We start from the raw sequence: 55543 nt of genomic DNA on the forward strand, positions 1-55543 counted from the left end.
CATCCCAGCTGGGGGTGTTTTTGACAGGTTGCCGAAAAACAATGCGTTCTTCAATGCCCCGGTTTTTGGTGTACGGGTCGTTCGGGGACGCAGTGACATTCCATGTTTCTTCACCGACCTGCAACTTTCTTCACCGACCGTGCTGGAAATGTCGGTGAAGAAAGTTATGTTTCTTCACCGACTTTCGAATGTCACTGAAGGCTCCCACACCTACTGCCATAAGGGTTTTATGAAGTTTCTTCGGTGACGCACCGACTTTTAAGGTCTTTTCTGGAGGGAGCCGATTTGAGGGGTTCCTTTATGAACCCACTGCGTCGGTGAAGAAACATGGCTTCGGAGCCCCCAACACCAATCGGCAGTAAGGTTGAGGAGTCTTCACCGACATCACTGCGTCGGTGAAGAGTGCCCTAGGGCCACTGAAACATGCATGCACCGTGGGCGTGGGGCAGGCGGAGGGTTGGAGCATATTTTTCCGGTTCGGACCCGTATTTTTCCAATGCCATTACATCACCTCCCGCGCTTTCACCCCGGTTCGCCCGGACGCGACCGGCGGCATGCGTCGTATCCCGATCACACTTGCACGGTTTTTTACCAGACGCCGAACATAACAATATGCGACATAATGGTTCGGTTTTTATGTTGCGGGTGGATCGGCGACGCAGTGACAAGGCAGGTTTCTTCACCGACCTGCAACTTTCTTCACCGACTTCTGACATAAGTCACCGAAGAAACATAAGTTTCTTCACCGACATTCGAAAGTCGGTGAAGGCTCCCAGCCCTACTGCTGATTGGGTTTGTGTAAGTTTCTTCGGTGACGCACCGACTTTTAAGGTCTTTGTATAGGGGAGCCGATTCCAAAGGTTCCTTTATGAACCCACTGCGTCGGTGAAGAAACATGGTTTCAGGACTCTGAACTTCAATCGGCAGTAGGGTTGAGCACTCTTCACCGACATCACTGCGTCGGTGAAGAGTGCCCTGGGGCCACTGAAGCATACCGTTGTTGCCAACGGGCGCCGCAACCGGGACGGACGGTTATTTTTCCCCACCACCCCTGTGTTTTTTCGCTGGCATTGTTTTTGTTGGCGTGGGTGCGGGGTGGTGACGCATCGCCGTATGGCATGGATACCAACAAGGAACACACACCCCCATCGGCCGCACCGTTGTTGAGCCTGTTCTCCGGGTACGGCGGGCTGGACATGGGCGTCGAACAGGCGTTGGGCCCCATGCGGCCCGTCGCCGTGTGCGACATCGAACCGGGGCCCACCACGATCCTCGCCGCCCACTGGAATACCCCCAATCTGGGGGACATCACCCACGTCGACTGGCGGGGCATGCCCCAAGTGGACGTGGTGTGTGGCGGCAGCCCGTGCCAATCCATGTCCCTGGCGGGATTGCGCGCCGGCATGAAACACGGCACCCGTTCGGGGTTATGGTCCTATCAGTGCGACGCGATCGAAACGCTGCGGCCCGCGTTGGTGGTGTGGGAGAACGTCGCGGGAAGCCTGTCCGCCGTGGCGTCCAGCCAACAGGACCTGAACGTAGCGCAGGAACGCGCCCGGGCGCTCGCCGAACACGGGTTGTGCGGTTGCATGGAGCCCCGGCCGCCCATGGTGGACGGGTTCACCCCGCACACCGGGGAGGGAGCGGCCCGTGTGGACGACCAGCTGTTCGACTGGCTGCGCGCCCACCAACTTTTGGGTGAGGCGGGCCGATACCAATGCACGCGATGCGGGTTGCCCCTGTTCGAGCATGCCAACGGCCAATGGTTGGCGGGGGACGCGCGGTTGGACGGTGTGCACACGGGATGCACAATCCGCGCGTTGGGACGTGTCCTGGGGGATTTGGCGAACCTGGGCTATGACGCGGTATGGCACGCCATGTTCGCCTCCGACACGGGTGCGCCGCACAAACGCCTGCGTGTGTTCGTGTGCGCCTGGCCACACGAACACAACCCAGCCGATCCCACTGCCGCCAATGCGCGTCTGGCGCGCCTGGCAAGCCTGGGTCCCATGCGCCCCGAGGGCATGCCGTTCGCCACATGGGACCGGGATAGGGATGTGTGGTGCAATCCCATGGGCGGTGACCTGTTCGACGAGCCGGCGATATTCACGGACCCGTGGCCCAAGCACGGGATCATGGCCGAGGGGCGCGCATGGTTGGCGCCGGCCGAATGGGTGAACCAACCCGTGCACGACCCGGGGTTGCAGCCGGCCGGCAGTGGCAATGGCATGGTGATGTACACGCCGAAGGCCACGGACGCGGCCAGTGATTTGCCCGGCGTGTCCGGCCGTCCCCTGTCGGGGTCGACGTTTTTGGCGACGCAGGTGCGCCTGTTGGATTTCCCCGGCCGGATCACCAACAGGCAACGGCGATTCCGTGACCGGTTGCTGCCCACACCCAGCGCCGTGTACGACGCGGACAAGGCCGGCAACCAGGCCACCAGCCGGCACCGGGCGCACACTGGGCGTCAATTGGGGTTGTCGGACGTGGTCAATCTCATGGGAGAGGAGCAATGATGGCGTATCCACGATTCGAGGGGTCCACCAGTGGGTTTCTGCCCACACCACGCGCCCGGGATGCGAACGGGTTGAATCAGCGGTGCAACCAGGAATGCCTGGAGGGCGCCGTCAGGTTCGGCATGCCGTTGATGCTGCCCACACCGAACACAATGGACATGCTGCCCGCCCGCACGGGCGCCGCCCGGGACCGTATCCTGCACCGTGGCCGGGCCAATGGCATGGCGTGCGAACAGACGGGCAACGTGCGCGAAAGCGTGATGATGATGACCCCGGACGGGTACGGGCGTTACGGGCGGTTCACGCCCGCGATCCGTGTGTGGGAGCGTACGTTGGGCCGCACGGCGCCCAGTCCCACCTGCATCACACGCGTGTTGCGCCAATGGGTACGCCAATTGCCCACGGAAGGGCTCACACCCGGCTGGTTGCTGCGCCATGCGCTGACACCCAACCGCCCCAAAGGCGAACAGTGGGTGACCGCGCCGATGCGTGAGCGCGTCATGGCCATATGGCGCCAATCGGGCGATGTGTCCGCGTTGCTGCCGTTGGATGTGTGGCAGGCCATCTGGGCGGACCGTGTGGGAGAGGACACGGTGTTGGACGCGGACATACTGCCCCAACCGTGTGTGTTGCAGGCATGGGAGCGGCTGTCGGGCCGTGCCCTGCCGGCGAGTTTGACGTATCTGTCACCCGTGTTCGTGGAATGGATGATGGGTTTGCCCGCCGGGTGGGTCACCGACCCGGCGCATTGGCGGGGTGTGGAGGGCAACCACCGCAACATGATGATCCGCATGCTGGGCAACGGGGTCGTGCCCCGCCAGGCCGCCGCCGCCATCGACTGGTGCCTGGGGTTGCGCGAACACCTCAGCCATTGAACCTGCATAACCCAAAGAGGGGGTGTAGGGGTGTATGGAACCGGCCCCATACACCCCTACACCCCCGTTACAGGTGGGATCATACGATGCCGAGGATACGTTCGCGGGGGTAGGTGATGGTTGTGCCGAACAGGGTGGTGACCGTCACCAGTCCCGTGGCGGGCGTGTCATAGTCGATGGCGGTGTACGTTCTGGTGGTGATGGTGTTGCCCCACACGGCGTTCAGCTGGTGGTAGGCGTGCCGGGTGCACAACACCGCGATGGGGCGTTCGTCCAACGCGGCGGTGGGGGAGAGCGTGCCGCCGCCGGTGGCATACATGATGAACCGGTTACTAGTGGCGGTGGTGCGTTCACGCAATTCGAACAGGTTCTCCCTGTCCGGAGCCTTCGTGGCGGTGACGATGTGCTCCCCATATGCCCCATTGTCGTCGCATGTGAGCAGCAGATACGATTCACCCTCTTTGACCCGGCGCACCCGGTCCGTCCAAGTAATCGACCGACGCGCCTGCTTGGCCAACCGGTCGCGCATCCACTCCGGCATATCGTTCGCATTGCCCATGATCGTCAACCTTTCTTGCATTGTGGTGGTGTTCGCGTATGCACCCCACCCATGCGTCCCCGGCCCGGGGCATCGTGGGCATGGGTACACATTGCATGGCCGGGTTCATGCCATGACCGCATGGCTGCGCACGCCCGCGGACGCGCCCACGGCGGCGATCGCTGCAAGACTCGGCACCAGTTGGCCGGGGTCGAGGTGCGTGCTTTGTTCATGCAACGCGTCCATGTCATCGGTAAGCCATGCCAGCCACATCGCCAACGCCGTGGCCATATTGGCGTGTTCGGCGCACACGCCACGCATCCGTTCGGCGAGCGCCATGAGACGCCTGTACCCGGTGGCGTCAATGGGGGTGAGCCCGTCGCAGATGGCGTTGAGCGTCTCTTTCACCTGCTGTTTGTTGCCGGGCGTGTGGGGGTGTTGGGCGACGTCGAGTGTGTCCGTGAGCGTCATGGTGGGTGCCAGGGCGCATATGATGAGCGCGTCACGGGCGGCGATATCGTCGTCGATAAGCGCGGCCAATGCGCGCACCGTGGTGTCATCGACGGGCGTGCCATGGGTGAGATGGTGGTGTGCGGCGACGATGAGCGCAATGGTGTTCTGGTCCATGATGCTCGTGCTCCTTTACGTGGACGGTTGGCATGCCCCGTCGCATGCGTCCGCGCCCCCGTCATCGCACACGGGGACGCATGAACCATGCAACGGGTGGCCAACACGGGCCGCCAACAGGAAAAAAAAGGGGGAGCGGCCATGGGCAACCACAACCAACAGGGGCATGTGCATGAGGGCGAACCATACCCATACGACCTGCCCCACAATCCCGCATCACAGGCGTTGCGCGACGAGGCGGCGCACTACATGGAACTGGCCGGACGGTTCACGGACTGGCTGTTCGACCACACCGACCATCCGATCGACCTGCTCGCAGGCGACCCGGACGCCATCCAAGAGGCCACCCTACGGGAACGGTTGATCGCCGACCAAGCCAACACCTACCAAAGCCTGGCACGCCAACGGCTCGCCAGCGCACGCCGCGACGAGTGGCGCACCATATACGGAACCGAACCATACGAATGGCCCCATTGCCAGCAATGCCACAAGGATGCCGCACAAGCACGCCATCAATACTGACCCCGCCCAAGGCCACGGGACACACAAGAACACCCCACCCGTCTTCAAATATGGGTGGGGTGTTCTTGCGCACACGGTCACTCAGCCCCCATCGCCCCATCGATATGCAAGACGATCGCGGACGCTACCGTGCGGGCTGTGGCCAACGGCTGACCGCCACCGGGCATGGTGGCGATCTGCTGGGCCCAACGGCGTGTCTCCGCCCGATCGCCCACACCGCCAACACAATCGGCGTACAACCGCACCGACGCGGACAACCAAGCCGCCCCTTGCATATCATCCGCATTGCTCTCCACACACGTCAACACCGTGGACAACGCCCGCGCGTTGCGTTGGGCGCTCGCGTCGGGATGCGCGGCCAATTGTTGGACCAGGGTCTGTTGCAATCCCACGCCCTCGCTGGCGGCCATGGTGTTCATCTGCCCGGTGAGCATCTCGACCGTGTGGGCCGGATCATGGTTCAACCCCAACGCGATGGTGGACAGGGAGTCCATGTCCCCGGTCGGGTCTGGCGAGTCCAGCACACGGAGCGTGGATTGCCTCACTTGTGTGGTGAGGGTGCCGTCATTGCCCGTGTACGCGGCTTCGCGCATGCAGATGACATTGTTCAGGTCACGGCCCGCATATTGCGCGTTGCGTTCGTTCTGCCGGTACATGTCCATGTTGAGGCGCGTGTCATGGTCGAGGTCGGTGTCCGTTTCGTTGGAGCGCCCTGTACCCCACACGTATTGTTCGTACGCCTGCTCGCTGTTGTTCATCGTGATGATCTGCTTGGGCGACAGGTTCTCCATGTGCAGTCCGGGGTGCCGGCAGGACAGTTCGTACGCGGCGCGCGCATACGCGGGTTGGTCGCCCCACGCCTGCTCCCATTCGTGTTCGCCCACGAACCCGTCCGGGGTGGCGTGCACCGTTTCACCCGGTTCGAAGTCCATGGATTCGCGGGACTGTCCGGCCAATTGCTCACCGGTGTGGCGGACACGATCCGCAACCGTGGCGCCGATGGGCTCGTCCAAATCGTAATCATCGTCCTCGTACTTTTCGGTGTAAAACACGTACGCGGGGTGGAAACCACCCGCATCATAGGCGTGTTCGATCTCAGCGGGGCTCATGTGGGCGACCTCGTCCGTGGTGTACTGGCCGTTGTCGGCGAGCATCCATGCTTTCTCCTCCAACGGGTGCTCGTCCCACACGTCCCGCCAATCGTCCTCGGTGACGTAATCGCCGAAATCGTTGATCCGGTAACACCCGCCAATGGGCAGATCGTCCCAGTCCTGCTTGCGGTCGAACAGTTTTTCCGCGATCTCGGCGGTCTTGTCGATGAACTGTCCGCCCACGGGTTGGGTGGACACGTCCAACGCGGGCAGGCCCATGTCCGTGTGGTTCATATGGTCGAATTGGCCTCCCGTGCCATTGGGCGACCCTTTGGGTTTGCGTGGCTGCGCCATGATCATCGTCCTTCCTGACATATGGTGTGCGTTCACCCACCCTCTATGCGACCGGAAAGGGCCAATCAGCAGTGGGGTTGAGCGGTCGAGGAGGAGTGTCCTCGCCTGTATGGAACATCTATCTGGGCAAGGGCCGCCGCTATTCGCGCTCGGGAGTGTCCTCGCCTGTACGGGGCATCCCCGAGCATGCCCTCGTCCAGCAGCTGAAACGGGGGAGTGTCCTCGCCTGTACGGGGCATCCCAGTGATTCGTACATGTTCGTGCTCCTTGCATGGGAGTGTCCTCGCCTGTACGGGGCATCCTCTGGTGCGAGTACGCATGAGGGTTCCTTTCGGGGAGTGTCCTCGCCTGTACGGGGCATCCCCTATCCAAACCGTTGCAAAACCAGGGTTCGGCAACATTAGGGAATCCGAAAACTTCGGTTTGCCCCACAAGCGTGGATATGACCGCCTTGCGACGGTCAGCTTCAAGCCTCACACCACCAGTCCGGTGGCTGCTTGATAGGCGTTTCATCGAACCCATCCGACGATCCGAAGATGGTCGGAATGTGGTTCTCCACGCCCGTTGTCCGTATCCCCCACACCAAGAGTGCGGTTCGTATCCTGCACAAGCCTCTTATGCAGTCATCCTTGACTATGCGTCCGGCAACGGTCCTGTATAAGCCAAGCCGCGACATCGTGCACGGCCTGCCCAGCGGTGTCATACCCTTGCCAATCCGGTTCCCCGTCCGCATTTTCCGGGGTGATGCCCACCCATAGTTGGCGGCAGTCCGCCAACTCGAAATCACAATCGCCCACCTGCATGTCATCGTCAATGGCCACACGCCACGATTGGCCCTGGCTGGTGGTGAACCACATCACCCCATCCGGCATCGTGCGCACACCCCAACCACCATCCCGGTCCATGACGTCAAGCCTGCCCGCCACCATGTTGGCGAAATCCCCTGGCGCCGGGTATGCGTCGCGCACCATCTCCGCCACACACCATTCGACCTCCTCCAACAGTTGTGTTTCGTCCGGATAGCAGTCGAACGAGGAGTCGTCGTGTCTGGTTTCGATCATGTTGATCCCGTCCACGTCCCCGTAAGCGTACAGGCATACCGCATGATCACAGCGAGAGATGCGGGGTGTGATAAGCACCCCGTCCGGGGTGGGTTCGACCCGCACCCATGGATTGGCAGTGAGGAACGGCGCGAACGACGCCTGCTTGTTCATGAGCCGCCACAGATCCTCTACGGTGAACTGTTCGTATCCCATCATGCACCCCTTGCCGGTCTTGCCTTATCCATACCAGCCCTCATGCGTCCTTGGGGGATGGCGTGTATGGGATAGGGGATGGGATGCTTGAGCACCTGTTGGTGCGGTGTGGATTGGTGCCGCCGACATGGAAAAACGTTACAGGCAGATTCTCGTGAAGGAGTATCCGTGGAGTGCCCACTTGCGTAGGGGAGAACAGCTTTTGGCCGATGCTGGGCGAGCGCAGATCAGCTCGGAGTATCCACTCGCGTGTGGGATGCCCTTGCCGCGTGGGAGACGGTGTGCGACTGGGAGGGGAGTATCCACTCGCGTGTGGGATGCCCTGCGCGGGCTTGTCGAACACCTGAACGTTGACGGGAGTATCCACTCGCGTGTGGGATGCCCCCTGTCCGAACCGGTGGAACGCCAAGGATCGGCATCACCGGGAAGCCATGAAAGGCTTCGGTTCCATCATGCGTATGGGTATGGCCGTCTTGCGGCGGCCAGCTTCAAGCCTTACACCACCATCATGCAATGGTGGCCGCTTGATAGGCGGTTCATTGAACCCGTCCAACGACCCAGAACAGGGTGGTTGGCGCTGGGTTCTCCACGCCCGCTGTCCGTATCCCCACACCAAGAGTGTGGTTCGTATCCTGCACAAGCCTCTTATGCAGTCATCCCTGATTATGCGTCCGGCAACGGTCCGGTGGCAAGACGTTGCGCCAACGCCATGGCATCCACATGCTGTTCAACGGTCATTGGTTCGTGCATATGCATGCTGGCGCCGGTACGTGCCGTTTTGTATGTCAGTTGGCGGGTGAACTCGGCGAATGCGGCGTCCGCCAACGATTGGGCGAGCACATGGTGGCGCATGCCGCGTGCCAGATGGATGCGTTGCACATGGATCACGCCATAATGTTCGGCCAACTGTTTGCTGGCCGCATGCAACGCGTTGTCACGCAACGCCTTGACGCGCTTGTGGATGCGGGCGACCTTGCGTTGCTGGTCCATGTAGCGGGCGCTGCCATGGGTTTTGCGCGACAAATCACGGGAGGCTTTTCGCAGATCAGCCAACGCATGCCGGTAAGGCCGGGGGTTGGTGAGCCGGGTGCCGTCGGACAGGGCGATGTACTCGTCCAACCCGAACACCACCCATACTTCGGGTTTCGTGTTCACGGGCGGTGTGGGGGTGGGTGTTTCGCACAGGATGCTCGCATACCAACGTCCTGCCTCACAACGGATCGTCGTGGTTTTGGTGGCGCGTCCGGCCACCAGCCGTTCGACGTTGCGCAATGTGTGGACGCGGCCGATGCGTGGCAGTTTCACGCCGTGCGCGTCCGGGATGGTGATAGTGCTGAACGCGAACGCCTTGGCCGCGGCGCGCGGTTTGAATTTGGGGAATCCTACCGGGCCGCCTTGGCGTTTGCCGGACAGGCTTTTGAGGAAGTTGGCGGATGCGTGGCCAAGGTTGTCGAACGCGCAGTTGAACACCTGCGAGGCGACCTCGGGCCACCACGGTGCCAACGTGTCGCGGTTGGCGCGCCACCAATAGCCGAACTTGACCACATTGTTGTCGATCTTGACAAGGTCCTTCTTGGCCACCCCCGCCTCGATCTGTGCCTTGCGTTCGTCCAGCTGTTCCTTCATGTGCGCCAACGCGGCGTTGTACGCGAAGCGTGCCGCGCCCGCGTACATACGGAACATGCGCTCCTGCGCAGGCGTGGGGTCGAGCGGGACTTTCACCGCCTCGTAATCGGCCATGGGTGGATTCCTTTCTAGAAGTACCGCAGCAGGTCCGGTACGGTCAACCCGTGCGGCGGCGAAACGTGGTCATGCATGTATCGCGTGCACACCTCGCGCATGGCACGGTCGGGCATGCCTTGTTTCAATGCCTGCAGTTGCATGTCCTCCAATTCGGCGCGCAACCGTCCATGCGTCCGCCACCATGCCTGCGCGCGTCGTTTGATAATCGACGGCCGTGTGCCGCGCCGGCATGTGGTGGTTTTGTACCCGTGTGCGCGGTATGCGGCCGCCGCGGTGCGGTATCCATATCCTTGCGCATCGTCCACGATGTCGCTGGTGGCCGTGTCCACAAGCCGCCACCGGGTTTCCATGTGGTCGAAATCGTACCCGTCCCCGGCTGGGACCGTGACCGTATAGGGGACGGCTTTGAGGTTGCCGGTCATGATGCCTCCTTTGTGCTTGCGCACCCCGGTTATGCGTCCCGCTGTCGTTTACGCATCTATGTTGTCGCCGTACGGCAACCCGGAGGCGACCAGCGCATCCTCGAACACGGGGCTGCCGCCACGGCCCTGTGATTGTCGCACGTTGGGCACATGGGAGTCACGGATGCGGTAGTGGGTGAAGAAATCGTCCATGATGTCGGCGTGTTCCTCCCATGTCTGGAACTGCCATGCGTGGAACGTGTGTCCGGCGAAGGTGAAGTATTCGCCGTCCTTGCCTGTTCGGATGCTGCGCTGTCTTGTGAGGGTGCGAAGCCCCCTCTTCCTGACCGTGAAAAGCACCTTGCGCGCCTCGGCGTCGACCTCGTCGATGGTGCACAGAATGGTGCTGAGCGAATTGTTGGCCGTGTCTGCACGGAACCTGCCGGGCAGGTGGTGTGCGCGCACGATGTCTTCGATGATGGCCGGCGCCTGCGTGTTGGTGATGATGGTCATGATCCCCGCCCTTCCCGTGTGTGGTGTTGGCGGGTTCATGCGTCCGCGCAAGAACGGGCCGGTGTGGGAAAAACTGCGCCCGCCCCGGCCGGACGGTGGGTCCAACCGGGGCGGGCGTGGAAAACAGGCTGCCGGCACGGGAAAATATGCCAGGCAAACATGGACCATCATAGCAAAGGCCGCCACATGAGAGGGTCAGGGGATGATGGTGGTGTGGCTGAACAACGCCAGACGCAACCGCATGCTGGCCGGCAGGGTGCCGTCCGGGCGGCGGGTGACGGGACGGTTCGCGTCCTCACCGTTTGCGTTTGCGTGGGCCACGGCATGATTGGCGTGGGGGAGTGGGGTGTGCTGGCTGGTTCTCTGCATGGTGTGTTGTGGCCTCATGATCGTTGTCCTTGCCGGTAGGGGTGACGGTGGTGTGGTTCCAGTCGCGTACTGTGCGGCGCGTCTGCCATATGAGGAACAGGGCGCACCATATGAGCATCTGGTCGAACGCCTCCCCGTACGAGCATGATGCGGTACAGCACCGTGATCCACGGCGCCAACGCGACCACCACCACAGCCATCACGATCCTTCGTGTCATCAGCCGGCCGCGTGGAGAACGCATGGCATGCCATATGGTGGTCGCCTTGTGGCCGATCCATGCCGGCCATGCGCGCCAACCGTGCGCCCGCCGTGCGCCCGCGGCGGCCGACTGCGTGTCGTGTGGGGGTGTCTTCATGCCCCGCCCTATGCGTCCGGGGTGTGCCACCAGCATGCACGACAACACACGGCATGCAAATAATGACACCGATAATACTGTACTGCAGGAGGGTTTTATTTCATGTTGGGCGGGTGACATGGGTCGCGGGCGCCAACCACACGTTTCACCGACCATGCAGGTATCTTCACCGACGCAGTGATGTCGGTGAAGACTGCTTACGCCTACTGCCGATTGGTGTTCAGGGCCCTGAAAACAACTTTCTTCACCGACGCAGCGACCTTATAAAGGAACCCCTCAAATCGGCTCCCCTATACAACGACCTTAAAAGTCGGTGCGTCACCGAAGAAACTTCATAAACCCCAATCAGCAGTAGGCTTAGGAGCCTTCACCGACATTCAAAAGTCGGTGAAGAAACTTACCTATCTTCACCGACATCGCCCGTGCGGTCGGTGAAGAAACCTGCATGTCGGTGAAGAAACCCGGGACGCCACTGCGTCACCGATCACCCATGAATGCAAAAACAATCTCATTTCGGTTCGTATTGTTTTCCTTGGCGCGGATAATAGCCCACGAGGGTGGGGGCATAGGGGTGTGGCATGTTCGATCCCAGTGATGACAAGTATTGGGCGATGGGCAGCCAACTCAACTGGTGGGACCACACGTTGGGGTACCGGCCCGCATGGCTCACCGACCCCACCCAGGCCAGACAACGCCTGCAACGGCGTTTGCCGCTCGTGTTGCGCGCCCTCGCCTTGATCCACGAGCACCGCACCGTGGAAACCAGCCAACTGCACGCCTTGGACCCGCAACTGCCCGCCAACCCACGCGCCCTGATCTACATGGATATGGCATCCATGGGATTGGTGGACGTGGGCTACCCGTTGTCCATCACCGGGCGCGCATCCAGCACCCCCGGCTACACGCCGTTCACCGCATGGCGCCTGCCGATCCACACCACCATCGAACCCGTGCTCGACCAGTTGGGATGCACCCCGATGCAAACGGCCGCCATAGGGCCCGGCCCGTTGCGTGGCGCACGCCAATACGACAGACACAACCTCATGTGCGCCACGTTGAGCATCACCGCCCGCCACCACGGGTGGCGCACCGTGGGGGAATTGTACGGACGGTTCAGCCTATTGACCGGCGACCCGTTGGCCGGGCACGGCGGCCCCGATGTGACCCTCATCGGCGAACACCTGCGCGTATGCGTGGAGTTGACCGCGAGCGCGAATTTCTCTTTGGCGTCCAAGTTCCGCCGGTGGGATCGGATGTTGGAGTACGGGGCGTGTGCGGATACGCATGTGGTGTGGGTCAATGCGGCGCGTACGGATAGTCTGCTGACCCAATTGGAGGGGTTGTGCCGGGAGCGGGCGCGTCACCATGCGGCCGATTGGCGGGTGTGGCGTGACCGGTTGGAGACGGTGGATGGGTTCACGCCAAGCCCGGGTGTGCCCCGACGGGCGGATGATGGGTGGGCGCGCGGTGAGTTGGCGCGCATGGTGTCCGCGTTCGGGTTGGACGGGTTGGACGGGTGGCGGATCCCCGCCATGTTGGATCCGGGGGTGTTGTATGACTGACGCATCGGGATGGGGCATGACGAAACAGAATGATGGAACGTGTTTGGCCGGTCTGGGGGCGCCTGAGTTGTTCGGTGCGTTCGCGGCGGGCCATGATGATTATGTGGTGTTGGCGGACGCGTGGCGTGCGTTGGAGCATTTGGATCCGGTCCAGCGGCGCCGGGTGTTGGACGCGTTCCGTGTGGTGGGCCGTCTGGCGGGCCCGGGTGATGGGTTGGCGGAGTGCATGGGGGTGTGCGCGGTCGTGATGGATCAGGCACGGCGCGCCAACACACCCCACTGCCCATGACCCGCCACCGATACCAGATGCGATAGGGGGTGTGGTTCCCATCATGGGGACCACACCCCCTTATTGTGTTGCCGGTTGGCGGGTTATTCGTCCCGCATGCTCACCCCGTCGCCATTGGTGGGGTCCGGGGTGGTGTGGCGGCGGCGCGTGATCATGGTCGCCGCCAAAGCACCCAAACCAACCACGGCGAGTGCCACGCTGGCCCAGATGAGCACGCTGGTGGTGGTGCCGGTGGCGGCCAACGCGTCCTTGACCTGGTCCACCGGGGTCTTGGCGGTCACATGCACACGGTAGGTGACGGTGACCAGCCCGTCGGCGCTGACCGTTTCAATGGTCGCGTCATGGCCGTGTTTGTCCATGCTTACGCTCATGCCGGTCATCTTGTCGAATACGGGGGTGAGCACATACCGGTCGGGGTTGTCGACGGGCACGGTGTACTCCAACCGGTCGGGGGTGAACCCGTCAATGGGGGTGCCGTCGAGTTTGATGCCGGTCAGGCCCGCCCGGTGCGTGTCGTGGGTCAGGTAGGTGACGGTGAGCGTGGTGCGCCCGTATGTGGTGTGGTCGGCGGCCAGCACGTCCAGATCGTATTTCCATGTCATGCCGTGCATGCGGGTGCCGGTGGGTTGCACCACCTGTCCGGCGTACGAGCGCCATGCCAGCACGCCATGTTCGGGGATTGTGAACGTGGTGGCATCCTGGGGATGGTATTCGCCATTCAGGGTGTACCCGAAGGACACGAGTTTGGTGTTCGTTTCACTGGGATTGGCCTTGTCGGACACCTGCCCGGTGGGGGTGGGTGGCTCGAACCTCTCGTCCGCGGTCTTGTCGGTGTGTTCACGCACGAGGGTGACGGTGTAGGTGCGGGTGGAGCCGTCCGGGCCGGTGACCTGCCAGGTTTGCACCGTCGTGTACGCCGTCTGCCGGCTGGCGCCCGCCACGACTTTCACGCCCGTGCCCGCCACCGGGGTGACCGTCACCTTCTCGCCCTGCTTCGCGGTGATCGTGTACGCGGTGACCGAGGGTTTGAACCCCGCCAGGGGTTGGCCGTTGATCATGAACCCCTCCAGGACCGCCAACGTGGGGGTCGTGTCCTCCGCGGGCGGGTTGAACGGTTGGCGTACGGTGACGGTGCGTGCCACGGGCGTGGTGCCGGTCCCGTTCAACTGGTCGACCGTGTACGACACGGTGAACACCCGTTCGCCGTTGGAGCCCAGGCTGTTGGCCACATGCGTGTCGCGCACGGTGTTCGCGGTGGGGTCCACCCCGCCGACGGTCAACTGGTAGCGTTCGCCGATGCGGGTGTTGTCCAACGCATCCAACGTGATGGCCTCGGGCAGTGCGGTGGCGTCCCGCATGCCACTGGACCACACATCCGTAGTGGCCCCGTCCCCGTTGGTGGCGGTCAGCGTCAATTGGGCGGACGGGTCGTAGGTGTGGGAGGCGGTGACGATCACCCGCACCACGGTGCCATGCGCATCCCGGCCCGTGTAGGTGATGTCCCGTGTCCAGGTGCGTTTGCCATGCTCGCCTTGGGCGAGGGTGACCGGGCCCAGGGTGGCGTGCAGGCGGGTGCCGTCCGACAAGGTGGCGTCGTGGCCCTCCCATGCGGTCACATCCGTGACCGCCCCATTCGCACCCCGGGTGGAGCCCAACAGGTTGGCCGCGTCCGCGCGTGCCGTCCACACGTTGTCCGTGAGGGTGAACGCGGTGGGTGGTGTGGACAGGCCGTCCACATGGACGGTGGTGGGGGTGCCCGCCGGTTCGGCCACATGGACGGTGACCTGTTGGCCTCCCGGGGTGGTGCCGTGCAATTCGCGTTCCATCACGCCCACACCCAACGTGTCCGCGCCTTGGGTGAACACCGCGTCCGGGCCGGACAGGGTGAACGACTGGTTGTTGGGGCCGGTGACGGTCAATTGGTCCTTGGGGTCGGTTGCCATGGTCAGGGTGAACGAGTCGGTGGCCTGGTCATAGTGGAGTTGTTCGCCTTGGAACGTCCACTTGGCCGTCGCCAGATCACTGATCGCGTGTTCCAACCGGGTGCGGGCCGTGTCGAACCGAGTGGCGCTGGCCGTGTCCACATCCACCTGGCCGGCTTCATCCAACGCGGCCTGCAACGCGGCCCATCCGGCCGGCAGGTATTCGTGTTCGTCCAATGCTTGCGCCCGTTGCAGGGTTTGCGTGAACTGGCGTTGCTGGACGCTGGTGCCGCGCACCGCGTCCAACACGGTTCGCAGTTGCACGTCCGCTTGCTCCAACCGGTCCGTGTCCGTGTCTGTGTCGGTGAGCAGTTGGCGTGCGGTGGCGGTCAGGGTGCGCAACCGGGCTGCGGCTTGCGTATCCTCATACGTCAATCCACGGTCCAGTTCCTGTTCGGCCGCCCGCACCGTGCCCTCCAACCGGTCACGGGTGGCGTCCTGCGTGTCCGTGGCGCTCGAAGTGGGGGTGGGGGTGGGGGTGGGGGTGGGTGTCGGTGGCGTGCGCCGGGGCGACGGTCATGCCGGCCGCCAACACGGCGGCAACGGTGCCCATGGCGACCGGGCGCCATGGTTGGGATAGGTGCTTGCTCATACGCGGTTCTTTCCCCGCCAACCCAACGCGCATATTGCACAATCGGGGTGACGGCAATGGTGTTGTCCAATTACCACCGGCCACACCCCAAGGGGGTGGCCCGGCTGCATCCCCTCTATGCGCCCAAAACCACACCGGACGCATACCTTATGGTCATGCACTGGTATGACGAGTACTGTTCCCACCCCGAACAAGGCGCGTACAGCCCTTATGCGCCCGTACGCGCCCTGGCCGCCCGGACCCAACCGTTGCCGTTGCGCACCCAAATGCGCCTGGCCCACGACCCCATTCCCGCGGTACGCCAAGCCTTGGCCGCACACGACCCGCTGCCCGCAGCTATCATTGACGAGCTGTCCTGGGATCCCAATCCGCGGGTGCTCGCCACGCTCGCCGAACACCATGCGTTGACCGGCGAACAACACACCCGCCTGTTGCAATGTTTGGACCCGGCCGTGTGCCGTGTGCTGGGACACGCGGACATGGCGGCCGTGCTGGAGCAATACACGGCCGGCTGGCAACCGGACCGGCCCGGCAAACATCGGGGGCGGCCATGAGGGAACGCAGTGTGGAACACCGGTTCACCATGTTGGCGCGCCAACATGGCGGATGGGCGGCCAAATGGGTGTCACCCGGTGTGGCGGGCGTACCCGACCGGATCCTGTTTTTGCCCGACGGGCGCATGTTCCTCGTGGAGTTGAAACAACCCGGGGGCCGCACGCACGGCACCCAACCCGCCATCCACCACAAGCTCGAACGGTTGGGCCACCATGTGCATGTGGTGTCCGACCCCGACCTGTTCTTCCGTCAATTCGTCGACGGGGCGGGGGACGGGTCAACGGGTGTGGGGGACGGGCCGGAACCCTGACCCGTCCCGCCGGCCGTGTCCAACAGGTTGCCATGCCACCGGTTCATGTACTCACGCAACCCGGGCGCATCCCCCGGCGCACCCCACGCGAGGATGCGTGGTGTGCCGTCCGGGTCGGCCAACAACAGGTCGAACCCGTATTGCACCGGTTGGTTGTCCCGGCCCGTCATGGAGATCGTCACCCGTGCGAACGCCCTATCACTGGTCTGGTTCTCCTTGTCGACCTTGCCCATGTCCGCGTACGCGACCCGGTCGACCGTCGCGGACTGGAATTGCCCGTCCAATCCCAACGGCTGGTACACGCTCGCCGGATCGGGGTCGGCCATGATGACCTTGAGCCGGTCCGCATCCGACCCGGTGAGCGCCTGCGCCCATTGGGTGACGAGCGTGGAGAGCGCGTCCGAGCCTTGCGCATCCTTGATCGTGCCGCTCCAGCCGACCGTCCCGTCCGGGGTGAGCGTGTCGGGCACCGCCACCGGGCTCGCGTTCGGATACCCAATGGGCGTGCCGTCCCGGTTGACCGCCACGGCCACCCGCCACCAGCGCGCCCCGTTGGCCACCGTCAGCACATGCCGGTACACCGCACCGCCACTGGTAGGGGTGCGGGTGGCACCGTCCCAACTGACCACCCGAGCCTGGGCGCCCAACGGGTGCCCCGTGGCCAACCATTGCTCCGTGATGCTGTACGCGGCCTGTTTGCCCGTCTCATTCAACGACACGCCCTTGGGTGTGGCCGGGGTGGGCGTGTTGGATACGGTGAAGGCCGCGTACACGGCCAACAACAGGGTCACCCATGTGACCAGCCGCCACCAGCGTGTGCGGGACGCCTGGAGTTTGACCAGTTGCACATCCGGGTCCGGTTCGCTTTGTTTGGTCGGATCCGCGAACCATTCGTCATCATCCTTGTGTTTCCTCCACCAAGCCATGCCGGCCGTCTATGCGCGCATAGACGGGGGATGTGAACACAAGCACACCACCACGTCACGGACGGGTGGTGTTGAGGAAAGGCGAACACCATGAGACAGGTCACCTTGGCCGCGGCCCCGCAAATCGTCCAACCCAGCCGGCAGGCCATCGAACAGGCATGCGGCTACATCGAACAGAACGCCACGTTGAAGACACTGCTGATCATCATCGGCGCCGTGTTCCTGATCATCACCATCACCCTGCTCGTCATCCGCAAGTTCTGGCCGCAAACCCCTGTGGGCCAAAGCATGAACGCGGGCAACGGCAAGGTCATCTGGTGCATCGCCGGCATGCTCACCGGCCTGATCTTCATCCTGCCCGCCCAGATCCTGCCGTTCCTGACCTCATTGGTGATGACGCTCGTGCAGGTGCTCCTCAACATCATCGCCGCCATCTTCCACCTGTAAGCACACCGGGGGGAAAACCGTGTTGTATGATCTGACGCGCGTGTCGGGCGAACGGGTCAAACAGGTCGACGAGCTGCATGTGGGCGGCCGCGTGTGGATCACCTCCACGAACCTGTTCCTCCTATTGGGCGGCGCCGCCGCAGGCGCGCTCGTGGCGTCCGCACTCAGGTTGGTGTTCGCCGGCAATTGGCTCGTCTATTGCCTGATCCCCGTGGGCGCGCTCGTGGCGGTGGTGTTGTTCTCCCGCAAACGCTCCCGTGCGGGCGAGGTCAACCAACGCCGGTGGGACAAGTGGAGGGACCGGCATGGCCAACCCGACCATGAGTTCATCCTGCCGGGCAACCCCGAACCGTTTCTGCCCAACCAACGTGAAATCGTGTTGTGGCACTGCCACCCATACAAACCCTGACCCGCACACCATGCGCAGCGGACAGTTCCCAAACAACCACCCCATGTGCTTTTGCCGACCGGGAAAGCACATGGGGTGGTTTGCGATCTGATGGCGGGTTATGGGCGCAAGCGCCGGATCGCCTCACCATGCAAGCACGCCCACTGCCATTGCGTGCGCACACGCCGCCATGCCCGCCCGTCCGCGTCCATGGTGCGCATGTGTCCGGCCAACCGGGCGGCCCGCCGGTCCCAAGCCACCAGTCGCGCATCCAGTTCGCTGGGGGACAGGGGAGCGTAGCGGCGCATGAGGGTCCGGCAATCATACTCGTCCATCGCCGCCAGATACGCCCCCCTGGCCTCTTTCCATTGCGCCAACGCCTGCCGGTAGGCGGGGCCGCGTTCACCGTTGCTGACGGCCGCCATCTGGCGCCCACATGTCCTGGCTGCGCGCGCACCAGGTGATGCGCTCCCATAATGCCGTATCGGTCAACGCCCGCACATCCACATCCGGCATCATGGCAACCCTCCTTTTCCCTGTGAACGATGTTGCCGGCCCCATGCGTCCTTTTGGCTGCGGGGTCAGCGCCTCCGGTGCGCCACCCGTCCCGCATGCCGGTGCGCCGACAAGCATACGGCCACCGGCAAGCCCGCCACACCCACACCCAAAGCCGCCAACCGGGCCATCCACACCGGGTCCACACCGCCGGCCACAGTAGGGGCGTGCGCGCGCATGGCGGCCATCTCACCGGCCGGGATGCGTTCACCGGTGACGAGCAACCGGTGCGAGTTGACGAAAATCGGCGTGCACGTCACCAACGTCACCAGATCCCGTCCCGGTTCTATCCGCAATGCCTTCGTGTCCCGGGGCAGTACGGTGCGGATGTCCGCCACACGGTAGGACAGGGTGCGGGTGCCGGTGCGGATCGTGAACACATCCCCCCGTTCCAGTTCGTCCAACCGGCTGAACAACGCCTTGTCCGCCTCCCCGGTATGCCCCGTCAACACCGCATGCGTGCCTTGGCCGCCCACGGGCAGGCTGGTGCCATGCAAATGGCCCACGCCACGGTCCAACGCGGACGCGTCAGCACCATGCCTGATCGGCATGTCCACATGGATGCGGGGGATCAGCAACTGGCCCATGACCCCGTCGCCATAATCCACCGCACCCCAATACGCCTTGTCGGAGGCGAACGAGAAATCACCCGACACCCCATCTTGCGACAGGGTTTCCCCGATCACCTGCGGTTTCGACGCCAACGCCCGGTTGTACTTGTCCCCTTGGGCGGACAGGTCCCGTGCCGGGTCGGTCTGCACGGCCATGGCGGCCGCCCGCGCCTGCTCCACACCGGCCTCATGGCGTTCCACCATGATCCACGCGAACACGAACACACCCAACAGGGCGCACACCACCATCACCACAGTCAACACCCGCACCAGGCGGCGCCGGTGCGCACGGGCCCGCCGTTCACCACGGCGCGTGCACCGTCCACGGGCCGGATCATGCCCGGTGACGATCCATTCCCATTCATCCTGCTTGTCCATGACCCCGCCCTATACGTCACACCCATCCCATACAAGGGTGCGCCCCACACCGCAATCGGGCATGGGGCGCACACACACGGCCACCAGAGGTTTTGCCGGTCAGGGGTTATGCCTTGCGGCGGAGCTTCCACACGCACACACCGGCACCGACCGCGATCAACAGCACCAATGCGCCGCCGCCAATCAGCCAGGCGAGCGTGGCCGAACCGGTCTCCGGCATCGTCGTGGCCAGCGGCGCCCACTGGGCGTACAGGGTGACGTCATGGTCGACCATCGGCACACCCTTGCCTGGCTGGTACGCGGTGCCCTTGCCGTCCGCCTGCGTGTTCCACCCGGTCAACGTGAACCCGTCGCGGTGGAACGAACCGTTCACATCGTTTGGGATGGTGACCGTCGTATCCCACCGCGTGTTCTGCGACGGGTGAGAACCCTCGCCACCGTTCGCGTCGTAATGCAGGTTGATGGTCAGGGGCGTCCACGAACCGTACACGGTGGTGTCCTGGGTGATGGGGGTCGTGTCGAACCCGTACGCGGCGGACGTGTCATCCCGGCCGGTCTTCCACCCGTCGAACCGCCATCCACGGATGATGTTGGTGGCTCCCGTCTTCCATGGGGAGGTGTTGGGCACGGTTGCACCGGGGGAGAACTCACGCGCATCCGGCACACCCGGCATGCTGCCCGTGTATTCAGCGGGTTTGTCCGCATCATACGTGAACCGTACATTCTTCACCCAGATCGCATACACAGTCGTGTTCTCATGCGGCATCGTGATCTGCGCCTGCGGCGCAGAGGCGTTCCGGTCCGGTGACCAGCCCTTGAAGGTGTATCCGGGACGGGTCAACTGGGAGGAATCCCAACAGTCTCCATCCTTGGCCCCGGTCGCCAGATTGATAGTGTCACCACCCACATAGTAGACGAGGCAACCGTTCTTCACGCCTTGCGTGGGAATGCCATCACCGTCCATGACTGGCACACCGTTGTTCGTGTCCGGGGCGTTCGGATCGTACTTCAGCTCATATGCCACCAACGCTTTGATCGGCTGAACGGACGCTTGGCGGCCACCAACGGTGTCATACCTCAGTTTCAAGGTATTGCCAGCGAAAGTCACACCAAGATAATGCTTCTGGGCATGATCATCGAACAGGTTGTTATTGGGGTCCATGCCACCATTCCAACCATTGAACCCATACTGTGCCAAATGGGTGTCACGGCGTACGTAAGCTCCGTCGAACCCGCCGAGTAACTGCACCCCTTCCTTCGGCCCGTTATTCGGTTCGCCGTCCAAATCCTGAAAACCCGCCAATCCCTTGATGTTTTCCGGCATGGGATTGCCGTTTTCATCCAGAAGCCTCAACGTATAGTCCATGTACTTGGCCACAGTGCCGGGGTATTTATAATCGCCACCCGCGCCGAACCAGGTGCCATGCGCATTCGACCCCTGCGCAGGGCCATCGATGCTGAAAACGGCCTTCTGGTAGTCGTTAACTATGAAATCACCTTGCAACTGGTGGGGCTTCCCGTCAGAAGTGCGGTAAGTGCCGATATTGGTGACGCGTAGAGATGCGTTTTTCTTCGTTGGCCGCCAACGGATCCACCCAGTGTATGTTCCTGAGGTATCCACCTCGAACCCATTCACATTGATGACGTTCTCTTTGGTGACATTGGTGGTATCAATCTGCACATTGGAATACTCAGGACGAGCCAACGTCTCCTGCAGATCATAGATAGGCAACCCCTCCGATGTATGCCCCATGGGGACGAATGGGGCAGCGGCCGCCACACCCACACCCATCAACGCCACAGGAACGGCGATGATGAGGGCGAGCATGGCGGCCACACAACGGGGCAGCCTTGAAGGAGTACTGGTGTTCACAATCAGTCCTTTCCAACAGGTTGCCGGCCGGTCAGGCACGGCTCTTGAGCATGTACGCGGAAACGCCCGCGGCACCGGCTGCGAGAATGATCGCCATGCCGGCGAACAACAGGACCGCCAACGTGGACGAACCCGTCTTCGGCAACTGCGACACGTTATCCACGTTCTGCACCGTCACCATCGGCACACCAGCCTTGCCATCCGCATTGTTCACACCGGTGACCAAACCCGCCTGATCGACACCCACGGCAGTGACCTTGCCGTCCTCCGTGATCGTCACCCTGAACGACGGTTTGATATGCGTGAAATACCCATCCGGCACGGTGGTCTCCTTGACCAGATACGTACCCGCACCCAGGCTGCGGAAATCAATCACGCCATCCGCGCCGGTCCTCAACTCCGTGGCCGCGTTTTCCGCATCCACATACGACCATTGCTTCGTGCCGGCGTTCCAGTTCATCCACTTGTTCTGATGCAACGCGGACTGGTTCTGGATCTTGAACCCGGCGCCGGCGACCGTCTTGCTGGTGTTGCCTGCGGACACCTTGCGCAACCCGAAATCGTACGTGTTGAGCGTCGTCGTGACCGTCGGCACCGTGGGTTTCGGCTGGCCATCCAGGAACACACCGTCCTTCCAACCGGGGGTGACACCCACCTTGTTGACGGCCGGCTTGGACTTGTCCAATGTGGTCATGCGGGTGCTGTAGGTGACCGTCACCTGCTTGCCCTCATGGGCGGCGACGAACGTGTTCTTGGACACGGCGGTGAACCCGTTGCCGGTTTTCGTGGGGGTGTTGAACTGGCCGGTCACATCCGCACCATCCACGGTCGCGTGGAACGTGCCCGCCACATACTCCATGTTCTCCATCACGTCCCCGATGGTGACGGTCTGCACGGCGGCGGCGTTCGGCACGGTGAACCGCACACGGTACTCGCGGGTCTCCGAATTCGTGGCGGACGCCTCATCGACCCATTGGCCGGCGAGGTTCTTCACCTTCTTCTCCGGTTTGATGCCGTTGGACTTGACGGTCGTCCTGCCGATCGGCTTCCTGTTCAAACTGTTCTTGCCCCGCACCGTCGAGGAGATGAGGATCGGCACACCATCCGTGTCCGTGACCAGGTAATAGCCGGCCGGCAACTGCATCGTCACGCTTTCCGTGGTGGATGCCGGCACGGTCTTCTTCTGCAAATCCTTGCCGTCCACGCTCGTGGCCAACCGGGCCGCCAACTGGCGGACCGTGTTCGTATCATCAGTGACACGCAGCAGGGTGCTTGCCGCGTTGTCACCGGCTTTGACAGTCACATGCTGCGCATCCAATGCGGCCTTCACCCACTGTTCGGTCGCGTTGCTCACCGAACGGGCGGACAGGCTCGCCAGATCGTTGCCGTTCATCACCACATCCGGGTATTCGGCGATGCGGTACACGGTCAGGTTCTTGCCCGCCAACGTGGACCCCTGACCGGCGGTGATCGTCAACTGGTCGGTGCCGGCGGGGATGTCCGCCGCCATGGCGGGCGCCACACCCACGCCGATCGACGCGAACAGCGCCAGTCCGGTAAGCCCGGCCGCCAATTGCCATTTCCTGCTTGTCATCTGCGTATCCTTTCACGCACGCTGTATGGGACGCCGCATGTCTATGCGCCCACACGCCACACCCCTGTGCGCCACACCCGGCACACACCCAGTACACTGGGAACACACGCCGGGGCCGCCACCGGCACCGGCATGCGCGCCAAGGCGTGGAAGGTGTTCGATCAGGACAAGGAGTGGTTCCCCGCGCTCACGTATCTGAACTCCATGCCGGAGGAGGATCAGAAGAACACCCAGTGCCATGTGGGGTACAACTCCACGGACAACACCTCGCCAATGGTGTGCGCCACGTTCGCGCCAATACCGTTCACCATCAAGGACATCCCCGTGACCATTGATGTGGGCACGAGCCATGCGCAAGCCGACGTGGGCAATGTGCTCAAGGAGTTGATGGGGGACGCACCCCAACCAAACGCCTAGGCCAACAGGTTGGCGACGGTGGTGGCCATGTCACGGTGTTCGAGGTTGAGGTCCGCCAACACATTCATCATGTCCACCGCCTGCTGCCGGTGTGCCCGGTACCAGCCGGTCACCGCTTGCGGCGTCAACGCGTCCGGGGTGAACACCTGCGGGTACACGTCCCGGAGCGTGCGCAGCATACGCACCGCGTACCGTTGCCCGTCCGCACCAACCGTCGCGTACGCGACCGCCGTGTAGGCGGACAGGACGGCGCTGCCGTACTCGCATACGGGCACCAGGTCACGCGCCAAGGCGCACAACATCGCCAACGGGTAGCCGTCCGGCCATGCCACGTCCACCCATGCGGCCGCTGTCTGGCGGCACTGGTCGGCGTCCTCACTGCCCTCGCCGGTGGCGGCGGACAGTGCCATGGCCGCCAAACGGTCCGGGTTGGTGGGGATCGTGTCCATCAACTGGTAGGTGAGTTGCCCATGGTCGGCGACGTCCACCTGGTTGAGGATGGTGAGGGTGAGCATCATGCGCATGTGCCATGCGGCGTTGGTTTCCGTGCCGTAGCGCGCCCACACCTCTTGGGGCAGCCAGATCATCGGCAACCCCAAATACATGTTGGTGACCGTGTCCATGGTGTTCGCCCATGGTGTGGGGCACGGCATGGGCGACCATGGTTGGACGCTGACCGTCTGCCCGTCCGCTTGTCCGGCGCTTTCGGCGAACCAGGTGTGGTACAGGTCCTCCATGCCGTCGTGCAATGGCACGGGGTTCGTGCACCATAGTGCGCTGGTGTTGTCCAACACGTCCATACCCCATCATCCTTTCCTAAGATTCCTTGCCGGCCATGTTCTATGCACCGTGCCCGGTTGGTGTGCCCACGGGCACGGACACGGGTTGGGGTGGCGCAGGCGGGGACGCCACGGGTTTGATGGACGGGCGCGGTGCCGTTTGCGCCACCGGCACCGGTCGCACATCACCCGGTCCGGTTTGTTGACCCATGGGGGTGGCGGGAGCGCCCATGCGCATGCGCGCCTGCTGTTCCACTGGTTGCATGTGTGGCGCCGCAACCGGCGTGGGGCCTGTTGGGGATGCCAACAGGGACATGAACCCCTTGGCGCGCCCGGCTGCGTCCCGCGCCCGCATCTGCGTGTTCTGGATGGCCTGGCCTGCGTGCTGCGCGCCCTTGGCCATACCCCGGCCGGCCACAGCCAATGCGACGGGTGTGGCCAATGGGGTGAACATCAACGCGCCCACACCCGCGACACCGGCCGCACGGGACAGGACGGGATGCTGTTCGTTGAAACGGTGGGCCTCACCGCGGGCGAACGCCATGGCCGCCCGCGTACGGTGCACGCCACCATCCCCGTCCGTGTGCAGTTCACGGGCCAATTGCAACCGGCCCGTCGCCGTTCGCATCAACTCACGTTCATGTTCCGCCTGCACACGCACCTGTTCACGTTGCCGATGTCCGGCCAGCAACTGTTGCTTCACCTCACTGATCTGCTCATCGCGTTCCGTTTGGCGGCCGGCCAAGCCTTGTTTGACCAGGGCGGCCACCTCCTCCTCGCTTGCCTGGGGGTGTTCGGCACGCACCTTGACCAGTTCCTCGTGCTCCATTTTGCGGGTGACGATGTTCCGGGCGGTTTTGTTGGCGGCAAGCTGCGTCATGTTGCCCGAGTCCGCCGCCAACCGGTCACGCGCCTCCCGGTCGATCCGCTCTTCGTCCCAATCGGGGTGTTCGACCATCAGGTTGTTCTTGATGCTGTCCAGATGATCACCCTGCTCCCGTTCCAATTGGCGTTCGAACGCATTGTCCACCACACCGGAAGCATTCCCGTCGTGTCCATTGGGGGAGCCGACCGCCCGGTCCGCTTCCGACTGTTGGTTCGATTGGGCCGTATGCCGGCCTGCCCCGGTGCCCTTGCCTGCACCGTGCTGTCCATGCTGTCCATGCTGGCCTTGCCGGTAGCCGTGCTGCAACGCGTCCGACACGGACCCGGCCCGGGCGCCGTTCATCGCGGCCATGGCGACCGCACCGCCGGTGGCGCCGGCGGCCAGGGCGCCACCGGCGGCCATGGCCATACGGCCCGCCTTGCGCACCCCCTGGCCCACGGTGGAGCCGATGACGCCAAGCGCGCCGAAACTCAACGGGTCGCCCACATGCAGCACCCGGATGCACAACCACCGCAACCCCAGCACGCTCGCCAAGGGAAGCACGAGGCTGCACACGCCCATCACCATGACCGTCGCCGCCGTGTTGCCGTTGCGGTCGACGATGCCCAACGCCATCATGATCGTGTTCATCAGGATGCACGAGACCGCCATGTACAAGCCCAGCACGGTGGGGGTGGCGATCATGCCCAGCATGCTGGTCACCGTCTTCGACAGGGTTTTGCGCCCCCGGTCGGGGCTTACCGCCCACACGATCAATGCGAACCACAACCCGGTGGCGCACAGGCACGCCAACGCGACCGCCAACAGGCGAAGCAGGCCGAAGCCCACGCCCCAGATGAGCATGTTCACCAGACCGCTCAGGGCGAAGATAAACCCGCCGCCCACATCGGACCATTGCGCGCTGCCGTGCTGTTGGTTGACGGTGGCGATGGCCTTGATGGTGTTCTCCAACTGGCTGGCGTCCGTGTGCGTGCGGGCCGCCCACTGCCATGCGGTGTTCGAGTTCGACAGATCGAACTTCTTGACCACCGCACGCAACGCACCGTCATTGGGGTTGTTCAGGTTGCCGATGCGGGTGCGGTTGGCCTGCACCTGCTCATCACCCGACCCGTCCTTGACGGTCTGCGCGCTTTCTCCAAGCAGCCTGTGGTACTCCTCGTACGCTTGACGCACCCCTTTGGCGCCGTCGATCATTTTCCACGGGTTGGTGAGCAGGCTGAAATTAGTGACGATGGACATGATCGCGCTCATTGGTTTGCCCGCTTGGATCGCCCCTATGATCTCCTGCTGTTCGGAGGTGGAGAACCCCGCGCCCGACAGCGCAGCCCGTGCGGCATCCAGTGCCGTGTCCTTCAACTGGTGTTGCAGTTCTTCGCCCTTGGTGCTGTCCTCAACCGCCCACACACGCCAATCCTTGTTGGTGCTGCCATCCAACGCACCTTCGCCGCTGACCGCCACCCGGCAATAGTTCGACAGTTTGTTCTTTTCACCAAGGCCACGGTTGGGGCCTGTGACGGCGTCGACCCATTGCCAGCCGCCACGGGACACGTACCCGTTGTCACCCTCACCGTCCCTCCAGGTGCACACGTCCCACATGGTGACCATCCGGTCGAGCATTTTCGCCGACGCGGCGGGTTTGATGTCACTGTCCGACCCGGTGGGCCCCTCCCCGTCGATGATCAGCAGGTCCGGGTTGAACGCCATCGCATACCCGCTGGCCTTCACCGGCGAGTTGGACCCGTTGAGGGACCGGAGCCGTTGTTCCGTGTCGCCGCCTTGGCCGGGTGGGGTGGCCATGGCGGCCGCGTTCGTCCGGTCCGCCTGGTCCAGCGGGTTGGCGCCCGCCCGGTACTCCAGCACACGGCAGAACACCTCCGTGCCGTTCTCCCCGGCGCCGTATTGGGCACGCGCCCACATGCGCAACCCCGTTTCCTCCCACATCGTGTTCATGCTGCGCAGGATCACATCATCCTGGCCCATGGATGCCTCCGCGCCCAACCGCGCCAGGTAGCGCCGGCAGGAGAGTTTGTTGGTGGTGGAGGTGGACGCGAGGAACGCGCCGGTGGATTTCATGCTCGCATCCAACGCGCCGGTGAGCTGATTGCCGGTTTTGCCGACGAGCTGGTCGGCGAACTGGTATGTCCACCATGGTGTGCCGGTGGCGGGGATGTCGGGGTGTTGGCTGCATTGCGCGCCGATGCCGAGGACGAACGCGAACCCTACGATCAGGGCGGTGAACCGTTGCAATAGCACGCGGCCGCCTTGGCCTTTGAATACCATGAAGATGGTGGTGCAGATGGTGGCGGCGACGATCAGCGCGGGGATCATCATCGTGCCCGTCAACGTGTCGTATATGGTTTTGACGACCCGGTTGCTGACCGGTCCCATTGCGTCCGCGATGGTTTGTTCGCTGCCGTTGGACATGCCCAACAGTTTCGCGCCCGCGGTCCACAATCCGTTGCCCAAGCTCAGCATCACCCCTTCGACGCTTACGGGGATGGAGCCGAACAGGCCGGTGATCTGGTCGATGACGTCATCGGTGCGGTTCTCCAGACTGCCCGCCACGTCGCCCCATCGCAGCAGGGGGAGGGTTTCCATGGCCAAAGTGGTGTAAGCGCTCATGGGGCGCGTCTATGCGCGCATAGACGGTGGGACGTGAGAGGACCGGACCATGGGAGGTGTGGATAGGGTATGGATAGGGAGCAACGCAACCGGGAGCGTGACCGGTTCCTGTCGCAATCCTCACGGGACAAGTGGGGGTTGTGGATAGGTGCCGTGTTCTGGCTCATCATGCCTGTTGCGGTAGTGTGCGCCGTGTTCGGGTGGTGTTGACCCATGTGGCATCCTATCCGGTTGGCGCGCAGGCTTATGGGCGCGCACCGGTGGGCGCGCCATGCCCTGTGGGCCGTGGCCGGTTCCGGCGGCATGGGGACCATGGGGTATGTGGGCGGTGTGTGCATCCGTGTGCATGACCGGTTGTTGGCTGAAACGGACAGTCCGGAGTATGCGGCCGACATCAGCCTCAACCCGTTGTCCGGGTGGCGGTGGCCCACATGGCGTGCGCCAGGCATCCCCACCGTGTGGCTGTGGGTGGCGGCAATCGTCGTGGTTGTGGTTGCGATGGCGGTGTTGGTGGCGTGTTGGCCCATGCGCAAACCGGACAACCCGTTCGACCGTGATCCACGCCGCCTGTTCTCGGACGCGGACCGGGAGTTCATCACACAATGCACCGGCAACCAGTGCGAGCACCGCATGTGCGGTCTGATCCGTTGCCCGCGCATGGGTGAGCAGATGGACCATCATTACCCGTGGAGCCGTGGGGGCGCCACCAGCCGGCGCAACCTGGTGTGGTTGTGCGCCAAGCACAACAGGCGCAAAAGCGACCGGGTGCCCAGCCGTCTGTCGACTTGGTTGTTGGTTCGGGCGCGTGAGTCGTATTGGCCACGCGGCGAACGGGCGGCGATGATCCCGGACGGTATGGCGGATATGGCGCATGGCCCCGATGACGGGGTGGGTGTCGGCGCATAGGTGGGGTGCGTACACCACAACAGTCATATGGAATCGTGAAAGGATGATGGTCATGCCGGTCATGCGTAAACCGAAAGGGGCGCCCAATGGGGCGGGTGGACAGTTCGATGCGAACCCCATGAGGGATGTGGGCCGCCCACCCATGCCGCCCACCCCCTCCAACCAACCCGCATCCGGCGTGTATCCGGCGCCGCCGGCGTGGGAGACGGCCGGATGGGAGGCGAAGAACCGGATTGACCTGTTGGCGTCCCGGGGGGATGCGGCTGGCGCCGTGTCGTTGGCGCGCAGCATCGGCGCGTTCTGCCCCGGTGACAGGATCCCGTACGCGGAGGGGTATGTCGCCATTTTCGACGGGCGCACGTTGGAGTCGGCGTTCGTGCAGGGCCGGCGGGTGACGATGTGCGAACAGTTCATGCCGGAAACGGTCCGTGTGCCCGGTCGGGACGCATAGTACGGGTTGCCTCCACCCCGGCAGTGGGCTGGGTGTTGGGTACGGCACACAGTAAGGAACATGCCATGTCTGATCTGATTCTTCCCGAACCGGCCATCGCCACGTTCGTCCACCTGTTCAAACCCAGCATGAACGACAAGTACGAGCTCACGCTGCTGATCGACAAGAAGCCGGGGACGGAAACCGTGGATGGTGTGGACAGGACCGTGGAAACGTCCGCGGATTACCGTGCGATCCAGCAGGCCGTCATGGCCGCCATCAAGCAGGGCTGCACCGAGGAGTGCGGGTATGACCCGAAGACGAAGGCGAAGTTCGTGCCGTTCGCCGGCAAGGATCCGAACAATCCCGCGTTCATCAAGACCCTGCAGCTGCCGTTGAAGGACGGTGACACGGACCGGTTCACCCGTGGTGAGCACAATGGCGAACTGCGCAAGGATGTGTACCCGGAGTTCGCCGGCCGCTATTTCATCCGGTTGACCACGTCGAAGGATCTGGCGCATGCGCAGGATCCGGAGACGGGTGCGGAACGCAGCCTGCTGGTGGATTTCAACACCGGACGCCCGTTGACGATGCAGCAGCTGTACGCCGGTTGCTGGGTGCGTGCCAACATCTGGTTCTCACCGTATGTCGTCAATGGCAACATGGGCATCAAGGCGGTGGTGAACGCCGTGGTGAAGACGGGGGACGGCACCCCGCTGTTCACGATGGAGGACCGTGACCCGCTCAAGGGCTTCAACATGCCCGCCCCGACGGTCGACACCGGTGGCGCGGACACCATGGGCGACGCGTTCGCCGCGATGGGCGTCGGCACGGTCTGAACCACCCCGCTATTCATGCAATAAGCCGGGTGCGCCCCGTCCCCTTCCCACATATGGGTTGGGCAACCACGGGCGTACCCGGTTTATTGCATATGCGCCCGTGGCTGCCGCCGCCCCCGTGCGTTCCGTGAATCCGAAGGCATGGGGGCGGCGCCGATTGCGGGCGTTTGCCGCCCGCCCACACTCCATGTACCGTGCATTGACGCCACTGCAGAAGCGAATCATCAGCACAATTCGGCATACTTGACGCCATACACCCGTATCCCATGATTGCTATCATGCTGTTTTTGACTTTTTGTAGGTATAGCTATAGTCTTGTTCATCCGTATATGCACGTTTTCACGTTATGAGGAGTTGTTGTATGGGGTACAAGACCATCCGGCAAACCGTTGCCATGGGCTCCGCGACCATTCCCCCAAAACAAGCCGCGCAACAGGAATACGATACACGGATCAACGGCTGGTCCACATACCGTTCAGGGCTTGTGCTGGACGGATACGAAATGTTCGCTATATTGTCCGCGCAACTCGGCCGCGATATGGATAAGGTACGCGACTTGGAAAATCAGGTGGAGGCGCTGTGGCGCAGCCTGCCGCCCATCGCGTGCCACGCATACCTCATGGACCTCATCGGCACCGAAGTGCAAAGCACCAACACCATCGAGGGCGTGCACACCACACGCAAGGAGATCAGCGAGGCATTGCAGGCCGCCAGCACCAATGGCGGACATACACGTTGGAGTGAATTCGCCAAGCTGTTCCTCGGCCTGTCCGACCCCGGTCCCGAACGGCTGGAACTGCCTTCCACCCTTGAGGGCATCCGCCGCATATACGATCAGGTCATGGACGGGGAACTGGAGGACAAGGACACCCCCGACGGGCAGCTGTTCCGCAAGGACACCATCGCGGTCTGGGATGAGAGCACCGGACGCAAACTGCATGATGGGGCCTGGCCCGAATCCACCATCCAAGTGCAGTTGACGCAATGGCTGGCCTTGATGCGTGACCGGGACATCCCGCCATTGCTCAGGGCCGCCATGTGCCATTATGCCTTCGAGCACATCCACCCGTTCTACGACGGCAACGGCAGGACGGGACGGTTCCTGTTCGCACTGCAACTGAGCAAGCACCTATCCGCACCGACGGCGCTCAGCGTCAGCACCATCATCGCCGACCACAAGACACAGTATTACAAGGCATTCGATGACGCCCAGCATCCGTTGAACTGCTCGGACGTGACCATGTTCTGCCAACGCATGGTCCGGTTCGTGTCCGAAGCGCAGGAGGCCATCATCGCGCAATTGACGGAGAAACAAGCCCTGTTGTCGGCAGCGGAAACCGCGTTGACGTCATACCGCCAACAAGAGGGGATGCCCGGACTGCAAGCGGGCATCCTGTTCTTCCTGATCCAGGAGGAGCTGTTCGACGGGATGCGCGTGCCCGTGACCCGCAGGCTCCTTCGGGAGGCGTTGGACATAGGCGAACGCAAGACCGTGAACGCGCTCGACGCGCTGACGGATGCCGGATTGCTGCAAACGCATGGTTCCAAACCCATACGGTACTCGCTGTCGGACATGGGGCGCGCACTGTTCCTGAACACCTGACCGGAAACCGGGCGGGGGTTGGTCCCGCACGGTTCACGCGTCCATGGTTTGGAACCGTAGCGCGCCCTCGCACTCCAGCACGCGCTGGCGCCACCCGGCGACACGGTCGGGTGCGGTCATCGCGAACCGGGCCAACAGCCACCGGTAGACCGCCAACGCCAACTGCAACGAACGGGCGTTGGCCTCCACCACACCCCACGCATCCAACCGGGCGACACGGGCCGTGAACCCGTGGCGCGCCCCCGTCTCGTACTCCACGACGGCACACCACACGTCCCACACCACCGGGTCGATCGGTTCACCCTGCACCATTGCCAACCTCCCTCAACCTGTTCACTCCAACGGCACGCGGGTGCTCAACCCCGCCTGTTTCAACGCGCCGGCCAACACCAACGCCGTATCATGCCGGTCATGGCCAACACGCACACCGCGTTTGATCCGTTCCACCAACGCATCCACCTCCGGTTGGCTGAACCGTTCCTCCGCGGCGTGATGGATCAGCCCATACGACCAATCCCGGATCGCGTCATGCGTGGCGCCCTTGGATTGCGCCGGCACATTCAACCGCATCGTCTCCCCACGGTTGCCACCCTCCGGGCGCGGCTGCGTTTGGGGCGAACGGTAGAAGCCACCCAACGGATCCACACCACCACGGCGCCCCGCCGGGGCCGGGGTGTTCGCGGGACCGGCGATGACGCCATCAGAGTCCACCATCACATCGGTTTCCGCGTCCGCTTCGGGATGCTCCACATACCCGTGTTCATCCAACCAGGCGACCATTTCCGCGCTCATCTCCACAACCTCATGCGCGTCCGCCACCAGATACGAGCCCTTGCGGATGGTGCTGCCGGGGGCGATGACATACCCCTTGCGGGCCGTGCGCACATCAATGGGCAACCCATCGGGGAACCGGTCCGTCTTCGGGTGCGCCGTGTTGCGCAACACCACACCCTTGGGCAGACGGTAATACGCATGCGCGCCCATGCCGGGGGTGCGGGCCACGAACGTGGCGGGGAACGCCATCGACCCGTACGCGCCGACCTCATCGCTCATCACGGCCCACCCGGTTTGCGCGCCCGGATCGTCCGGCACGTCGAAATCCAACACCGCATACCCCTCGGCAGGGACCGCCGCCCACGCATTGACACCCTGCGGCACCCTACTGGTGTCCACACCCGGGTCCAACGCGAGCTTCTGCCAGTTGCGCGCGACCTTGTCGGCGCCCGCCGGCGTGTAATCACATACGAAGCCATACTCGTCCGGGTTGCGCTTGTCCGGTTGGCGGCGCAACGCTTCCGGGGGGACCGCGTGCCCGTCCTGTTCGATCTTGTCACGCACATACGCGGCATACGGTTGGAACCTGGCGCGCGCCTCCTCATCGTCCATGTTGACCATGAGCACGCTCTTGTTGCGCCGCCTCGCCGTCTTCAACCCCAGCTTCTGGCAGATGTCATGCGTCGCATGGCTGGAGGGGCGGAACGGGTTACTGGTGTTGTCCGCGAAACCACGCTCCACCAGTTCCGCCACGATCCATTCCTCCGCCTCCGACAGGTTCTCAGGCCGGCCGATCTGCACGGTCAACGCCTTGCCGTCCGGATGCTGCTGCCAATAGCGGCAGGACGCCATGATGAACCCCCATGCGCCCACCGTGGCGACGAACGTGCGCAGGTACACCATTTCAGGACTGTCGGCGCTGCGGTTGTCCTTCATGCGGATGAACGCGAAGCGGCGTTTCATGCTCGCGTCCATGTTCGTCACGAAATCAAGGTTCGTGGCGATGCACAACACGGCACGCGGGTTGAAGCTGATCACGTCCGAGCCCAGCACACGCCCCGAGATCGTGTCGCCGGTGGACAGGCGCTTCAACCGGTCCGTCTGGTGGGTGTCCAATCCGCTGGCGTCCTCATCGAACGCCCACAGTTTGCCCACGAGCTTGACCGGTTCCTGTTCGACCGATGTGCCCGACAGGCGGCCGCCGCCGACGAGTTTCTCCGTGTCGATGGTGGCGGACAGGCGTTGGGTCTGCCGGTTGTGTTTCGTGAACGCGCTGAAGAACAGGCCTTTGCCGTTGCCGCCGTCACCGGCCAGGACGAACGTCAGATGCTTGTAGGGTTGCAGGAACGGGCTGGCGGGCAGCAGCATCATGTTGTGCCGGCTGTTCGCGTCCGCGGTCAGATCGGCGATGATGCGGTCTCCCACGTCGGCGAGATGGTCGTCCCATGCGTGTTCGAGGTTGAGTTCGAACGGCATTTGCATCAACGAGTCGTTGGCGTCGAGGATCTCATGCAGGTGCTGGTGGCCTTTGCCGTCGTCCTCACGCCAGTAGGCGCGGTCGTCGAAGCGGATGCCGTGCACGACGCGCCATGGGTGCCCGTCGCGGGTTTGCAGCCGCCGGCATTCCTGGATGAACAGGTTCTCCCACTCGTTGTTGCGTTCCGCCCGTGGCACCCGGTACTCGTCCGCGATGGCGGAGATCGCGTGCCATGTGTGCAACCGGCGCACCTGTCCGTTCTCGTCCGTTTCGGTGTCGATGTCACGGCGGAACAGGACGGTGCCGGTGTCGTCCGGTTGCAGTTCCAAGGCGAGGTTGCGGTTGCGCAGATCCCACAGGGCGCGCGCGTAGCCGATGGCGAAGTAGGGTTTGCCGTCGTTGCGGGTGGGTACGCGCACGGGGTCGTTGTGGTCGTCGATGAAGGTCCATTCGCCGGCGTCGTAGTCGACAATGCTCATTTCGTTGTAGATCTTCTGCACGTTGCGTGGCATGCCGGGGCGTACGCGGAACCTCCAGCGTTGCATGTCCTGTTCCTCTTGGTAGGTGCACATGTGCCTCATCCTCCCCGCATCCTACGGTGTCGCGTCTTGCGGTACCCCCTATGCGTCACAAGGACCACCACCCCGGCTACCCAACCGCCCCAAAGCGGGGGAGGATGGTTTATTCCCATGGCCACGCCGAAAACAATACGATGCGCAATATGTTTCTTTTTGTTTTCCGGTGTGGTTGGCGATGCAGTGACATCGCAACTTTCTTCACCGACATGCAGGTGTCTTCACCGACCGCACTGGCAATGTCGGTGAAGATACTTATGTTTCTTCACCGACATTGCAAAGTCGGTGAAGGCTCCCAACCCTACTGCCGTAATGGTTTTATGAACTTTCTTCGGTGATGCACCGACTTTTAAGGTCTTTCTATAGGGGAGCCGATTCCAAGGGTTCCTTTACAAGGTCGCTGCGTCGGTGAAGAAAATTGGTTTCAAGGCCCTGAACACCAATCGGCAGTAGGGTTGAGGTGTCTTCACCGACATCGCTGCGTCGGTGAAGACACCCCTGTGGCCGGTGCAGGCGCGTTGACGGGCGGCAGGCCGGGAGCGGGGAGGGGAGCCGGATAATTCCCGTCGTGTGGACGGTTTTTTCGATGGGTATTTTTTTCGGTTGGGTGTGGTCGCATAGGGGTGTGGCATGCCATTCAAACCGAAGTTCGAGCACGCGGCCACACCCCCCGCGTCCAGTGCCCCCGCACCGGCCGCACCGTCCATGCCTACGGGTGCGGCGAGCCCGGCGGGCAATGCGGGCGAGGGGCATACCGCCCCCGAGGCCGCGCCTGCGGGAGAACCTGGTGGCCCGGACCATACCACCCGGACGGTTGCATCGTCCGGGCCGGGTGAGGATGATTGGGAGAGCCTGTGGACCGATCCGGAAACGGCCATGGCCACGGCGGGGCAATCCGAACCGGAAGGCGAGACGCCGGCGTCGGTGCAGCCGGTGGACCGGGACGGGCCCGTGCAGGCCACTGACACGGGCGGCGGCGTGGCCACGGTGGATGATGGGGACTGGGATGCGTTGTGGGACGCCCCAGAGCAAGACGAACAGGATTCCGGCACGCCCCCACAGGACATGCAGGCCACCGGGGAACAAACCGGCAGCACCGGGCCGCAGACACACCCCGCACCAGTCACAGCGGGCGGACAGGACGCCGATCAGTGGGATTGGGGTGCGGACGGTGAACCCGTGGACGATGCGGGCGCCATGCGGGGGGATGGGTTGGCTGGCGATGACATCGCCGGTCCCGACGACACCCCATGGGACGAGCCTCCAACAGTTGGCACGGACGGCGTGGCCGCCGCACCAGCCTCCGCCATGCAAGCGCACCCGTGTGACCCGGCCTCGGACGGGGATGAACCGTTGCCGGCGGATGATGATGATTGGATCGCCCAGATCGGTTCGCGTGGCGTCAGCCTGGACCTTGACTGGGACGATGACGAGGATGATGGGCAATCCACGGCCCCCATAGGAGATACGGTGGTTGCCGGCGCCGGTGCCGATGCGATGGATGTGGCCGCTTGCGCGGACGATGATGATGGGGGCGGGCGCACCCGGTCATACCGGCCGTTGATCATTGCCGCAGCCGTGTTCGTGGCGATCCTCATGGTGGCGGCCCTGGTGTTCGCGTTGCATGCGCACCAGACCGCCGGGGAGGGGCGGCGTCGTGAGGCCCAGTGCGCGCAATACGCGCAGCAGTTGGCGCAATGGGATGCGAGCGTGGCGCGGGCGAAACGGTTGCGGTTGAACGCGGGCAGCAGTCCCGAACGCACCTGTCCGGCGGATGCGGAGGCGCACACCAGCCGATTGCGGGCGCGCACCAACAGTCTGGACAAGCGCGTCAGTGAGCAGATCGCAACCCAATGGGAGGCGATGCGCACGCAGGCCGCGCAGGCGGTCAGGGATTGGCCGTTGGCCGGCAAGGATACGTTGTCGGCGCTCAAGGGGTATGACGGGTTGCCGGTGGGCACGTTGGACGCGTTGCAGTCCCGTCAGGACACGTTGCGTGGGTTGCGTGCCAGGGCGCAACAGGAGGACGCCGCCAACCGCGCCAAGCGGGAGGCGGAGAGGAAAAAACAGGAGGAGGAACGCAGGAAAAAGGAGGCGGAGGCGAAACGGCAAGCCGAGGAGGAGCGGCGCCGGCAGGAGGAGGCCCGTCAGGCCGAGGCGCAAACGCGGGGGGCGGGCCCGCAGTACACGGCGCCCGCCGCACCCCAGTACACGCCGCAGTACACACCCCAGTACACACCCCAGTACACGCCCGCACAACCAACCCAACCCACACAACCCGTGCAACCGGCGCAACCGTCCACACCGGACGGCAACGCGAGCGCGGAAATGTGAAAAGAAGGGGGCCGGCGCCCGATAGGTGGGAGCCGGCCCCCTTCTGGGGCATGAGGTGAGGGTGTTATTGGCGGATGGGCACCAGCACCTGGCGCCACTGCAAACGCGCCCCATCGTCTTCGTCGTTGTCGTTGTCGCCTTGGGTGAACAGGACGGGTTTGAGCGCGTCCCGCACCCGCAGGTCGACCGTCCCGTGGGGCCATGAGGCGGTGATGTCGGCCAGGAATTGCGCGTTGAGGCGCAGCATCCCGTCCATTGCGCCGTCCACGCTGGTGCCGTCCAATGTGACCTGTCCCACACTGTCCGCGCTGGCGGCCTGGGTGCATACGACCTCGCCGTTGGTGACCGTCATGTCCACGGGCAGGGTGTCGCGGTTGTCCATGTCCAGGGCGCGCAGGTATTTGACGGCCGCCAACAGTTCGTCGCGTCCGGCGTGCACCACCAGCGGGTACTCGTCCTCCGTGTTGGGGATGATGCGGGCGATGTCGGGGTATTGGCCGTCCAAGACGACCGTCATGTCCTCGTCCACACGGTTGGAGGCCATGACGAGATGGGAGCCGATGTGCAGGCTGGTGGCGTCCCGTCCGACGCGTTTGAGCCATTCGGCCGGCACAACCACGCTGCCGGTGAAGCCGGGGGCGTCCACTTGGGCGCGGGCCGCCCGGTACCGGTCCGTCGCCTCGAAGACCACATGGTCGCCGTCGCCGTGGATGTGCACGCCGGTGAGCAGGGGGCGTGACTGGTTGCGGGACGCGCAGTGGGTGACGGCGTTGATCAGGCGTGGCAGCGTCCCGTCGGGCAATGCCAGTTCCATGCCTTGCATGTCTGGCCATTCGTTTTCGGCCGCGCCGGGCATCAGGCGCATGCGGGCGCGGGTGCGTCCGTTGACGGTGTGCAGCCATTCGCCGCGCGCATCCGTGCGGGTTTCGATCACGGTTTCGCCCGGGCCGTTCTGTCCGGCGAGCGCGGTGAACCAGAAGCCGGAGACGATGACGGTGCCCGGTTCGAGCACGTCCGCGTCCAGGCGGGTGCGGGCCCATTGGCTGCGGCTGTTCGCGGTCAGGGTCACCGTGTCGTGTTCGGCGGTCAGGGTGATGTGGGTGTGGTCGGGGTCGAGTTTGTCCAGGACCCGGGAGACGTGTTGTGCGGCGCGTGCCAGTTCCGCGCCCTCCACGAGGACTTTCATGGAATGTTCCTTTCAGGGGTTGGTTGGTTGTTGGCCGGTGATGCGTCAGCGGCATAGCAGAGGGGTATGTGGTATGAGCTTGAGGCGTTGCCGGGGGTGCCGGCGGAGGATGCGGCCGCGTATGTGAACCGTGCGCGCAAGGCGGCGGCCGCGTTGGGTTTGGCGGACCGGCCCGGGTGGGACTCGTGGTGGCGCCTGTTGGTGCACCGTGATGATGGAATGGTGTTGTTGGCCGACCGGACACGCCGGTGGGTGTGTCTGCCCGATGGGGTGGACGGGCAGGTGGTGCGGTTGGTGGCGGACGCGTGCCATGCGCGCGCCTGCCCCCTGGATGGCGCCCCGGAGGTGTTGGAGCGGCGGCTGGTGTGGGCGCATGCGGTGTTCCCCACGTCCGCGACGTTGGCGCGTACGGCCCGGGATACGGGGGTGGATGCGCACGAGTCGCGGTTCGATCCGGCGGATGGGGGTGTGGTCGCGGTCAATGTGCGCCGGCAAGGTGTGTGGGAGACCCGGCGGGCGAAGAACTGGCTGGCGGATGAGTTCAACATGGCGCCCGATCAGAACCGGTTGCAGGAGACGGGTGTGGGCGCGTGCCGTGTGGTGGCGGGCATGCCGCGTGGCGCGGACGCGGTCCGTGAGGCGCGCCGGGCCGGCACCGCGTTGGGGTTGGGCGTCACCCCGGGTGTGGCGGCGCACCGCTCCCGCCCCGGGTTCGCGCTCCTCCTGACCAGTGCCATCCTGTGCCTGTTGGCGGCCCTGGCGTGCGTGCTGTGGGGCGCATGGTGGCCGTTGGCGGTGAGCGCACCCCTGGTGGTGGCGGCGGTGGCGCGCATGGTGCGCATGCCGGCGGACGCGCCCGTGTGGCAACGGCCCCGGCATTGGTGGTGGCCACATGCGCGCACCCGGCGCATGGAGACCAGTGATTTCAAATCCCGCTCCGCCGGCGACGACGGTGGCCGCCGGCGCGGGCGGCGGGCGAAGGCGTATGCGTATGAACGCTCCACGTTCCCAGTGCCGCCGGGCACGTTGATGGCGTTGGCGGCGCCCTTGGCGCGTGAACGTGGCGTCCAATCGGCCCTGTCGCACTGCCCGCCCGAACTCCAGGACGCGGACGGGCCCTTGTTGGGGGTGGCGGTCGACGGGCAGCCGGTGCGCATGCCGGCGGCGGTCATGTGGGACGGGATCGCGTTGTTGGGCAAACCCGGCGGCGGCAAATCGAACAGCATGCACGGCATACAGCAATGGGCGTGCGCGCACAGCAACCCGGATGATTCGGTCGTGGTGTTCGAGGCGAAGGGCGTGGACAGTTTCCCCATATTGCACCGGTTGAACCCGCGCATGCGGTTCATGGACCTGGCGGATGCGCGCACGCCGATGATCAGTCTGCTCGGTGAGGGGGACGCGTGGGTGCGGGCCCAACGGTTCGCGAACCTGATGCACGGCGCGTTGGGCGACCAGCAGATCGGCCCCAAAAGCCGCTTGCAGTTGACCGACAGCGTGGCGTTGACGTTGCGCGCCCTGGACGCGCCGCGGTTCGCCCAAGTGTGCGCCAGCCAAGGCGTCGCCGTGCCCGCCACATGGGTGGATGGCGCGTTCACGTTGCTGTTCGGCCATGGGGCTCGCGCAGGCCGTGCCCTGGCGCGCGCCATGGCGTGCGCGTTGGACGATGATGAGGCCAGGGAGACGGTCGAACGCCTCCATGGCGGCGTCAACGAACGCTCGGGACGGCCGGCCGTGTCGGACGGCCAGTTGTTCCAATTGCTCAACGCACCCATGAACAAAATGGGCCTGTTGGCCGGCGCGCCCCAACTCACCGACCCAAGCCGGCGTACGGTCACCTGGGAACGGTTGTTGGCGCATGGGGTGCAATTGGCCATCAACACCGGCGACCCCGCCCGCCCCGGCGTTGCCGCCATGGGCGAGGACGCGCGCCGCTTGGTCAACGCGCTCCTGTTCCAGGGGTTGCGGTTGCAGATAGGCGAGTCGTGCATGGGTTGGCAGGAGCGGGGGCGGCGTGTGCGCGTGTTCGTCGACGAGCTCACGGAGATCACCGGCGCCGACGGACGCGATGAGGGTGGCAATGTCGCCGCGGTCGAATGGCTGCGGTCGCGTGGGCGCGCGTATGGGGCGGAATTGTGCGCGGGCACCCAGTACCCCGAACAGATAGGCGAACGGTTGATGAGTTGCCTGCTGGGGTTGCGCACCATCGGCTGTTACGCGCAACTGGCCCCGTCGAGCGCGCAGATCATGGCGGCCGCGTTGAATGTGGACCCCAGTCAGATCCGCGCGTTGGGTGAGCATGTGATGTGCGTGCGCACCACCGGCCGGGACAACACCGCGTTGCCCGCCCTGACGGTCGCTGTCCCATGGTTCGACGGGGGCCACGGCGTGTGACGCATCCGCCGAACCATGGGAATGATGACGTCACAGCAACGAGACCGGTTGGACGCGCAGGTGCGGGCCATGCACTGGGATGCGGACGCGTGCGCATGGGGCAGCCAGCAGCGCATGCAGGTGGCCGCACTGGTGGAGGCGACGCCCTTGGTGGAGGGGGAGATCAGGCGTTTGTTCCCCGACCCCGGTCAGGCGGAACGCATGATCGAGTACATCAAACCCCGGATCACGGAGAAGATCGTCGGCCGTGAAATCGTATCCCACTCCGCGAACTGGAACAAACACAACCTGTGGGATCCCACGTTGAACACGAGCGTGTGCGGGTGGGTGCGCCGCCTGACGGTGGCAATGGCGAAGGCGAACCCACGGCGCATCCTGCACGGGCACACCCTGCCGGCCAGCACATGGGAAAGCGAGGACGGGTACAATCCCGTCTTCGACGATGCGAACAGCGAGAACGTGCTCATAGGCCACCCCTTGTGCGGCATCTTCGACGAACACCCCGGGTTGCGCGTGCCCCGCCCCGTGGGCGGCCCCGGGCCCAAATGGTGGCGCCGGTTGCAGCACAAGGGGGATGCGGGCGTGGTGCGTGACAGCATGCGTGCGGCCGGCATGTGGGACACGTCATTGGACGTGTTGGACCCGTTGCCCGCATGCGCACTGGTATGCGCGCCCCTGCCCAGCGTACGCGCCAGTTTGCTGCCCAGGCTGTACGAACCGGGAAGCGTGTGGGAACAATTGGCGATCGAGTATTGGCCCACGCAAACCACCGGGCGGCCGGGGGCGCAACGGTTGCGCCAATTGCGCCAACTGGTGGAACACACCGCGCAAACCGACCAGGTGTTCGAGTGGGACGTGTGGGTGCGGTTGGGCACCATGACGGCCCGCCTGTTGGCGGACTAACCATGGTACGGGTCAGGGGGTTCGGGTTTCCACCCCGAACCAGTGGCGATCGCCGCCAGCCACGCCAACAGGCGCGCCCCATGGGTGCGGTCGTCCAACAACCAACCCACCGTGGTGCGTGCCGGACTGTGTTTCAACACACACCCCGTCCAACGGGCCGCGGTCTGGATATGCCGGCAAGCCAGGGCACGGCCCGCGCCGAACACCGCCTGGTCCACCAGCCACACATGCAACGCGCACACGGCCGGATCATGGGCCGCCCGGTCCACCAATACAGGGATGCATTGGTCCCCATGGCCCGTGTCGGCCAATTGTTTGAGCTCAATGAGCAGTTGGGCACGCCGTTGGGACGCCAACCGGGACGCCTGGGCCGCTACGCGAGGATCCGGCGTAACCATGACACCCCCTTGGTATCCGTGTCCGCGCTCGCATCCACGCCCACGAACCGGGCTTGGCGCGCCAACCATGCAGGGCATTGCGTGCCTTGCGGTTGGCCGGGTTGCTGCCCGGTCAATGATTGCGCCGTCCATTGGTCGGTGCCCGCGAACCGGCTCAACCCGTCCAGCATGCGTTTCCAATCCTTGTCCGGGCGGGGGTTGGACAGGGTGCCGGGCGCTGCGCGCACGTGATCGTCAACTCCGGCATGCCCACCGCATCCAATGTCTTCAACCCGTCCCCCAACTGGCTGCCCGTCTGCCCTATGCGGAACAGGATGCGCCCGGCGCCCGCCTGCATGAACGGGCGGATGACCCCACCGGCGAACGTGTGCGAGGACCGCCATTGCGCCGGGTCCATCCGGTCGGCGTCCACGACGATCAGGTCGATGTGCGGGTCACGGCTCAACGCGATCAACGCACGCCCGTACAACCCTATGAGCCCTGGGGCGCGCGGGTCAAGGGGGCCGGGCAGCAGCGCATACGGTTGGCCCAGTTCACGGGGCATGACCATCGCGTGTTTCAGATCGTCCCATTGGGCGTTCTCCAGCATCCTGTCCGCGTCCAACCGGTGCCAGGCGCGTTGCGATTGCTGGCCCGGGTTGCCGTCCACCAGAACGGTGTGCAGGCGTTGGCGGCCTGCCAACGCGGCGAGTTGGCGCGCGTTGCCGCTTTTGCCCAGGCCACCGGATCCGCCGGTGACGAATGCTATGGGACGTTCACTCATGACCTATGGCTATGCGCCCGCACATCCCCGTGTTTTACGCGCATAGCACCCTTGTGACAACAGAACCGAAACGGAAAAGGACCCCGCAATGTCGTTCTTCAACCCCTCCTGGGACCATGACACCCCCACCCCGGACGCGACGGCCGAACCGGCCACACCCGCCATGCCCGAACCGGACACCGTGGCAGACCCCACGGACGCGGGCGCGCCGGAACCGGTGGAGGAGGATACGGGCGCCGACGCCAAGCCCACGCACACACGATCGCGCGCCAAACGCTCCTCCGGCATCACGCGCCGGGACATCACCCGCATCCTCGAGTGCGACCGGACGTTGACGGGCAACCCGCAGTTGGGCGCACTCATGGAACAGCTCGCCGGCCAGGACCGTGCCCAACAGGTCGAACAGGTGCTGGACGGCAAATGGCGCGATGCGGCCAAGGCGTTGCAGGCGGCGCATGACGACGCCAACGAGATCACCCGCACCATCGCCCTCATCCAACTCATCGACCGTCAAACGGCGCAGATCCGCGCCATGGCCCGCATCTGCGAGGCGCTCACAGGGGACGGGGAGGCGAAATGGACGGGCAAGGAAATGGACGTGGCCGCCACGATCGCGCAACACGCGCCCCAACTCGACATGGGCGTGCTCAAGGAGCTGCTATGACGGCCCAACCCACCCTGTTCGGCAAGGACCGGTTGGCGCACCTGCTGCATGTGCCGCCCATGTTCATCGACCGGCTCATCGACCACGGGCTATTGCCCGAACCCAACGGCCCAGGCCATACGTGGCCCGAACCCAAGGTGCGGGCCTTGTTGGCGGCGCGCCCGTGGCTGCGTATCCTCACGGTCCCGTTGAGCCGTGTCGAACTGCACCGGCTCAACCCGAGCCTGCGCATGCCCTCGGACGCGGCCGTCATTTCAGGACGGCCCTACGCGCCCCTGTGGCATGCGATGGATGACGCGTGGGGGCGGGACGCATCACGCATGGTATGACGCCATTGATCAGTTTCCACGCGGGGCATGCGGTACCGGAGCAACCGGTGCGCGTGCCCCGCGCGTTCTCCCACACGGCCATCACCACATGGGCGCAATGCCCCGCACGATGGCTGGCGGGCAAACTCATCCCCCAACCGGTGCGCGCCGACGACCCGTTGGTGTGCGGCCGTCTGGCGCACACCGCGTTGGAACTCGCCATAGGCCACGATCCAAATGACGTGGAGCCCGAATGGGCGTTGCTGTGCTCGCACGCGATCGACCATGAACGCCGGATGGTCCGGGACAAAGGATGGGGTGACGATCCGGCGCCACGCATCGTGCTGCCCAACGGCGCCATGGCGGACGATGCGTATTGGGCCATGTGCGCGGCACGGCGCTTGCAAGGCTTCAGGTTGACGGACGCGTTGGACGGGCCGTTGCACCCCGCGGGTGTGGAGGAGGCGTTGCACGGCGAGTGGGACGGGATCCGGTTCACCGGGCGTGGCGATTACCGGGACGCCACCGGCGTGGTGGTCGATTGGAAGACGGGACGCGTGCCCCAATACGCGGACGGGGCGCGCACGCACGCGAACCAGTTGCGCCTGTACGCGCACCTATACGAACAGATGGGCGTGCATATCACGGGCGCACGCGATGTGTATGTGGAGCACCGCACGCATGTGGCGGCCAAACTGGACGCGCGGTTGATGAACGCCGCACGCCACACGTATGTGGACGGGGCGCGCGACATGATGCGTGTGTTGGAGCCACGGGTGCAACAGGTACCGTTGCGGCCGGGCCCGTTGTGCGCGTGGTGCCCGTTGGCGAACGTGTGCCCCATGGCGGGCCCGTTCACCGGCAAAGCGGCACGCGCAGCCCACGAGCAACCCATCCGGGCGGACGATCCACGCTTCCCGGTGGTGCGGACGCATACCGGTGGGCAGCAACAACCGGTGAGCGTCGGCAAGGAGGGCATGATGGATGAGGCGATGTTGATGGATCTGATGGGCGGCACGCACCCCAATGCACCGACCGCACCCGAACCCGCACCAAAGCCCACACCCGACCCCAAGGCCGAGGAGACGGACCCTGTGATGGGTGTGGACCCGTGGGCGGGCATGGACGGGGCGCGGGACGCGTTGGCCCAATGGGGCATCACCCCACCCGAACCCGAACCAGCCACCACACCCGAACCAAAAACGGGCACGGAAACGGTGACAGAGGAGCAACCGGCAACACCAGCGGAACCCACACCCACCCCCGCCACGCCGGCCACACCGGCAGGGGACATGCGGTTCGTGGAACAACACCCCTACGACCCCACATGGGGCGCGCACGGCATCAACATGGCCGGATACGGATGGTTGCGCCTCCAGGACATGAGCCAAGCGCTCATCGGCGTTCCCGATGCCACCACAGCAAGCCTCATCCGCCTCATCCAAGGAGCATGGGCCGCGGCCCGCACCGCATACGGGCCCGGCGCCGCACCCGACATCCCCGGACTGGCCGACGGCGCACCACAACCCGAACCCCTGTTCGCATGGTTGGACACCGCCGCCGCCCGCGACACGGTCCGAGCCCTGCTCGCATGGTTCACCCAACCCACCGATGACGGCATGCCGGTGGACGGGCGCATCGGGCAAGCCGCCCGGCACGCCGCACACACCCTTGCCATGGCCACGGCCGTGGCCAGCATGCGCCCCGGCGCATGACCCTTACAATAAAAACACCCCGATAGAAAGGACAGCACGCATGGCACGAACCAACGAACACGGAGGCGTCGACTACGGCATCGTCCGCACCGCGGACGAGGTATGGCTCGCCGACGACGACGGTGACGGCCGCAACCCCGAATGGGTGGCGGACGAAGAGGACGCGACCGTATGGCCCACCCGAGAGCAGGCCGAAACCTTCGCCCTGCTCGCCGGCGTCGCACAGGAAACCGACACCGGCATCGAACTCGACGACCACGTTGACATCCGCGAGGTCCACTGGATCAACGAGGAGGACATCGAACCGGACGACCTCGACCGTGAACTCGACGAAGAGGAACACGGCAACTAAACAACAAACCAACAACGTAAGGGGGTGGTCCAAGTGAACCACCCCCTTACGTTGTTGCATCGGGCGTCAAACAGGGTCAGATCTCATAGACCGCGTGGATGAACGAACGCATCTCCGTCAACCGCGCCGGAAGCCGGTCCTCCATGACCCCCGTCACCTTGTTGCGCACCCGGCGCGTCCGCCGCGTATGCGCCACCCGCGCATCCCCGGGCTCCATCTGCAAGAACAACCGGGCCGCCTCCGGGGACAACACCTTGTGATACGCCGCCATACGCGCCATGTTGCCCTGGCCGCCACACGCCCCGGACGCCCCATCGATCAGATCGACGCCCGCGCCCTTGCCATGCATGCGGATCAGATCCTTCGCGAACTGCAGATCACCATGCGGATTGGGGACGCTGCCGTTGCCGTAGCACATCTCCCAGAACGCCTGCGCCTGCAGATCCGGCGCATCATCCAACTCACGGAACGCCCGCACAATCTGCCGCGTCTGCTCCCGCGTCGGCACACCATTGGTCGGTTGGAACATCATCCGCAGATACGAACGGGCCGCCATGCCCTTCGCCGCGGGCTTGTTCACCATCCCCGGCACCTTCACCCGCCGCCCATGCTCATCCAACTCGTACCGGCGCGTGCCGGGCACCATCTTGTTCACCAACCCCATTTCACGGACCGCATCGCCCTTATGGTGCATGATCTTGCCGGTGGCCTTGTCGACCACATCCTTGTCATACCGTTCGATCTTCGTGTAATTGATGAACTTCCACGCCGCGCGCGCATCATCGGGTCCGGGGTACCCGTTGCGGATCACATTCGCCGCCGCGGCCGCATCCTCATAATGCAGATCGATCAACACCTGCGCCGCCCGGTCCGCATCCTTGCGGCGGCGCAGACTGTTCGCGATGCTCGTCGCCGGCACATACCGGCGCCACGGGCTCGCATCAATGGTATGGCGCCGCTCATACGGGGTCGCGGCCCGCCACGCCGCCTTGACCATGCGGCGCCGGTCCGCGGCCGGCACACCCTCCAAACGGCCCCGCAGCACGTCGCGCACCGCGCCACGCACCCGCTTGTCGCCACGCATCACCGTTTTGTCCAACATGGGCCCGTCATTGATCTCACGGAACACCACGTCGCCATGCTCGTCCTCCAACACGAACCCGGACGGTTCGATACGCACCGTGGCCGCCTGCGCAAGCAACCGGAGCGTCTCCTGTTCCGTCTTGCACACGCGCGGCTCCCGCACCGCGTTCTCACGCATCGTCGCCGTCAGTTCACTGATGGTCATGCTCACCGGGTCCAGGTCGGGCAGGCCACGCAACCCCATGTCGGGTTTGTTGTCGTACTGGCCGCCCGCACTGTTCGGCGCTCCTTTGGGTTTGCGGTACTGGTTGCTCATCATTCGCTCCTTCACGCTGCCACGAATCAACCCCTATTGCCGTATGGGGCTCACAGCCAGCTATGCCGCCACCCACCACACACAACGGGGGAGGAGGGGCAACTAGGGAAAACCGAAACAATGCAAAAAACTATTCACCCACCAGGGTGCGGGAATTACCATCAACGCGCACCACAACCCGGTACGCACCCCAAAGGCACGCTTCAACGGCCACAGGGCACTCTTCACCGACGCAGCGATGTCGGTGAAGAGTGCTCAACCTTACTGCCGATTGGTGTTAGGGGCTTCGAAAACAAGTATCTTCACCGACGCAGTGGGTTCATAAAGGAACCCTTGGAATCGGCTCCCCTATAGAAAGACCTTAAAAGTCGGTGCGTCACCGAAGAAACTTCATAAAACCCTTACGGTAGTAGGGCTGGGAGCCTTCACCGACTTTGCAATGTCGGTGAAGAAACTTATGTTTCTTCGGTGACTTATGTCAGAAGTCAGTGAAGAAACCTGCATGTCGGTGAAGAAACCCATGATGTCACTGCGTCCACAATCCAGCCGGAAACACAAAAGAACTGCATTAAAAAGTTATTGTTTCGCCAGATTCGAAGAAAAACCTTTCCCACCGCAGCGTACCCAACCATACACCTCTGATACATAAGGGGAACATCATGAGCCAGCCATACAACCATAGCAGTGCTGAACTGTTGATTTGACCTGTACCGCCTCGCCTGACTTGCCAGACACAATACGAACCGAATGATCGCCACAGACGCTGGAAGACCGGCACCAACGCGGATAGGCTGCATTGCTTTGCGCTTTGTTCGGCATTGTCGTTTATCCTTGGGTTGCAAGGATTGACACCCCGTGTTTTTCATCGCAAGATATGTGAAGCGAAGAAGCACGAATATATCGAGCAGAACATGGCAGCCGGCTCACGCCGCCATGACAGCACATGACAGGGAACAATGAGGGAAGGTGAACAGCTGATGGCGAAGAAGGAACCCAAGACCGATCTGTGGGTAGCCGACCAGCTCAAGGACTGCGGGATTCGTTTCGATGCGCAGGGAAGCGACGTGAAAGAGATCGATGAAGCACTCAAAACCGCATCAAAACGTGGAACCGGCCGTGTAGGATACCCCGAATACACTGCCGTCATCGGAGATTTCGTCATTGTCATTGAAGATAAAGCCTCAATAGATCGGCAAATCAAGATGACCGACTCGGGGATCCTTGACACAAGTGTGAACGCGGTGATGGATTACGCCGTAAATGGTGCCTACTTCTACGCTAAGCACATTGCACAGCACACACCGTTCAAAAAGGTGTTCGCCATCGGGGTGTCCGGAGATGAGAAGCACCATGTGATTACGCCGGTATGGGTGGATGATCGCGAGGGCTACAAGATGCTACCCGATATCGAATCATTCATATCGTTCTCCAAGCAGAATATCGGTGAATACTACACTCGTTATGTACTGAATGAAGCAACCGATGTCGAGAAGACCACAGAGCAGATCCTCAAGGATGCGGCCCAGCTGCATGAATATCTACGTACCTATGGCACGTTGAAGGATCAAGACAAGCCTTTGGTGGTCGCCGGCATCCTTCTGGCGTTGGATGAGATAGAGTTCGGCGGGTTCTCCCTTGGCTCGCTGACAGGTGACCAAGTGGACGGCAACCGCGACGGCGACAAACTGATGAATGCGATCAGAACACGCCTGACCCGTTCCAATGTGGGCCCGGATGCGAAAAAGGATAAACTGCTGGCGGAGTTTTCCATCCTGCAAACCAGTTTCCGTCTTAACGAAGTGAACGATACACTGGCGAAAACGCCGTTGAAATTCTATACGGAATTCCTGTATGAGCACGTATTCCGCAATATCAAATACCAGAAAACCAGTGAGGATTTCATCGGCCGTTTCTACGGCGAGTTCATGAGTTATTCAGGCGGTGACGGCCAAACGCTGGGCATCATCCTCACCCCGCGGCACATTTGCGATCTGATGTGCGACTTAGTGGATGTCCAACCCAACGACACGGTGCTTGATCCGACATGTGGTACGGCAGGGTTCCTGATTGCCGCCATGCACCGGATGCTGACGGCTGCGGACACGGATGCGCAGAAACGGAACATCAAAAAGAAACAGTTGCACGGCTACGAGTTGCAAAGCAACATGTTCGCCGTCGCCGCCGCCAACATGATCCTGCGCAAAGACGGCAACAGCAATCTGGAGTGCTGCGACTTCCTGAAGATGAACCCGGCTCAGGTACAGCTGAAGGGCGCAACCGTCGGTTTGATGAGGGACCGCATTCCGTGTCGAATCGTTGCGACTGCGAGGCTTCGTGTCGTAGAAACGTTGGTATTCCAACGGTTTGCGTGGTGTATACGTGGTAGATAGCATGTATATGATGGTTATCTGGTAAGGGTGCCGTAAGGGTGCCATGTTTTTGAGGCAAGGAGACATTGGGAATGGTGGAGAAGGCGAGGGCGCCGAAGGGTGCGCCACGGCCGAAGAAGATCGTGCGCAAACGTGTCGTGAAGCATCGGGACGGTACCGTATCCGAGCGGGAGGTGACCGTGTGGCGGCAGAAAGTAGTCGAGGGTGTCGTCGTGGAAGCCAAGACGCTGCGTGAAGTGTTGGCGAAGGCGTCCGGGAAGCGCAGGGAGTTGCAGGAGACGGGGCATGTTTCGGTGCGTGGCCGTAAGCCCGTGTTGCACAAGTATATTGAAATGTTCCTGGAGTTGAAGGAGAAGGAGCTGGCTCCGAAGACCATGGTGGGGTATAGGGTCATCTGCCGCCGTCTTGACGGTGCGTGCGGGCAGGATCGGGTGGATTCGTTTACGCCCATGACGCTTCGTCTTCTTTTGGAACGGTTGTGGGGGGAGAAGTCGTTTTCCACGCGGAAGCATGCGCAGCATATCATGTCGCAGATTTTCGGGTTGGCGGTGGATGATGGCGTAATCATGGTGAATCCCATGGCTGGTGTGAAGGTGAAGCAGCCTCGCGGGAGTCAGTCGGTGGATGCGCGGAGTGCGTTCAGCGTGCCGGAGTTGAAGATGATGCTCATGGTGTCGGCGCGGTGGCCGTTGGACAAGGCGGCGCGTATGTGGTTCAGGATTTTTACGGGTGCTCGACAGGGTGAGATTCTTGGTGCCGTGGCGGAGGATTTGCATTTGGATGCGCCTGTCCCGTATTACGATTTGCGGTGGGCGTTGACTGAGGTCACGTGGCGGCATGGGTGCGGTTCCATGGGTGAGGATGGTCGTTGGGCGTGTGGGCGCAAGCGGGGTGGTTCTTGTCCTGATCGTCGGCATGGTATTCCTCGTGGCTTCGTGTGCCGTGAATTGGAGGGGCGGTGGATGTTGAAGTTGCCTAAGAGCTACAAGCCGCGCACGGTGCCGTTGGTGCCTGAATTGGTGGAAGTCATGCGTCGGTATTTGGATTATGTGGCTGCGTGGCCGAATCCGCATGGGTTGCTGTTTCGTCATGAGGATGGGTCGTTGGTGACGGGCAAGGAGGATACTGCGGATTTCAAGGAGTTGCTGGTGGAGTGCGGCATGGACCCTGAAGAGCATCAGGGCCATGAGACGCGGCATAGTGCGGTGACCATTCTTCGTAAGGCTCATGCGGATACGAAGACGATCATGGAGGTGATTGGTCATTCGTCGCTGGCGGTGGACGACCTGTACATGCATGTGGATGATGAGCAGAAGAGCGAGGCGATGAACGTGTTGGGTGACGTGTTGAGCGTGCCGAAGGGACTGCTGCCCGGAGAGTGAGAGTCAGGGATGTTTTTGTCTTTTTTGCGCCTTGGCGCTATCTGTAAAAACTGTAATCTGTATATATATCTGTAAGGCCAGTTCACAGAAACAACCATATGGATAGTTTTGCAGTACAGGTAAAAATGGTGTATAGTGCTAGTAGACAACTGAACGGCACAAAAGAAAAATCCCCGCGCGGCTAGGGCCGGAAAACCAAAACCGCAACGGGGAACCCGAGAGCAAAGCCCTCATAAGCCATCTTAGCGGAAGGCATGGAGGGCGGAAATGGAAACCCGAATGGGCAAGAACAACGTCGAGGCAGTGTTCACCAAGGCATCGGAAGGCTACCTCATGCGCACCACAAAGAACAAGAAAGGCGTCGAAATCTTCACCTTGGACAATGTCGCCGTGACCATCCTCACCCTCATGGCAAACGAATCCTACGACTGGCCTCCCACCCAGAAGCAGGTAGCCGAACACGTCCCATGCCGCGCCTACGAGCGGGGACTGGATTACATAGCCGACATGATGGGATACGGCAACGCACTCACTGCACAGGAAGTCCAGGACCTCGACCTCGTGCAGGTCCAGGACCTCATGCAGCGCAAGCATGATGATGGTGTCACCTACATCTCCAAGATCATCACCAAGCTGGTCAACGCGGGATTGGTCGAAGTGGTCCGTGAAGCCCGCTCCAAGTCCAGCGACAACAAGTATGCCGCCTATCTGCTGCTCATAGGCGACGACGTGGAAAACGAGAAGGTGCGCCAATGGTGGGCCGACTGCGTAGACGCCGGATGGGGCAGACGACGCCGACCGAAACGCCCCAACATCGTGGACCCATACGCCAACCAAGAGGAGAAACAGTCATGAGCATGGTTGAACTCAGCTGGGACATCAAAAGCGAATACCTCGTGACCGAGCTTATGCAAGGCGCTTGGCGCGCCCAGCAGAATGGCCACGACTCGCCGGAAGCATACGAGTATGTGTGCCAACGCTACGACATTGAAACGGTGATAGCGCACATGCAACTGTTGGCTGACGAAGGCTATTGCGAAGGCGTCCTCGCCTACCGTTGGGGTGAAGAGAAACCGTTGGGCAAACTGTCGCAGTCGGCCTGCAACGACTACATGATCATGAGGTTTGTTCACATGGGCCCCCTGACTCCCATGGGGGTGAAGTATGCCGCCCGGCACAAGGAACTTCAGGTAATGGACCTCGACGTGCAGCACTTCATCCCCTTCCCCTCCGCGCCGATTGTCGAACGGTTGAAGAACCTGTATGAGACGGACCAGGAGGAAGCCCACATAACTGCTGACGGTATCCTCTGCGAAATGCTGGACCGTCTCGGGTACAGTGACGTAGTGGATGCCTACGATGGTGTCCCGAAATGGTACGCATAGGAGGCTGCCATGTGTCGTGATTGGGATTTGATTCGTCGCATGCTGCTCGCCGTGCAGGGAACCGCCATGAGCGAGGAGACCGCATACTATGGGACGGCGATCAACGCGGCCCGGTTCGTGGATGCCGCCCATGACTGGGACACGGTGGCATACAACGTGGACTTGATGCAGCAGGGCGGTCTTGCGGAGGGGATTGTGGTGCGAACCCATTTCGGTGAGGCCGTCGCCATGCATGTCGGACCGTTGCTGTGGGAAGGCCTGAATTTCCTGGACTTGTTCACGCCCGCCCCGGTATGGGAGAACGTGAAACGGCGTCTTGACCGCGTGGACGGCCACGCACCATATGAGACGCTGATGGAGTGGGGGCGGCATGCCGCGACCTAATATTGGCAACCCCAAGGGAGTTGCCTACCCCCGAGTTCGTGGAATTGCCTGATGGAGGAGACTATGAGCCGAACTGGTGACGCGACGGTAGCGTGCCTGCTGCCCGTGACCGATGTGAACCGTATCGTGGTGTCCGCGTGCGGGTATGCTATCGGACGCATGTCGGCGATGGTGGGCATCGTCGCGGATGGTGTCGCGGAGAACCTACACGCCTTGACCCCGCATACGGTTTCTTCGATCATTCGCATGATTGACGAAGCGAAGGCACAGGACTGCTTGGGCTGGGATTGCGACGTGGAGGACTGGATGCGCCTACGCGCCCGTCTGACCGCCTATGAGCCGTCCCCTGAACCCGTGGAGCACACTACGCTGCACGGGTGGGCGTTGCCGCAGTTCCTGGGCGCCGCATGGCGTTGCGAAGCGGAACAGCTGCAATTGCAGGATGCCGCATGGTTCTGGACACACTTGGCCGAACAGATACCCGAACTCATCCTACACTCCTCCTTCACGATCTGCACCATACGTGACATGCTGTCGGACCACATGATTCCCACCGGCCTGCCCGTACCACCGCGCGAAAGCATCCCGAACCGGTGGGACGACGACCAGGACGACACGTGGACCGACTTCTACCTAGCCTTGTACGACGCCTACATGAAGGACGAATACGGACATTAAAGCGAAGGGCCCCACCCACCTTCCGGTGAGCGGGGCCCTTTTTGCGTTGCGGCTCTAGTCGGTGATTTGCGCCGGCGCACTGTACGAACTGTAGTAGTTGTACTTGTAGGATGAATCATCCTTCTTCGACTCGCTGGACAGGCCAACACCCACACAGATGGCGCCCACGAACACGAACGCGACGATCGCCACCACGTACGGCGTCAAGTCCCCAGCCTTCTTGTCCTTCTCCGTCTGCGCAACCTTGTTTGATCGAATCACGTCACGCTGCCCGTCACGGACCGCTACACGGATGATGACATACAACAGGATGAACCCGCCAACAGTGCCCAACAGTAGGCCGATATATACGCCTGCCATAGTTTTCCTTCTCCTTCTATTTGGTGCGCACGAGGGTTCGTGCGCGACAGATTTGCGGCAACACCAGACACTGGTAGTCACGGATTACTTCCTCGCACAAGCCAAGTTCGCGGGCGATGTTGTACGCGCTTCCGTCATACATGCATTCCGCCTGCGCATACCGTTTCGTATCCACGAGGGTACGTGCGGTCAGCATGCGCGCCTCCCGCTCCCTCCTGCGCCCATACGGCGGGCGGGAATCGTCATCATAAACCCAGTGGGCGAGCTCATGCACGAGAGTGCATTTCTTCAAATCGTACGGGAGAGCGCGCTCAATAACTATCGTCTCCAGCGACGCATCATAAGCGCCATACAGTCCCCTGCGTAGCTTCCCGGAGCATACCACCAGTGACGGCGCTAAATCATACAAGGCCATCCTCATGGGCCCGTAGTTCGGTGTTCCCGCTGTCACCAGGTCGAACACGGCACGCCTACCAGTCTTCAGACTCTGCCCCATCCGCATCCCCCTCAAATGCCGCAAGATCATAGTTTCCACTGTTCGCGCGCTGGAGAGCAAGCGCCGCACGCTCCTCAGGAGAGAGAGTGGACGGTTCGACCTCGCTGGTTTCGTCTTTTTGCGACGCAAGGTATTGGATTCTCTCCAATGTTTCCATTGGGTCTACGCCACAGATAGAGCATACCGTAAAAAATTCGCCGATTCGCATAGGCGCACGTTTCTTTTGCCGTATCCAGCGCATTCGTGAGTAACCGATGTCGCCGTTGGTTTCTCGGTCTACTTGCCGGTTGCTGACATGAGTCGCAGTCATTATCTGGTCGATCACATCAGCCGTGGCAACGTCGATGCTCGACCACCCTGTTGGTGTACTTGCCATAAAAGAATGATACCAAACGACACGCCCATTTGACATCAATCGTGACCATGTGGCATCATAATAACTATGTTGATGCCAAGTGGACTCAGCCGTGAGGCGATGAAGAATCTACGCGATGCAGTAATGACTGCGCGCGTAAGCAAGACTGCTATCGCTGAGCGTGCTGGCGTAAACCGCAAAACTGTAACAAGGCTCCTACAAAAAGACGATGTGTCGATGGGAACGTATTTCGCCATCGCAAAAGCTGTAGGCGCCAATCCCATGGTTCTTCTGGGAGAAGCCAACCGGCAAGCAGACGCATTGATTGAAGAAAAGAAAAAGGACGCCGCTGCAACGGCGTCCAATACCCCAGGAAGTGAGGTCGTAACCCGTGATTGATAATACCACAAGCGTCGCGTTGACGCCATTCGATTTCCATGGTTCGCAGGTGCGCGTCTTCACCGACGACCAGGACGCGGTCTGGTTCGTCGCCAAGGACGTGTGCGACGTACTCGGAACTGCAACCAATCATGTTCGTGAATACCTTGACGATGACGAGGTGAGCAACCTCCGGATTACGGACATTGCTCAGAGCGGCGGCCGTGCGCCGGTCATCATTTCTGAGGCTGGTTTCTACAAACTGGTGCTTCGTTCCCGTAAGCCGGTCGCCAAGGAGTTCCAGCGTTGGGTCACCCACGAGGTGCTCCCGTCCATCCGGAAGCACGGCGGGTACATGGCGGGGCAGGAGGCCATGTCTCCGGAGCAGATGGTGGCGGCGTCCATGCGGTGGCTGGAATCCCGCATCGCCGAGCAGAAGGCGCAGCTCGAGGCGCAGGCGCCAAAGGTGGTGTTTGCGGACGCGATCATTACCAGCGACACGAACATTCTGGTGCGCCGTCTTGCGAACATTCTCCGCCAGAACGGTGTGAATATCGGCCAGAACCGTCTTTTCAAGTGGCTTCGCGCCAACGGCTACCTGACCCGCACCAACGACCCGACACAGCGAGCCCTAGACCTGGGATTGTTTGTGACCCGCACGAACAAGCCGTACACGGACCATGACGGCAACAAGCACGTGACCTACACGACATTGGTCACTCCGCGAGGACAAGTTTACTTCGTGAACAAGTTCCTCGCTGATTAAAGACTTCCCTTGCCGAGGCTGG

At 63.0% G+C, this 55543-nt stretch carries 55 protein-coding genes and 1 CRISPR repeat array; of the genes, 29 read left to right on the plus strand and 26 right to left on the minus strand.

The window, feature by feature from the left end:
• The first annotated feature begins 1118 nt into the window (after positions 1–1118).
• Entirely contained in the window at positions 1119–2516 is a 1398-nt protein-coding gene (locus BCUN_RS11280) for a DNA cytosine methyltransferase (RefSeq protein ID WP_081895480.1), read from the plus strand.
• The gene (locus BCUN_RS11285; protein ID WP_051920541.1) at positions 2516–3391 is read left to right on the plus strand and encodes a hypothetical protein; all 876 of its coding nucleotides are present in this window, start codon (positions 2516–2518) and stop codon (positions 3389–3391) included. The genes BCUN_RS11280 and BCUN_RS11285 overlap by 1 nt, the downstream gene beginning before the upstream one ends.
• 79 nt (positions 3392–3470) lie before the next feature.
• Here BCUN_RS11285 and BCUN_RS02620 read toward each other — a convergent pair whose 3' ends face one another.
• Positions 3471–3950 (minus strand): hypothetical protein, encoded by a 480-nt coding sequence (locus BCUN_RS02620; RefSeq protein WP_033517520.1) that lies wholly within the window; start codon positions 3948–3950, stop codon positions 3471–3473.
• Positions 3951–4055: 105 nt separating this feature from the next.
• On the minus strand, positions 4056–4556 hold the full coding sequence (locus BCUN_RS02625) for a hypothetical protein (RefSeq protein WP_033517518.1): 501 nt from the start codon (positions 4554–4556) through the stop codon (positions 4056–4058).
• A gap of 141 nt (positions 4557–4697) precedes the next feature.
• Here BCUN_RS02625 and BCUN_RS02630 point away from each other — a divergent pair, with 141 nt between their 5' ends.
• Positions 4698–5078 (plus strand): hypothetical protein, encoded by a 381-nt coding sequence (locus tag BCUN_RS02630; RefSeq protein ID WP_033517516.1) that lies wholly within the window; start codon positions 4698–4700, stop codon positions 5076–5078.
• 77 nt (positions 5079–5155) lie between these two features.
• On the opposite strand, the gene BCUN_RS11290 is transcribed toward BCUN_RS02630, so the two are convergent.
• From BCUN_RS11290 to BCUN_RS12860, 6 genes are all read right to left on the minus strand, one after another.
• Positions 5156–6523 (minus strand): hypothetical protein, encoded by a 1368-nt coding sequence (locus tag BCUN_RS11290; protein ID WP_152598179.1) that lies wholly within the window; start codon positions 6521–6523, stop codon positions 5156–5158.
• Between the two features lie 91 nt (positions 6524–6614).
• A CRISPR array of direct repeats spans positions 6615–6886; the repeat unit is 29 nt; unit sequence GGGAGTGTCCTCGCCTGTACGGGGCATCC.
• A gap of 260 nt (positions 6887–7146) precedes the next feature.
• The gene (locus BCUN_RS02640; RefSeq protein ID WP_033517514.1) at positions 7147–7782 is read right to left on the minus strand and encodes a hypothetical protein; all 636 of its coding nucleotides are present in this window, start codon (positions 7780–7782) and stop codon (positions 7147–7149) included.
• 660 nt (positions 7783–8442) lie between these two features.
• Positions 8443–9519, minus strand: coding sequence for an RNA-guided endonuclease InsQ/TnpB family protein (locus BCUN_RS02645; RefSeq protein ID WP_051920545.1), 1077 nt, complete (start codon positions 9517–9519; stop codon positions 8443–8445).
• A 14-nt stretch (positions 9520–9533) separates the two neighbouring features.
• Entirely contained in the window at positions 9534–9944 is a 411-nt protein-coding gene (locus BCUN_RS02650) for a hypothetical protein (RefSeq protein ID WP_033518363.1), read from the minus strand.
• Positions 9945–9992: 48 nt separating this feature from the next.
• A complete protein-coding gene (locus BCUN_RS02655; RefSeq protein WP_033518361.1) occupies positions 9993–10436 on the minus strand; it encodes a hypothetical protein in 444 nt (147 codons plus the stop codon).
• 195 nt (positions 10437–10631) lie between these two features.
• A complete protein-coding gene (locus BCUN_RS12860) occupies positions 10632–10757 on the minus strand; it encodes a hypothetical protein (RefSeq protein WP_274518370.1) in 126 nt (41 codons plus the stop codon).
• A gap of 982 nt (positions 10758–11739) precedes the next feature.
• On the opposite strand from BCUN_RS12860, the gene BCUN_RS02665 reads away from it, so the two are divergent.
• Positions 11740–12723, plus strand: coding sequence for a hypothetical protein (locus BCUN_RS02665; protein ID WP_033518357.1), 984 nt, complete (start codon positions 11740–11742; stop codon positions 12721–12723).
• Between the two features lie 16 nt (positions 12724–12739).
• Positions 12740–13012, plus strand: a complete 273-nt coding sequence (locus BCUN_RS02670; protein ID WP_129870895.1) for a hypothetical protein — start codon at positions 12740–12742, stop codon at positions 13010–13012.
• Between the two features lie 83 nt (positions 13013–13095).
• Here the strand turns inward: BCUN_RS02670 and BCUN_RS02675 are convergent, their stop codons facing one another.
• Together BCUN_RS02675 and BCUN_RS12130 are read right to left on the minus strand one after the other, a co-directional pair.
• Complete coding sequence (locus BCUN_RS02675) at positions 13096–15414, minus strand: hypothetical protein (protein ID WP_034258269.1); 2319 nt, start codon at positions 15412–15414, stop codon at positions 13096–13098.
• Positions 15415–15418: 4 nt separating this feature from the next.
• A complete protein-coding gene (locus BCUN_RS12130; protein ID WP_156100113.1) occupies positions 15419–15586 on the minus strand; it encodes a hypothetical protein in 168 nt (55 codons plus the stop codon).
• A 155-nt stretch (positions 15587–15741) separates the two neighbouring features.
• Between BCUN_RS12130 and BCUN_RS02680 the strand changes: the two genes are divergently transcribed.
• Entirely contained in the window at positions 15742–16140 is a 399-nt protein-coding gene (locus BCUN_RS02680) for a hypothetical protein (RefSeq protein WP_152598050.1), read from the plus strand.
• Positions 16137–16451: a VRR-NUC domain-containing protein gene (locus BCUN_RS11755; RefSeq protein ID WP_081895481.1), complete on the plus strand. Its 315-nt coding sequence runs from the start codon at positions 16137–16139 to the stop codon at positions 16449–16451. The genes BCUN_RS02680 and BCUN_RS11755 overlap by 4 nt, the downstream gene beginning before the upstream one ends.
• Here the strand turns inward: BCUN_RS11755 and BCUN_RS02690 are convergent.
• Positions 16391–17377 (minus strand): hypothetical protein, encoded by a 987-nt coding sequence (locus BCUN_RS02690; RefSeq protein ID WP_051920547.1) that lies wholly within the window; start codon positions 17375–17377, stop codon positions 16391–16393. The two genes, BCUN_RS11755 and BCUN_RS02690, sit on opposite strands and share 61 nt — an antisense overlap.
• A gap of 90 nt (positions 17378–17467) precedes the next feature.
• Between BCUN_RS02690 and BCUN_RS02695 the strand changes: the two genes are divergently transcribed.
• Positions 17468–17824, plus strand: a complete 357-nt coding sequence (locus tag BCUN_RS02695; RefSeq protein ID WP_033515415.1) for a hypothetical protein — start codon at positions 17468–17470, stop codon at positions 17822–17824.
• A 19-nt stretch (positions 17825–17843) separates the two neighbouring features.
• Positions 17844–18233, plus strand: a complete 390-nt coding sequence (locus BCUN_RS02700) for a hypothetical protein (protein WP_033515413.1) — start codon at positions 17844–17846, stop codon at positions 18231–18233.
• Between the two features lie 98 nt (positions 18234–18331).
• Here BCUN_RS02700 and BCUN_RS02705 read toward each other — a convergent pair whose 3' ends face one another.
• The 4 genes from BCUN_RS02705 to BCUN_RS02720 form a co-directional block, all read right to left on the minus strand.
• Positions 18332–18637 (minus strand): hypothetical protein, encoded by a 306-nt coding sequence (locus tag BCUN_RS02705; RefSeq protein ID WP_033515411.1) that lies wholly within the window; start codon positions 18635–18637, stop codon positions 18332–18334.
• A 156-nt stretch (positions 18638–18793) separates the two neighbouring features.
• On the minus strand, positions 18794–19756 hold the full coding sequence (locus tag BCUN_RS02710) for a class C sortase (RefSeq protein ID WP_051920551.1): 963 nt from the start codon (positions 19754–19756) through the stop codon (positions 18794–18796).
• A 106-nt stretch (positions 19757–19862) separates the two neighbouring features.
• A complete protein-coding gene (locus tag BCUN_RS02715; protein ID WP_152598049.1) occupies positions 19863–21629 on the minus strand; it encodes an InlB B-repeat-containing protein in 1767 nt (588 codons plus the stop codon).
• A gap of 31 nt (positions 21630–21660) precedes the next feature.
• Positions 21661–23223, minus strand: a complete 1563-nt coding sequence (locus BCUN_RS02720; protein WP_081895482.1) for a SpaA isopeptide-forming pilin-related protein — start codon at positions 23221–23223, stop codon at positions 21661–21663.
• A gap of 153 nt (positions 23224–23376) precedes the next feature.
• On the opposite strand from BCUN_RS02720, the gene BCUN_RS02725 reads away from it, so the two are divergent.
• Positions 23377–23640 (plus strand): hypothetical protein, encoded by a 264-nt coding sequence (locus BCUN_RS02725; protein ID WP_152598048.1) that lies wholly within the window; start codon positions 23377–23379, stop codon positions 23638–23640.
• On the opposite strand, the gene BCUN_RS02730 is transcribed toward BCUN_RS02725, so the two are convergent.
• Positions 23637–24440, minus strand: a complete 804-nt coding sequence (locus tag BCUN_RS02730; RefSeq protein WP_033515403.1) for a hypothetical protein — start codon at positions 24438–24440, stop codon at positions 23637–23639. The two genes, BCUN_RS02725 and BCUN_RS02730, sit on opposite strands and share 4 nt — an antisense overlap.
• A 40-nt stretch (positions 24441–24480) precedes the next feature.
• Positions 24481–27927 carry a hypothetical protein gene (locus BCUN_RS02735; RefSeq protein WP_152598047.1) on the minus strand — a complete coding sequence of 1149 codons (3447 nt, stop codon included), beginning with the start codon at positions 27925–27927 and terminating at the stop codon, positions 24481–24483.
• A 213-nt stretch (positions 27928–28140) separates the two neighbouring features.
• Between BCUN_RS02735 and BCUN_RS11295 the strand changes: the two genes are divergently transcribed.
• The 4 genes from BCUN_RS11295 to BCUN_RS02755 all read left to right on the plus strand — a co-directional run bounded on the left by BCUN_RS11295 (position 28141) and on the right by BCUN_RS02755 (position 31705).
• On the plus strand, positions 28141–28833 hold the full coding sequence (locus tag BCUN_RS11295) for an HNH endonuclease (RefSeq protein ID WP_051920553.1): 693 nt from the start codon (positions 28141–28143) through the stop codon (positions 28831–28833).
• A gap of 118 nt (positions 28834–28951) precedes the next feature.
• Positions 28952–29284: a hypothetical protein gene (locus tag BCUN_RS11300; protein WP_152598046.1), complete on the plus strand. Its 333-nt coding sequence runs from the start codon at positions 28952–28954 to the stop codon at positions 29282–29284.
• 65 nt (positions 29285–29349) lie between these two features.
• On the plus strand, positions 29350–30102 hold the full coding sequence (locus BCUN_RS02750; RefSeq protein WP_051920558.1) for an ssDNA-binding protein: 753 nt from the start codon (positions 29350–29352) through the stop codon (positions 30100–30102).
• Positions 30103–30658: 556 nt separating this feature from the next.
• Positions 30659–31705: a Fic family protein gene (locus BCUN_RS02755; protein WP_238552291.1), complete on the plus strand. Its 1047-nt coding sequence runs from the start codon at positions 30659–30661 to the stop codon at positions 31703–31705.
• 33 nt (positions 31706–31738) lie between these two features.
• On the opposite strand, the gene BCUN_RS02760 is transcribed toward BCUN_RS02755, so the two are convergent.
• Entirely contained in the window at positions 31739–32017 is a 279-nt protein-coding gene (locus tag BCUN_RS02760) for a hypothetical protein (RefSeq protein ID WP_033515397.1), read from the minus strand.
• A gap of 21 nt (positions 32018–32038) precedes the next feature.
• Positions 32039–34528 carry a bifunctional DNA primase/polymerase gene (locus tag BCUN_RS02765; protein ID WP_033515395.1) on the minus strand — a complete coding sequence of 830 codons (2490 nt, stop codon included), beginning with the start codon at positions 34526–34528 and terminating at the stop codon, positions 32039–32041.
• Between the two features lie 633 nt (positions 34529–35161).
• Here BCUN_RS02765 and BCUN_RS02770 point away from each other — a divergent pair.
• Positions 35162–36865 carry a hypothetical protein gene (locus BCUN_RS02770; protein ID WP_152598045.1) on the plus strand — a complete coding sequence of 568 codons (1704 nt, stop codon included), beginning with the start codon at positions 35162–35164 and terminating at the stop codon, positions 36863–36865.
• 64 nt (positions 36866–36929) lie between these two features.
• Here the strand turns inward: BCUN_RS02770 and BCUN_RS02775 are convergent, their stop codons facing one another.
• Positions 36930–38051 carry a DNA polymerase III subunit beta gene (locus BCUN_RS02775; protein WP_033515391.1) on the minus strand — a complete coding sequence of 374 codons (1122 nt, stop codon included), beginning with the start codon at positions 38049–38051 and terminating at the stop codon, positions 36930–36932.
• 66 nt (positions 38052–38117) lie between these two features.
• On the opposite strand from BCUN_RS02775, the gene BCUN_RS12135 reads away from it, so the two are divergent.
• Together BCUN_RS12135 and BCUN_RS02785 are read left to right on the plus strand one after the other, a co-directional pair.
• A complete protein-coding gene (locus BCUN_RS12135; protein ID WP_033515389.1) occupies positions 38118–40445 on the plus strand; it encodes a hypothetical protein in 2328 nt (775 codons plus the stop codon).
• A 24-nt stretch (positions 40446–40469) separates the two neighbouring features.
• Positions 40470–41348 carry a hypothetical protein gene (locus BCUN_RS02785; protein WP_152598044.1) on the plus strand — a complete coding sequence of 293 codons (879 nt, stop codon included), beginning with the start codon at positions 40470–40472 and terminating at the stop codon, positions 41346–41348.
• Here BCUN_RS02785 and BCUN_RS02790 read toward each other — a convergent pair.
• On the minus strand, positions 41345–41746 hold the full coding sequence (locus tag BCUN_RS02790; protein WP_033515385.1) for a hypothetical protein: 402 nt from the start codon (positions 41744–41746) through the stop codon (positions 41345–41347). The two genes, BCUN_RS02785 and BCUN_RS02790, sit on opposite strands and share 4 nt — an antisense overlap.
• A 154-nt stretch (positions 41747–41900) precedes the next feature.
• Entirely contained in the window at positions 41901–42509 is a 609-nt protein-coding gene (locus BCUN_RS02795) for a hypothetical protein (protein ID WP_051920564.1), read from the minus strand.
• Between the two features lie 88 nt (positions 42510–42597).
• Between BCUN_RS02795 and BCUN_RS02800 the strand changes: the two genes are divergently transcribed.
• The 4 genes from BCUN_RS02800 to BCUN_RS12140 are packed head-to-tail and all read left to right on the plus strand — an operon-like array spanning position 42598 to position 45548.
• Complete coding sequence (locus BCUN_RS02800; protein WP_033515383.1) at positions 42598–43173, plus strand: hypothetical protein; 576 nt, start codon at positions 42598–42600, stop codon at positions 43171–43173.
• Positions 43170–43502: a hypothetical protein gene (locus BCUN_RS02805; protein ID WP_033515381.1), complete on the plus strand. Its 333-nt coding sequence runs from the start codon at positions 43170–43172 to the stop codon at positions 43500–43502. The genes BCUN_RS02800 and BCUN_RS02805 overlap by 4 nt, the downstream gene beginning before the upstream one ends.
• The gene (locus BCUN_RS02810) at positions 43499–45196 is read left to right on the plus strand and encodes a RecB family exonuclease (protein WP_081895486.1); all 1698 of its coding nucleotides are present in this window, start codon (positions 43499–43501) and stop codon (positions 45194–45196) included. Before BCUN_RS02805 ends, BCUN_RS02810 begins: the two co-directional genes overlap by 4 nt.
• A 40-nt stretch (positions 45197–45236) precedes the next feature.
• Complete coding sequence (locus BCUN_RS12140) at positions 45237–45548, plus strand: hypothetical protein (RefSeq protein ID WP_051920567.1); 312 nt, start codon at positions 45237–45239, stop codon at positions 45546–45548.
• Positions 45549–45624: 76 nt separating this feature from the next.
• Here BCUN_RS12140 and BCUN_RS02820 read toward each other — a convergent pair whose 3' ends face one another.
• A complete protein-coding gene (locus tag BCUN_RS02820) occupies positions 45625–46950 on the minus strand; it encodes a hypothetical protein (protein WP_051920569.1) in 1326 nt (441 codons plus the stop codon).
• A gap of 974 nt (positions 46951–47924) precedes the next feature.
• On the opposite strand from BCUN_RS02820, the gene BCUN_RS02825 reads away from it, so the two are divergent.
• From BCUN_RS02825 to BCUN_RS02850, 6 genes are all read left to right on the plus strand, one after another.
• Positions 47925–49337: an HsdM family class I SAM-dependent methyltransferase gene (locus BCUN_RS02825; protein ID WP_238552292.1), complete on the plus strand. Its 1413-nt coding sequence runs from the start codon at positions 47925–47927 to the stop codon at positions 49335–49337.
• Positions 49338–49408: 71 nt separating this feature from the next.
• Entirely contained in the window at positions 49409–50719 is a 1311-nt protein-coding gene (locus tag BCUN_RS02830) for a tyrosine-type recombinase/integrase (RefSeq protein ID WP_033515379.1), read from the plus strand.
• Positions 50720–50998: 279 nt separating this feature from the next.
• Complete coding sequence (locus BCUN_RS02835) at positions 50999–51574, plus strand: hypothetical protein (protein WP_033515377.1); 576 nt, start codon at positions 50999–51001, stop codon at positions 51572–51574.
• Positions 51571–52104, plus strand: a complete 534-nt coding sequence (locus BCUN_RS11315; RefSeq protein WP_051920571.1) for a hypothetical protein — start codon at positions 51571–51573, stop codon at positions 52102–52104. The genes BCUN_RS02835 and BCUN_RS11315 overlap by 4 nt, the downstream gene beginning before the upstream one ends.
• Before the next feature lie 9 nt (positions 52105–52113).
• Positions 52114–52488 carry a DUF2513 domain-containing protein gene (locus BCUN_RS02845; RefSeq protein ID WP_034258277.1) on the plus strand — a complete coding sequence of 125 codons (375 nt, stop codon included), beginning with the start codon at positions 52114–52116 and terminating at the stop codon, positions 52486–52488.
• Between the two features lie 63 nt (positions 52489–52551).
• Entirely contained in the window at positions 52552–53166 is a 615-nt protein-coding gene (locus tag BCUN_RS02850) for a hypothetical protein (RefSeq protein WP_033515373.1), read from the plus strand.
• Positions 53167–53220: 54 nt separating this feature from the next.
• Here BCUN_RS02850 and BCUN_RS02855 read toward each other — a convergent pair whose 3' ends face one another.
• From BCUN_RS02855 to BCUN_RS12525, 3 genes are read right to left on the minus strand one after another with little or no spacing between them, the layout of a single operon-like run.
• The gene (locus tag BCUN_RS02855) at positions 53221–53526 is read right to left on the minus strand and encodes a hypothetical protein (RefSeq protein ID WP_033515371.1); all 306 of its coding nucleotides are present in this window, start codon (positions 53524–53526) and stop codon (positions 53221–53223) included.
• Between the two features lie 16 nt (positions 53527–53542).
• Positions 53543–54052, minus strand: coding sequence for an ImmA/IrrE family metallo-endopeptidase (locus BCUN_RS02860; RefSeq protein WP_051920573.1), 510 nt, complete (start codon positions 54050–54052; stop codon positions 53543–53545).
• The gene (locus tag BCUN_RS12525) at positions 53997–54398 is read right to left on the minus strand and encodes a hypothetical protein (RefSeq protein ID WP_152598043.1); all 402 of its coding nucleotides are present in this window, start codon (positions 54396–54398) and stop codon (positions 53997–53999) included. Before BCUN_RS12525 ends, BCUN_RS02860 begins: the two co-directional genes overlap by 56 nt.
• Positions 54399–54464: 66 nt before the next feature.
• Between BCUN_RS12525 and BCUN_RS12145 the strand changes: the two genes are divergently transcribed.
• Positions 54465–54776, plus strand: a complete 312-nt coding sequence (locus BCUN_RS12145) for a hypothetical protein (protein ID WP_152598042.1) — start codon at positions 54465–54467, stop codon at positions 54774–54776.
• A complete protein-coding gene (locus tag BCUN_RS02865; RefSeq protein ID WP_238552293.1) occupies positions 54769–55521 on the plus strand; it encodes a phage antirepressor KilAC domain-containing protein in 753 nt (250 codons plus the stop codon). Before BCUN_RS12145 ends, BCUN_RS02865 begins: the two co-directional genes overlap by 8 nt.
• The last annotated feature ends 22 nt before the right edge of the window (positions 55522–55543 follow it).

The organism is Bifidobacterium cuniculi (genome assembly GCF_000741575.1).
GTDB classification, from domain to species: domain Bacteria; phylum Actinomycetota; class Actinomycetes; order Actinomycetales; family Bifidobacteriaceae; genus Bifidobacterium; species Bifidobacterium cuniculi.

What these genes read in the sequence shown, in the direction of transcription:
- BCUN_RS11280 (WP_081895480.1), top strand. Translation starts at nt 1,119, where the DNA reads ATGGATACCAACAAGGAACACACACCCCCATCGGCCGCACCGTTGTTG.
- BCUN_RS11285 (WP_051920541.1), top strand. Translation starts at nt 2,516, where the DNA reads ATGGCGTATCCACGATTCGAGGGGTCCACCAGTGGGTTTCTGCCCACA.
- BCUN_RS02620 (WP_033517520.1), bottom strand. Translation starts at nt 3,950, where the DNA reads ATGGGCAATGCGAACGATATGCCGGAGTGGATGCGCGACCGGTTGGCC.
- BCUN_RS02625 (WP_033517518.1), bottom strand. Translation starts at nt 4,556, where the DNA reads ATGGACCAGAACACCATTGCGCTCATCGTCGCCGCACACCACCATCTC.
- BCUN_RS02630 (WP_033517516.1), top strand. Translation starts at nt 4,698, where the DNA reads ATGGGCAACCACAACCAACAGGGGCATGTGCATGAGGGCGAACCATAC.
- BCUN_RS11290 (WP_152598179.1), bottom strand. Translation starts at nt 6,523, where the DNA reads ATGGCGCAGCCACGCAAACCCAAAGGGTCGCCCAATGGCACGGGAGGC.
- BCUN_RS02640 (WP_033517514.1), bottom strand. Translation starts at nt 7,782, where the DNA reads ATGATGGGATACGAACAGTTCACCGTAGAGGATCTGTGGCGGCTCATG.
- BCUN_RS02645 (WP_051920545.1), bottom strand. Translation starts at nt 9,519, where the DNA reads ATGGCCGATTACGAGGCGGTGAAAGTCCCGCTCGACCCCACGCCTGCG.
- BCUN_RS02650 (WP_033518363.1), bottom strand. Translation starts at nt 9,944, where the DNA reads ATGACCGGCAACCTCAAAGCCGTCCCCTATACGGTCACGGTCCCAGCC.
- BCUN_RS02655 (WP_033518361.1), bottom strand. Translation starts at nt 10,436, where the DNA reads ATGACCATCATCACCAACACGCAGGCGCCGGCCATCATCGAAGACATC.
- BCUN_RS02665 (WP_033518357.1), top strand. Translation starts at nt 11,740, where the DNA reads ATGTTCGATCCCAGTGATGACAAGTATTGGGCGATGGGCAGCCAACTC.
- BCUN_RS02670 (WP_129870895.1), top strand. Translation starts at nt 12,740, where the DNA reads ATGACGAAACAGAATGATGGAACGTGTTTGGCCGGTCTGGGGGCGCCT.
- BCUN_RS12130 (WP_156100113.1), bottom strand. Translation starts at nt 15,586, where the DNA reads ATGAGCAAGCACCTATCCCAACCATGGCGCCCGGTCGCCATGGGCACC.
- BCUN_RS02680 (WP_152598050.1), top strand. Translation starts at nt 15,742, where the DNA reads ATGCACTGGTATGACGAGTACTGTTCCCACCCCGAACAAGGCGCGTAC.
- BCUN_RS11755 (WP_081895481.1), top strand. Translation starts at nt 16,137, where the DNA reads ATGAGGGAACGCAGTGTGGAACACCGGTTCACCATGTTGGCGCGCCAA.
- BCUN_RS02690 (WP_051920547.1), bottom strand. Translation starts at nt 17,377, where the DNA reads ATGGCTTGGTGGAGGAAACACAAGGATGATGACGAATGGTTCGCGGAT.
- BCUN_RS02695 (WP_033515415.1), top strand. Translation starts at nt 17,468, where the DNA reads ATGAGACAGGTCACCTTGGCCGCGGCCCCGCAAATCGTCCAACCCAGC.
- BCUN_RS02705 (WP_033515411.1), bottom strand. Translation starts at nt 18,637, where the DNA reads ATGGCGGCCGTCAGCAACGGTGAACGCGGCCCCGCCTACCGGCAGGCG.
- BCUN_RS02710 (WP_051920551.1), bottom strand. Translation starts at nt 19,756, where the DNA reads ATGGACAAGCAGGATGAATGGGAATGGATCGTCACCGGGCATGATCCG.
- BCUN_RS02720 (WP_081895482.1), bottom strand. Translation starts at nt 23,223, where the DNA reads ATGACAAGCAGGAAATGGCAATTGGCGGCCGGGCTTACCGGACTGGCG.
- BCUN_RS02730 (WP_033515403.1), bottom strand. Translation starts at nt 24,440, where the DNA reads ATGGACGTGTTGGACAACACCAGCGCACTATGGTGCACGAACCCCGTG.
- BCUN_RS02735 (WP_152598047.1), bottom strand. Translation starts at nt 27,927, where the DNA reads ATGAGCGCTTACACCACTTTGGCCATGGAAACCCTCCCCCTGCTGCGA.
- BCUN_RS11295 (WP_051920553.1), top strand. Translation starts at nt 28,141, where the DNA reads ATGTGGCATCCTATCCGGTTGGCGCGCAGGCTTATGGGCGCGCACCGG.
- BCUN_RS11300 (WP_152598046.1), top strand. Translation starts at nt 28,952, where the DNA reads ATGAGGGATGTGGGCCGCCCACCCATGCCGCCCACCCCCTCCAACCAA.
- BCUN_RS02750 (WP_051920558.1), top strand. Translation starts at nt 29,350, where the DNA reads ATGTCTGATCTGATTCTTCCCGAACCGGCCATCGCCACGTTCGTCCAC.
- BCUN_RS02760 (WP_033515397.1), bottom strand. Translation starts at nt 32,017, where the DNA reads ATGGTGCAGGGTGAACCGATCGACCCGGTGGTGTGGGACGTGTGGTGT.
- BCUN_RS02765 (WP_033515395.1), bottom strand. Translation starts at nt 34,528, where the DNA reads ATGTGCACCTACCAAGAGGAACAGGACATGCAACGCTGGAGGTTCCGC.
- BCUN_RS02770 (WP_152598045.1), top strand. Translation starts at nt 35,162, where the DNA reads ATGCCATTCAAACCGAAGTTCGAGCACGCGGCCACACCCCCCGCGTCC.
- BCUN_RS02775 (WP_033515391.1), bottom strand. Translation starts at nt 38,051, where the DNA reads ATGAAAGTCCTCGTGGAGGGCGCGGAACTGGCACGCGCCGCACAACAC.
- BCUN_RS12135 (WP_033515389.1), top strand. Translation starts at nt 38,118, where the DNA reads ATGTGGTATGAGCTTGAGGCGTTGCCGGGGGTGCCGGCGGAGGATGCG.
- BCUN_RS02785 (WP_152598044.1), top strand. Translation starts at nt 40,470, where the DNA reads ATGACGTCACAGCAACGAGACCGGTTGGACGCGCAGGTGCGGGCCATG.
- BCUN_RS02790 (WP_033515385.1), bottom strand. Translation starts at nt 41,746, where the DNA reads ATGGTTACGCCGGATCCTCGCGTAGCGGCCCAGGCGTCCCGGTTGGCG.
- BCUN_RS02795 (WP_051920564.1), bottom strand. Translation starts at nt 42,509, where the DNA reads ATGAGTGAACGTCCCATAGCATTCGTCACCGGCGGATCCGGTGGCCTG.
- BCUN_RS02800 (WP_033515383.1), top strand. Translation starts at nt 42,598, where the DNA reads ATGTCGTTCTTCAACCCCTCCTGGGACCATGACACCCCCACCCCGGAC.
- BCUN_RS02805 (WP_033515381.1), top strand. Translation starts at nt 43,170, where the DNA reads ATGACGGCCCAACCCACCCTGTTCGGCAAGGACCGGTTGGCGCACCTG.
- BCUN_RS02810 (WP_081895486.1), top strand. Translation starts at nt 43,499, where the DNA reads ATGACGCCATTGATCAGTTTCCACGCGGGGCATGCGGTACCGGAGCAA.
- BCUN_RS12140 (WP_051920567.1), top strand. Translation starts at nt 45,237, where the DNA reads ATGGCACGAACCAACGAACACGGAGGCGTCGACTACGGCATCGTCCGC.
- BCUN_RS02820 (WP_051920569.1), bottom strand. Translation starts at nt 46,950, where the DNA reads ATGATGAGCAACCAGTACCGCAAACCCAAAGGAGCGCCGAACAGTGCG.
- BCUN_RS02825 (WP_238552292.1), top strand. Translation starts at nt 47,925, where the DNA reads ATGGCGAAGAAGGAACCCAAGACCGATCTGTGGGTAGCCGACCAGCTC.
- BCUN_RS02830 (WP_033515379.1), top strand. Translation starts at nt 49,409, where the DNA reads ATGGTGGAGAAGGCGAGGGCGCCGAAGGGTGCGCCACGGCCGAAGAAG.
- BCUN_RS02835 (WP_033515377.1), top strand. Translation starts at nt 50,999, where the DNA reads ATGGGCAAGAACAACGTCGAGGCAGTGTTCACCAAGGCATCGGAAGGC.
- BCUN_RS11315 (WP_051920571.1), top strand. Translation starts at nt 51,571, where the DNA reads ATGAGCATGGTTGAACTCAGCTGGGACATCAAAAGCGAATACCTCGTG.
- BCUN_RS02845 (WP_034258277.1), top strand. Translation starts at nt 52,114, where the DNA reads ATGTGTCGTGATTGGGATTTGATTCGTCGCATGCTGCTCGCCGTGCAG.
- BCUN_RS02850 (WP_033515373.1), top strand. Translation starts at nt 52,552, where the DNA reads ATGAGCCGAACTGGTGACGCGACGGTAGCGTGCCTGCTGCCCGTGACC.
- BCUN_RS02855 (WP_033515371.1), bottom strand. Translation starts at nt 53,526, where the DNA reads ATGGCAGGCGTATATATCGGCCTACTGTTGGGCACTGTTGGCGGGTTC.
- BCUN_RS02860 (WP_051920573.1), bottom strand. Translation starts at nt 54,052, where the DNA reads ATGATCTTGCGGCATTTGAGGGGGATGCGGATGGGGCAGAGTCTGAAG.
- BCUN_RS12525 (WP_152598043.1), bottom strand. Translation starts at nt 54,398, where the DNA reads ATGGCAAGTACACCAACAGGGTGGTCGAGCATCGACGTTGCCACGGCT.
- BCUN_RS12145 (WP_152598042.1), top strand. Translation starts at nt 54,465, where the DNA reads ATGTTGATGCCAAGTGGACTCAGCCGTGAGGCGATGAAGAATCTACGC.